General features: G+C 31.4%; 49 protein-coding genes, 5 tRNA genes, 3 rRNA genes and 1 other annotated feature (2 of these 58 cut by a window edge). Of the genes, 20 read left to right on the forward strand and 37 right to left on the reverse strand.

Annotated elements, in window-relative coordinates; translation table 11 throughout:
- On the forward strand, nt 1-248 hold the final stretch of the coding sequence (locus tag CLFE_RS00315; RefSeq protein ID WP_077894251.1) for an ABC1 kinase family protein. The gene continues 1351 nt to the left of window position 1, outside the view; the window shows 248 of its 1599 coding nt (coding positions 1352-1599); its start codon lies beyond the left edge, outside the window; its stop codon occupies nt 246-248.
- Between the two features lie 31 nt (nt 249-279).
- Here the strand turns inward: CLFE_RS00315 and CLFE_RS00320 are convergent, their stop codons facing one another.
- The gene (locus tag CLFE_RS00320) at nt 280-849 is read right to left on the reverse strand and encodes a TetR/AcrR family transcriptional regulator (protein ID WP_077835949.1); all 570 of its coding nucleotides are present in this window, start codon (nt 847-849) and stop codon (nt 280-282) included.
- A 154-nt stretch (nt 850-1003) separates the two neighbouring features.
- Here CLFE_RS00320 and CLFE_RS00325 point away from each other — a divergent pair, with 154 nt between their 5' ends.
- Both CLFE_RS00325 and CLFE_RS00330 read left to right on the forward strand, forming a co-directional pair.
- A complete protein-coding gene (locus CLFE_RS00325) occupies nt 1004-1888 on the forward strand; it encodes a phosphatidylserine decarboxylase (RefSeq protein WP_077894250.1) in 885 nt (294 codons plus the stop codon).
- A gap of 157 nt (nt 1889-2045) precedes the next feature.
- Nucleotides 2046-3869, forward strand: coding sequence for a glycosyl hydrolase family 28 protein (locus tag CLFE_RS00330; RefSeq protein WP_077894249.1), 1824 nt, complete (start codon nt 2046-2048; stop codon nt 3867-3869).
- A 45-nt stretch (nt 3870-3914) separates the two neighbouring features.
- On the opposite strand, the gene CLFE_RS00335 is transcribed toward CLFE_RS00330, so the two are convergent.
- Genes CLFE_RS00335 through CLFE_RS00345 form a run of 3 tightly spaced genes read right to left on the reverse strand, consistent with a single transcriptional unit; the run spans nt 3915 to nt 6413 of the window.
- Nucleotides 3915-4979: a YncE family protein gene (locus tag CLFE_RS00335; protein ID WP_077894248.1), complete on the reverse strand. Its 1065-nt coding sequence runs from the start codon at nt 4977-4979 to the stop codon at nt 3915-3917.
- Complete coding sequence (locus tag CLFE_RS00340) at nt 4967-5674, reverse strand: YiiX/YebB-like N1pC/P60 family cysteine hydrolase (RefSeq protein WP_077835953.1); 708 nt, start codon at nt 5672-5674, stop codon at nt 4967-4969. Before CLFE_RS00340 ends, CLFE_RS00335 begins: the two co-directional genes overlap by 13 nt.
- A gap of 25 nt (nt 5675-5699) precedes the next feature.
- Entirely contained in the window at nt 5700-6413 is a 714-nt protein-coding gene (locus tag CLFE_RS00345; protein WP_077894247.1) for a YiiX/YebB-like N1pC/P60 family cysteine hydrolase, read from the reverse strand.
- Nucleotides 6414-6659: 246 nt separating this feature from the next.
- On the opposite strand from CLFE_RS00345, the gene CLFE_RS00350 reads away from it, so the two are divergent.
- Nucleotides 6660-8414, forward strand: a complete 1755-nt coding sequence (locus tag CLFE_RS00350) for a ferredoxin hydrogenase (protein ID WP_077894246.1) — start codon at nt 6660-6662, stop codon at nt 8412-8414.
- 29 nt (nt 8415-8443) lie between these two features.
- Here CLFE_RS00350 and pyrE read toward each other — a convergent pair whose 3' ends face one another.
- The 3 genes from pyrE to dcd are packed head-to-tail and all read right to left on the reverse strand — an operon-like array spanning nt 8444 to nt 10305.
- Nucleotides 8444-9118 carry an orotate phosphoribosyltransferase gene (pyrE, locus tag CLFE_RS00355; RefSeq protein ID WP_077894245.1) on the reverse strand — a complete coding sequence of 225 codons (675 nt, stop codon included), beginning with the start codon at nt 9116-9118 and terminating at the stop codon, nt 8444-8446.
- A gap of 22 nt (nt 9119-9140) precedes the next feature.
- Entirely contained in the window at nt 9141-9752 is a 612-nt protein-coding gene (locus tag CLFE_RS00360; RefSeq protein ID WP_077894244.1) for an alpha/beta hydrolase, read from the reverse strand.
- A 31-nt stretch (nt 9753-9783) separates the two neighbouring features.
- The gene (gene dcd, locus CLFE_RS00365) at nt 9784-10305 is read right to left on the reverse strand and encodes a dCTP deaminase (protein WP_077894243.1); all 522 of its coding nucleotides are present in this window, start codon (nt 10303-10305) and stop codon (nt 9784-9786) included.
- 169 nt (nt 10306-10474) lie between these two features.
- On the opposite strand from dcd, the gene CLFE_RS00370 reads away from it, so the two are divergent.
- Entirely contained in the window at nt 10475-11104 is a 630-nt protein-coding gene (locus CLFE_RS00370) for a hypothetical protein (RefSeq protein ID WP_077835355.1), read from the forward strand.
- 51 nt (nt 11105-11155) lie between these two features.
- Here CLFE_RS00370 and CLFE_RS00375 read toward each other — a convergent pair.
- The 4 genes from CLFE_RS00375 to CLFE_RS00390 form a co-directional block, all read right to left on the reverse strand.
- Nucleotides 11156-11232, reverse strand: a tRNA-Arg gene (locus CLFE_RS00375).
- A gap of 92 nt (nt 11233-11324) precedes the next feature.
- A tRNA-Ser gene (locus CLFE_RS00380) sits at nt 11325-11415 on the reverse strand.
- 33 nt (nt 11416-11448) lie between these two features.
- Nucleotides 11449-11539 (reverse strand) — tRNA-Ser (locus CLFE_RS00385).
- Nucleotides 11540-11684: 145 nt separating this feature from the next.
- A complete protein-coding gene (locus CLFE_RS00390) occupies nt 11685-12575 on the reverse strand; it encodes a LysR family transcriptional regulator (RefSeq protein ID WP_077894242.1) in 891 nt (296 codons plus the stop codon).
- Nucleotides 12576-12693: 118 nt separating this feature from the next.
- Between CLFE_RS00390 and asd the strand changes: the two genes are divergently transcribed.
- Nucleotides 12694-13773, forward strand: coding sequence for an aspartate-semialdehyde dehydrogenase (gene asd, locus CLFE_RS00395; RefSeq protein ID WP_077894241.1), 1080 nt, complete (start codon nt 12694-12696; stop codon nt 13771-13773).
- Nucleotides 13774-13811: 38 nt separating this feature from the next.
- Here asd and serS (CLFE_RS00400) read toward each other — a convergent pair whose 3' ends face one another.
- Together serS (CLFE_RS00400) and CLFE_RS00405 are read right to left on the reverse strand one after the other, a co-directional pair.
- Nucleotides 13812-15086, reverse strand: a complete 1275-nt coding sequence (gene serS / locus CLFE_RS00400; protein ID WP_077853024.1) for a serine--tRNA ligase — start codon at nt 15084-15086, stop codon at nt 13812-13814.
- Between the two features lie 218 nt (nt 15087-15304).
- Nucleotides 15305-17998 carry an MDR family MFS transporter gene (locus tag CLFE_RS00405; RefSeq protein WP_077894240.1) on the reverse strand — a complete coding sequence of 898 codons (2694 nt, stop codon included), beginning with the start codon at nt 17996-17998 and terminating at the stop codon, nt 15305-15307.
- A gap of 150 nt (nt 17999-18148) precedes the next feature.
- On the opposite strand from CLFE_RS00405, the gene CLFE_RS00410 reads away from it, so the two are divergent.
- Together CLFE_RS00410 and CLFE_RS00415 are read left to right on the forward strand one after the other, a co-directional pair.
- Nucleotides 18149-18754, forward strand: a complete 606-nt coding sequence (locus CLFE_RS00410; RefSeq protein WP_077894239.1) for a TetR/AcrR family transcriptional regulator — start codon at nt 18149-18151, stop codon at nt 18752-18754.
- A 127-nt stretch (nt 18755-18881) separates the two neighbouring features.
- Nucleotides 18882-20492: an IS1182 family transposase gene (locus CLFE_RS00415; RefSeq protein ID WP_250944600.1), complete on the forward strand. Its 1611-nt coding sequence runs from the start codon at nt 18882-18884 to the stop codon at nt 20490-20492.
- 162 nt (nt 20493-20654) lie between these two features.
- On the opposite strand, the gene CLFE_RS00420 is transcribed toward CLFE_RS00415, so the two are convergent.
- The 23 genes from CLFE_RS00420 to dnaA all read right to left on the reverse strand — a co-directional run bounded on the left by CLFE_RS00420 (nt 20655) and on the right by dnaA (nt 47157).
- On the reverse strand, nt 20655-21257 hold the full coding sequence (locus CLFE_RS00420; protein ID WP_077895520.1) for an NAD(P)H-dependent oxidoreductase: 603 nt from the start codon (nt 21255-21257) through the stop codon (nt 20655-20657).
- Between the two features lie 111 nt (nt 21258-21368).
- Nucleotides 21369-22646: a serine--tRNA ligase gene (serS, locus tag CLFE_RS00425; protein WP_077835348.1), complete on the reverse strand. Its 1278-nt coding sequence runs from the start codon at nt 22644-22646 to the stop codon at nt 21369-21371.
- A 31-nt stretch (nt 22647-22677) separates the two neighbouring features.
- The gene (locus CLFE_RS00430; protein ID WP_077895519.1) at nt 22678-23922 is read right to left on the reverse strand and encodes a DUF1015 domain-containing protein; all 1245 of its coding nucleotides are present in this window, start codon (nt 23920-23922) and stop codon (nt 22678-22680) included.
- An 80-nt stretch (nt 23923-24002) separates the two neighbouring features.
- Nucleotides 24003-24920 (reverse strand): D-2-hydroxyacid dehydrogenase, encoded by a 918-nt coding sequence (locus tag CLFE_RS00435; RefSeq protein ID WP_077835346.1) that lies wholly within the window; start codon nt 24918-24920, stop codon nt 24003-24005.
- Between the two features lie 25 nt (nt 24921-24945).
- Nucleotides 24946-26016 (reverse strand): pyridoxal-phosphate-dependent aminotransferase family protein, encoded by a 1071-nt coding sequence (locus CLFE_RS00440; RefSeq protein WP_077895518.1) that lies wholly within the window; start codon nt 26014-26016, stop codon nt 24946-24948.
- Nucleotides 26017-26196: 180 nt separating this feature from the next.
- Nucleotides 26197-26398, reverse strand: a binding site (T-box leader).
- 55 nt (nt 26399-26453) lie between these two features.
- The gene (locus tag CLFE_RS00445) at nt 26454-26684 is read right to left on the reverse strand and encodes a DUF1667 domain-containing protein (protein ID WP_077835344.1); all 231 of its coding nucleotides are present in this window, start codon (nt 26682-26684) and stop codon (nt 26454-26456) included.
- 9 nt (nt 26685-26693) lie between these two features.
- A complete protein-coding gene (locus CLFE_RS00450; protein WP_077895517.1) occupies nt 26694-28088 on the reverse strand; it encodes an NAD(P)/FAD-dependent oxidoreductase in 1395 nt (464 codons plus the stop codon).
- 28 nt (nt 28089-28116) lie between these two features.
- The gene (locus tag CLFE_RS00455; RefSeq protein WP_242951737.1) at nt 28117-28974 is read right to left on the reverse strand and encodes a L,D-transpeptidase; all 858 of its coding nucleotides are present in this window, start codon (nt 28972-28974) and stop codon (nt 28117-28119) included.
- Between the two features lie 120 nt (nt 28975-29094).
- Nucleotides 29095-31800, reverse strand: a complete 2706-nt coding sequence (locus CLFE_RS00460) for a UPF0182 family protein (RefSeq protein ID WP_077895515.1) — start codon at nt 31798-31800, stop codon at nt 29095-29097.
- Nucleotides 31801-31824: 24 nt separating this feature from the next.
- Nucleotides 31825-32340, reverse strand: a complete 516-nt coding sequence (locus tag CLFE_RS00465; protein WP_077853016.1) for a transcription repressor NadR — start codon at nt 32338-32340, stop codon at nt 31825-31827.
- A 79-nt stretch (nt 32341-32419) separates the two neighbouring features.
- Nucleotides 32420-32896, reverse strand: a complete 477-nt coding sequence (locus CLFE_RS00470) for an HD domain-containing protein (protein ID WP_077895514.1) — start codon at nt 32894-32896, stop codon at nt 32420-32422.
- 86 nt (nt 32897-32982) lie between these two features.
- Nucleotides 32983-33058, reverse strand: a tRNA-Ala gene (locus CLFE_RS00475).
- A gap of 1 nt (nt 33059) precedes the next feature.
- Nucleotides 33060-33136, reverse strand: a tRNA-Ile gene (locus CLFE_RS00480).
- Nucleotides 33137-33139: 3 nt separating this feature from the next.
- Nucleotides 33140-33256 (reverse strand): 5S ribosomal RNA (rrf, locus tag CLFE_RS00485).
- 70 nt (nt 33257-33326) lie between these two features.
- Nucleotides 33327-36231 (reverse strand): 23S ribosomal RNA (locus CLFE_RS00490).
- A gap of 173 nt (nt 36232-36404) precedes the next feature.
- A 16S ribosomal RNA gene (locus tag CLFE_RS00495) occupies nt 36405-37910 on the reverse strand.
- The 16S, 23S and 5S rRNA genes sit together here with 2 tRNA genes alongside, the layout of an rRNA operon.
- A 436-nt stretch (nt 37911-38346) precedes the next feature.
- Nucleotides 38347-40842: a DNA gyrase subunit A gene (gyrA, locus tag CLFE_RS00500; protein ID WP_077895346.1), complete on the reverse strand. Its 2496-nt coding sequence runs from the start codon at nt 40840-40842 to the stop codon at nt 38347-38349.
- A 22-nt stretch (nt 40843-40864) separates the two neighbouring features.
- Nucleotides 40865-42778: a DNA topoisomerase (ATP-hydrolyzing) subunit B gene (gene gyrB, locus CLFE_RS00505; protein ID WP_077895345.1), complete on the reverse strand. Its 1914-nt coding sequence runs from the start codon at nt 42776-42778 to the stop codon at nt 40865-40867.
- Between the two features lie 24 nt (nt 42779-42802).
- Nucleotides 42803-43066 carry an extracellular matrix regulator RemB gene (gene remB / locus CLFE_RS00510; RefSeq protein WP_024026196.1) on the reverse strand — a complete coding sequence of 88 codons (264 nt, stop codon included), beginning with the start codon at nt 43064-43066 and terminating at the stop codon, nt 42803-42805.
- 18 nt (nt 43067-43084) lie between these two features.
- Nucleotides 43085-44176 carry a DNA replication/repair protein RecF gene (recF, locus tag CLFE_RS00515; RefSeq protein WP_077895344.1) on the reverse strand — a complete coding sequence of 364 codons (1092 nt, stop codon included), beginning with the start codon at nt 44174-44176 and terminating at the stop codon, nt 43085-43087.
- A 45-nt stretch (nt 44177-44221) separates the two neighbouring features.
- The gene (gene yaaA, locus CLFE_RS00520) at nt 44222-44428 is read right to left on the reverse strand and encodes a S4 domain-containing protein YaaA (protein ID WP_077834882.1); all 207 of its coding nucleotides are present in this window, start codon (nt 44426-44428) and stop codon (nt 44222-44224) included.
- Nucleotides 44429-44459: 31 nt separating this feature from the next.
- Entirely contained in the window at nt 44460-45560 is a 1101-nt protein-coding gene (gene dnaN / locus CLFE_RS00525) for a DNA polymerase III subunit beta (protein WP_077895343.1), read from the reverse strand.
- 256 nt (nt 45561-45816) lie between these two features.
- Nucleotides 45817-47157, reverse strand: a complete 1341-nt coding sequence (gene dnaA, locus CLFE_RS00530; protein WP_077895342.1) for a chromosomal replication initiator protein DnaA — start codon at nt 47155-47157, stop codon at nt 45817-45819.
- A gap of 562 nt (nt 47158-47719) precedes the next feature.
- On the opposite strand from dnaA, the gene rpmH reads away from it, so the two are divergent.
- The 12 genes from rpmH to CLFE_RS00590 all read left to right on the forward strand — a co-directional run bounded on the left by rpmH (nt 47720) and on the right by CLFE_RS00590 (nt 57177).
- On the forward strand, nt 47720-47854 hold the full coding sequence (gene rpmH / locus CLFE_RS00535) for a 50S ribosomal protein L34 (protein WP_077834879.1): 135 nt from the start codon (nt 47720-47722) through the stop codon (nt 47852-47854).
- 46 nt (nt 47855-47900) lie between these two features.
- A complete protein-coding gene (rnpA, locus tag CLFE_RS00540) occupies nt 47901-48260 on the forward strand; it encodes a ribonuclease P protein component (protein WP_077834878.1) in 360 nt (119 codons plus the stop codon).
- A complete protein-coding gene (gene yidD, locus CLFE_RS00545; protein ID WP_077834877.1) occupies nt 48238-48453 on the forward strand; it encodes a membrane protein insertion efficiency factor YidD in 216 nt (71 codons plus the stop codon). Before rnpA ends, yidD begins: the two co-directional genes overlap by 23 nt.
- Nucleotides 48454-48475: 22 nt before the next feature.
- Nucleotides 48476-49246, forward strand: a complete 771-nt coding sequence (gene yidC / locus CLFE_RS00550; protein ID WP_077834876.1) for a membrane protein insertase YidC — start codon at nt 48476-48478, stop codon at nt 49244-49246.
- Between the two features lie 35 nt (nt 49247-49281).
- Nucleotides 49282-49911: an RNA-binding cell elongation regulator Jag/EloR gene (gene jag, locus CLFE_RS00555; protein WP_077834875.1), complete on the forward strand. Its 630-nt coding sequence runs from the start codon at nt 49282-49284 to the stop codon at nt 49909-49911.
- Nucleotides 49912-50008: 97 nt separating this feature from the next.
- A complete protein-coding gene (gene mnmE, locus CLFE_RS00560) occupies nt 50009-51388 on the forward strand; it encodes a tRNA uridine-5-carboxymethylaminomethyl(34) synthesis GTPase MnmE (RefSeq protein ID WP_077895341.1) in 1380 nt (459 codons plus the stop codon).
- Between the two features lie 9 nt (nt 51389-51397).
- A complete protein-coding gene (mnmG, locus tag CLFE_RS00565; RefSeq protein ID WP_077895340.1) occupies nt 51398-53278 on the forward strand; it encodes a tRNA uridine-5-carboxymethylaminomethyl(34) synthesis enzyme MnmG in 1881 nt (626 codons plus the stop codon).
- A 25-nt stretch (nt 53279-53303) separates the two neighbouring features.
- Nucleotides 53304-54023, forward strand: a complete 720-nt coding sequence (gene rsmG / locus CLFE_RS00570; protein ID WP_077834872.1) for a 16S rRNA (guanine(527)-N(7))-methyltransferase RsmG — start codon at nt 53304-53306, stop codon at nt 54021-54023.
- A 33-nt stretch (nt 54024-54056) separates the two neighbouring features.
- Nucleotides 54057-54839: a nucleoid occlusion protein gene (gene noc / locus CLFE_RS00575; protein ID WP_077834871.1), complete on the forward strand. Its 783-nt coding sequence runs from the start codon at nt 54057-54059 to the stop codon at nt 54837-54839.
- 144 nt (nt 54840-54983) lie between these two features.
- Nucleotides 54984-55745 (forward strand): ParA family protein, encoded by a 762-nt coding sequence (locus CLFE_RS00580; protein ID WP_077834870.1) that lies wholly within the window; start codon nt 54984-54986, stop codon nt 55743-55745.
- 13 nt (nt 55746-55758) lie between these two features.
- Complete coding sequence (locus tag CLFE_RS00585) at nt 55759-56610, forward strand: ParB/RepB/Spo0J family partition protein (protein WP_077895339.1); 852 nt, start codon at nt 55759-55761, stop codon at nt 56608-56610.
- Between the two features lie 51 nt (nt 56611-56661).
- Nucleotides 56662-57177: a DUF4446 family protein gene (locus tag CLFE_RS00590; RefSeq protein ID WP_077895338.1), complete on the forward strand. Its 516-nt coding sequence runs from the start codon at nt 56662-56664 to the stop codon at nt 57175-57177.
- A 67-nt stretch (nt 57178-57244) separates the two neighbouring features.
- On the opposite strand, the gene yyaC is transcribed toward CLFE_RS00590, so the two are convergent.
- Nucleotides 57245-57671 carry the 3' portion of a spore protease YyaC gene (yyaC, locus tag CLFE_RS00595; RefSeq protein ID WP_077895337.1) on the reverse strand. The gene runs 134 nt beyond the window's last position, so only the last 427 of its 561 coding nucleotides appear in the window; its start codon lies off the right edge, out of view — the gene reads right to left on this strand; it ends in the stop codon at nt 57245-57247.

Raw genomic sequence — 57671 nt, forward strand, 5'->3', positions numbered from 1 at the left:
GTCGTGCAAAACTTCAACTTAATCATACAAACCTAGAAGAACCTATAAATGAACTAAGTAAAATGATTAATAGACTTATTTTGGGAATAATAATATCTTCAATGATAATAAGTTCTTCTGTTATTTTACATTCAAATGTTGGTCCTAAAATATATAAAATTTCAATAATAGGCATAACTGGTTATATGATTGCGGCTTTTATGGGCTTTTGGCTTTTAATATCTATAATACGTTCTCATAAAGTGTAAGACTCCACCAAGTAAAGTGAAGTCTTACACTTTATGTTATATTCATTCCTTTAAAAACGTACCTTGTTATTTTCTCCGTAAGCTTTTCCATGCTCTCTTCGTTATTATTTATCAAATCATATACCGCACCAGAACAAAGCACACCAAAAAAGATATATGACATAAATTCTGTCTCACCATTTTTTATATAACCGTTTTCCATTGCTTCTTTAAGATACTTCTCAATAATACCTATATAATCTTTTATAACATTTCTTAATTCTAATTGTCTAGATTCTTGACCCCAAAGTTGACTCATTAGCACCTTGAAAAATTCTCTATTTCTAAATATCAGCTCAATTTGAACTCTACATACTGCTTTCAATTTATTAATAGGGTTGCTTTCCTTTCCTGCCTCTTCTTCCATTTCCCCTCTTATAACATTCATGCCTTCAGAAATTACATATCTAAAAATTTCTTCCTTACTTTTAAAATGATAATAAAGAGTTCCCTTTGCAACTTTTGCATTTAAGGCGATTTCATCCATTGTTGCTCCATTGTAACCGTTTTTTGAAAATATCAAAAGGGCAGACTTGAATATAGAATTCTTTGTCTTGTTCATTTATTTTATCACTCCAAATTTTAACTTTATTTCATATTTCCCTGCAATAATTATATTATCATAAAATAGCATCATTAAGAAATTATTTTTGACATAAACTAAGTAAACAGCTTATAATTATAACAATAAATTTTACTTTTAAAGAGGTTTAATAATGATTAAATTTTATAATAGAAAAACAAAACAATACGAGATAGAAAAGGTTGCAGGTGAAAATTATCTTAATTGGACATATTCTTCGCCTATTGGAATGGGTTTTCTTGAAGCTATAATTAAAAAGAAAGCATTTTCTAGCATTTATGGCTCATTTTGCGACTCTAAAATGAGTAGATCAAAAGTAAGAACCTTCATAAAAAATTTTGATATAGATATGCAGGAATGTACTGAAAAACAAGAGGAATTTAAATGCTTCAATGACTTTTTTACTAGAAAACTTACAGAGAAGGCAAGACCAATTAATAAAGATAATAATATTTTTATTTCTCCTGGAGATGGAAGACTTCTTGCTTATGAAAATATAGATTTAGATAATTTAGTTGAAATAAAAGGTATGAGCTATAGCTTAAAAGAACTTATAAATGATGAAAAGGTAAGTTCCAAATATGAAAATGGAACATGTTTAATTCTAAGGCTTTGTCCAACAGATTATCACAGGTTTCACTTTGTAGACAGTGGAGTTTGCAGCGCTACTTCAAAAATCAAAGGCGCCTATTATTCAGTGAACCCTATTGCTTTAAATAAAGTAAAAAAACTGTTCTGTGCAAATAAAAGAGAATGGAGTATATTAAAATCCGACAATTTTAAAGATGTTCTATATGTAGAAGTTGGCGCTACCTGTGTTGGAGCTATAATTCAAACCTACAAAGAAAATACTAAAATTTCTAAAGGTGATGAAAAAGGCTATTTCAAATTTGGCGGCTCTACTGTAGTATTATTTTTAGAAAAGGATGCCGTTAAAATCGACAGCGATATACTAGAACAAACAAAACTAGGCTATGAAAGCAAAGTAATTATTGGTGAAAAAATAGGAATAAAATAGTTGTTAGTTGTTAAAAATATAACAAATTTCCCTTATAAAGAACAAATTGTTTAATAATCATGTCTTTTTTGTTAATTTCATACAAAATACTTACATGTTGCATAACGGTATGATATTATAATTTTGACATATTTTATAGTATAAGGGGGATTTTTTAATGGTTTTTAATAAAAAACTTTTTTCAACAATTTTAATAGCGACAACTACCGTTTCTTGTTTATATGGTGTATTTGCTAAAACTAACGTAAGTGCTAATACTAAATCAACTAAACATGCTAGTTCTTCTAAAAAGCAAAAGAAACCTACACCAAAACCTACACAAGCTGCTGAAAGTTTAACAGTATCAGCTCTTACCTCAGATGACAGCAGTGTTACTTTAGTTTGGCATAAGCCTACTGACTATTCTAATGTTGCAAGCTACAATATATATATGAATGGAAAACTTATAGGTAATACCAACAACAATTCAGCTTCAGCCTCAAAACCATTCATAGATAACTTCTACAAAGATTCAAGTAATTCTTCAGCAGTAAAGGTAAGTTCTCATAACTATGTAGTTACTAACCTTACTCCTAGCACTTCTTATAATTTTAGTGTTAGTGCTATAGATAATAATGGAAATACTTTGTATTCAAGTAATACCCTAACTTCAAGTACTACTGCAGCACCTAAAGTATATGATATTACTAAATACGGTGCTGTTGGTGATGGAACAACCATTGACACTAAGGCTATACAAGCTGCCATAGATGCTTGTACGCCTGGAGATGAAGTTTTAATTCCTGCTGGGAAAACCTTCAAAAGTGGCTCTCTTTGGTTAAAACCTAATATGATATTTAAAGTTAACGGAAAAATTTTAGGCTCAGAAAATCCAAGTGACTATGTTGATGCAAATCATCCTGTAGCATCTGGTAAAAAAAGTAACGCACTTATCAATGCAAAAGGTACTAAAGGTGACCCTAAAAGTGCAAACCTTAAAATAGTGGGAACTGGATCAATTGATGGTAATGGGTGGAAGCAAACTGCTCCAGAGGCTTCAACTGGTTTCCCTAATTCTTTAGATAGCAGTATATCTACAGTTAAGCAAAACGGTATCCTTGCTGCTAATCAATTTAACTTAGGTAAAAGCCAAGGCTTATCAGATGTAGACGCATATGCAACACGTTCAAATCTAGTTTCTATAAGCAATATAACTAATCTATATTTTGGTGACGGTCTTTCTTTCTTAAATCCATCACAACAAACTATAGGTGTTAGTAATTGTAACAACACCATCTTAAATGGTGCTCTAGTTAAAACCTTTAATTGTAATAATGCTGATGGTATAGACTTTGATTCACAAGGCTTAACCGTTGTGAACAGCGTTTTTGATACTGGTGATGACGATGTAAACTTCACTGCTGGAAAGGGTCTTCAAGCTGAACAAACACGTACTCCTGTAACTAATGTATGGATATTCAATAACTATTTTGGAAGAGGACATGGTTCTGTTGTTGCTGGAAGTAATACTGCTGCATGGATAGAAGAAGTTTTAGCAGAAGATAATGTTTTAAATGGAACAGGTTCTGGTCTTCGTTGCAAAACTGGTAAAGGTACTGGTGGTGGCGCAAAAGACATAACCTATCGTGATTCGGCCCTTAAGAATATTACTGATGGAGAGGGTAAACCATTTATATTTACTTCCCAATATACAAATGCTACTGCAACTGGTTCCTTTACACCTGCACCTGATTTACCACAATTTAAAGACATTAACGTAAGCAACTGCAGTGTAGATGGTTCTAAAAATTATGCTATATTTGTATCTGGCTTGCCTGGTGCTTGTCATACAAATATAAACTTTACTAATGTTTCATTCAAAAATACTCCAGGGGCATCTATAGATTATATGAGCAACAGTACTTTCCAAAATGTAACCTTTGATAAATCTATTACTAACCCTTGGCAAATCACAAACTCTACAGGTCTTACTTTTAAATAAAAAAATAAGGTACTGCAAAATTAATCTTAGCAGTACCCTATTCTCTTAATTCATAAGGAAAAAACCATCAATTCTATAATCTTTTCTATCATCCATAATCTTAAAGCTATTTATCTCTTTAAAATTACTATCCACCTTATATACGTACATATTTTTATCATCACAAGTATAAAGCTTATTATCTTGAACCTCTATCTGCATTAAATTATGTTTAAATGAAAGAAGCTTCTGCTCTCCTGTGGTAAGATTCAATACCGTAAGCTTATTTCCTGTGTTCTGCATTGGATTGTAATGACTTATATATAAGTTTCCATTATAAACTTTCAAATGATCCGGACACCCCTCTTTAAGTTTAATATCGCTTACTGTATAATCCTTCATATTAAATTTTGAAACCACATAAGAAGGTGAATTCCCATCACTTGAAATCATATGTGAGAAGTATATGTCATCTTTATATATAACACTATCAAATACAGATTGATCAGATTTTAATCGTATTAATTTTTCAGTGCTTAAATCATCTGCATTTATTACACTTATTATTAAAGTACCATCCCTCTCATCCGAATCTGCAAAAGTATATAATTTATTTCCATTTAATATTATGTGTTGAACTAATCCTTGCACATTTAAAGTTTTTTCTTTTGATTTTTTTGCCATATCATATTTAGTTATTATTGATCCTTTGGGTGGGCTGTTCGTTGTATATATATAATTTTTGTTTGCTGCAACAGAGAATATACCCTCAGCTATATCATAAGTATTATATTTATTACTACTAATATCAAACTCTACTACTTTCTTACTTCTATTAGAGTATCCGCCTATAGAATTTGTATAAATTTTATTCCCTACCTTTACTGGAGACAAAAAACCCGAGTTTACATCTACACAATTAATCTTAGTTTCCTTAACTTCTTGCCCTTTTGATGTATATGATCTTATATAACTAGCATTATTAAACGTAGAAGATTCAATAATTGCTGTTTCAGCTTTTCCTTTATCAATATTATTATTTACCGGTTGATTATTAGAACTTTTACTACTACATCCAACTATAAATACAACGAACAAACATACAATTATAAATTTACTTAGTCTTGCCATCTTGCGTAAATTGTATCCAAAGTATCTTGTTTTGGTAAATCAACTGGTATTATTACTGAAGGTATTGTTCTTTTAGGGTCTATATCCATTCCATATAAATCCTTATATGAAGCCCAAACTAATTGAGAACAATAAAACTTATCTCTTGTATTTATATTAAAGAAGTTATAATTGTATGGCTTACCAATCTGATCACTACACCAATCAGCAGCTGCTGCATCTTGATCTGCTGTAGTATTCTTTGTAGTAAGTCCCTTTATTGAGTTATATCTAGTTTTCCACTCATTTGGATATCTTCCTACTCCATTTGGCATGGATTCTACTGTAGTTGATGCTGACCAAATGATACCTGCATGTCCGTAATGTACTCCAAGCGTATTACTATCTCTAGTAACTAAGATTACTCCTTTTCTTGTTGGATAATCTCCATAATCCTCCGTATCGCCTGAAAATCTTTGAACCTTTAGAACCTTTTTATCTGACTTATAATCATTAGTAACCTTCGAGTCTTTTTTATCATCAAAAGAATTATAAGCTTTATCTACTCTACCTTGATACTGCTGTAATACTTTCTTTTGATTACTTGTAAGTGCTGTATTACTATTTATACTAGCAAAAGTTTTAACACCATTTAAGGTGGTAGCAAGTACTATTGCTGCTGCCAACATGGCAGTATTTTTCTTCAAATTCATCATATTAACTTCCCCTTATATTTATTTTTTATTCATCCCATTGAGCAAAAACAGTTTCTATATCTGCTTGTTTTGGTAAATCAACTGGTATTATCATTGATGGTACTGTCTTTTTAGGATCTATATCCATTCCGTATAAGTCTTTATATGCTGCCCAAACTAATTGTGAGCAATAAAAGCTACTTCTTGTGTTTATATTAAAAAAGTTGTAGTTATATGGCTTACCTACTTGATTATTACACCAATCTGATACCTCTTTGTCTTGGTCAGCTGTTGTATCTTTAACTGTAATTCCTTTTACTGTCTTATATCTTGACTGCCATGTATTTGGATATCTTCCAACTCCACTTAATTGTGCTTCTACCGTAGTTGATGGAGTCCATACTATGCCGGCATGTCCATAATGTACTCCAAGAATATTGGTATCTCTAGTAACAAGAATAACTCCACTTCTTGTTGGATATACTCCTTCTGTGTCTTTTCCTGACTCTTCGTCTGTTGCTTCTTGTACTTTTAAATTATTGTTTATAGCTTTAGGGTCTTTAACAACTTTTGTTTGATTTTTATCTTCAAAAGAATTATAAACTTTGTCAATATTTCCTTGATACTGTTGTAATACTTTCTTCTGGTTATTTGTCATAACACTGTTAACATTTGTACTAGCATATGACCTAATGCCAGTTATTGTAAAAGTAATAGACATTGCAACTACAAATGTTGTTATTTTTTTTAATTTTATCATAATACACCTCCACAAATTTTAATATAATTTAATTGTACCAATTCATGTACATATATTCAATAATTTTACTTAAATGTAACGTCACTGTTTTTATTTTAACAAATTAAATTAACTAAATTATTTTAGAGTTCCTTCAAATATGATATAATGATAATAGGTATGTATATAAGTACGTTCATATACCGTTAAATTTTTAACGATATTTTATTAATAAATAACTATATTCTTAATTTCAGGAGGATTAAAATGAAAACAATAATCTTAAATGGCACTGAAGTGCATACAGATAAAGACATCACCATCCTTGAATTAGCAAGAGAAAACAATGTAGATATCCCTACTCTTTGCTTTTTAAAGGATTGTGGTAACTTTGGAAAATGCGGTGTTTGTATGGTGGAAGTAGAGGGTAAAGGCTTCAGAGCTGCCTGTGTCGCTAAAGTTGAAGACGGAATGGTAATAAACACTGAAACTGATGAAGTAAAGGAAAGAATCAAAAAGAGAGTGTCCACACTTCTTGATAAACATGAGTTTAAATGTGGTCAATGTTCTAGAAAAGAAAACTGTGAGTTCCTTAAACTTGTAATAAAAACAAAAGCAAGAGCTTCAAAACCATTTTTACCAACAGCAGAAGAAAAATCAGCTTTAGTTGACGATAGAAGTAAGGCTATTGTGATAGATAGATCTAAATGTGTACTATGCGGAAGATGTGTTGCTGCTTGTAAAGAGCATACTGGTACATGCTCAATTCAATTTATAAAAAAGGATGGACAAAGAGCTGTAGGAACAGTGGATGATTTATGTTTTGATGATTCAAACTGTTTATTATGCGGTCAATGTGTTGTTGCTTGTCCAGTTGCTGCTTTAAAAGAAAAATCCCACGTAGAAAAAGTTCAAGAGGCACTTAATGACCCTAAAAAGCATGTTATTGTTGCAATGGCTCCATCAATAAGAACTGCTATGGGCGAATTATTTAGGATGGGCTTCGGAAAAGATGTAACAGGAAAATTATATACAGCACTTAGAATGCTTGGATTTGATAAAATATTTGATATAAACTTCGGTGCAGATATGACTATAATGGAAGAAGCTACTGAACTTCTACAAAGAATAGAAAAAGGTGGACCATTCCCTATGTTTACATCTTGCTGTCCTGCATGGGTGAGACAAGCACAAAACTATTATCCTGAATTATTGGATAACCTTTCATCTGCAAAATCTCCTCAACAAATATTTGGTACTGCATCAAAAACTTATTATCCTTCAATATCAGGAATTGCTCCTGAAGATGTTTATACAGTTACAATTATGCCATGTAATGATAAAAAATATGAAGCAGATATTCCTTTCATGGAAGTTAATGGCTTAAGAGATATTGATGCATCACTAACTACAAGAGAACTTGCTCAAATGATTAAAAATGCCAAAATTAAATTTGCAGACCTTGAAGATGGTGAAGCTGATCCTTCTATGGGTACTTACAGTGGTGCTGGTGCTATATTTGGTGCAACTGGTGGAGTTATGGAAGCTGCAATAAGATCTGCTAAAGACTTTGCTGAGAATAAAGAACTTGAAAATGTTGATTATACTGAAGTAAGAGGATTTAAAGGCATCAAAGAAGCTGAAGTTGAAATTGCTGGAAATAAATATAACGTTGCTGTTATAAATGGTGCTGCTAATTTCTTTGAATTCATGAAATCAGGAAAAATAGATGAAAAACAATATCACTTTATAGAAGTAATGGGCTGTCCTGGCGGATGTATAAATGGTGGAGGTCAACCTCACGTAAGTGCTATTGATAGAGAAAATGTTGATTATAGAAAATTAAGAGCTTCAGTTTTATATAATCAAGATAAAAATGTGCTTTCAAAGAGAAAATCACACGATAATCCAGCTATTATTAAGATGTATGATAGCTACTTTGGAAAACCAGGTGAGGGTCTTGCTCACAAGTTATTACATGTAAAATATACAAAAGACAAAAATGTTTCAAAACATGAGTAAAATAAAAAAGATGCCTAAAGGCATCTTTTTTATTTTACTCCATACTCTTTGTAATAATTGTTGATCTTTTCTTTCATTTTATCATCTATAATAACTTTACCATTAATATTTCTTTTATATAAGTAATCTACTACTTCCTCCATTGTAACAATAGAACAAGTCTTAAATGCAAACTTTTCTTTAAGTTCAGTTAAAGCGCTTTTTTCTCCCTTACCTTTTTCCATTCTATCTACTGATATTATAAGTCCCTTTACATCAACATTAGCTTGAGATTTGAGTATAGGCATAGTCTCATATACGGATGTTCCAGCTGTTGTAACATCTTCCACTATTATAACCCTATCTTCATCTTTAAGATTTGATCCAAGAAGAATTCCCTTATCTCCATGATCCTTAACTTCTTTTCTATTTGAACAATAAGAAGCATTAATTCCATACACACTATCAAGTGCCATTGCTACTGAAACACTTAATGGTATTCCTTTATATGCAGGTCCAAATAATATATCAAAATCATCTCCAAAGTTATCATATATAGCCTTGGCATAAAATTTCGCTAACTTATTTAATTCATTTCCTGTTTTATAATTTCCCGTATTTATAAAAAAAGGTGTTCTTCTACCACTTTTAGTTATGAAATCTCCAAAAGTAAGCACATTACTCTCCACCATAAATTCTATAAACTCTTGTTTGTATTGTTCCATCAATTAGCCCTCCAATTTATTTTTATTTAAAAAAATCCACATATAATTTTACTACATTTTCTAAAATTCTTAAATTTTTTATTACATCATTTTTAATTTCTAGAGAATGATTGGCTCCCTCAAATAACATTAAACTAACGCTTTTATGTTCTTTAATTGTATTTATGTAATTACTTTGAAAAAACTCATCCTTTGTACCTACTACTACAGTACATTTTCTATCTATTATATATTTTAATGTCTGCTCTATGGGAGTTAAATATATAAACTCTATATTATGTATATTAAGCTTAGAAGCTGTTAAACCAGCTATTTGAGTCCCTATACTTTTACCTAAAAAATAAATACTTTTATAATTTTTATTAATTAATCTTTTTATAATATAGGCTATCTCACTAGCTACATCTTCGGTACTAGCTTTTCCTATATCTTCCCATGAAATTTTATCTTTATAACTAATGCATAAAACATCATTGTTATTCTGAATTGCTGCCTTTTTTGCATAGTAGAGCAGCGGTTTATTATGATCATAATTTATCCCTGGAAATATTATAACAAGAGCTTTTGAATCTTCACTTGCATATAATGTTCCAAAAACTTCTTTATACTTTGATTGAAATATTTTGCTATTCAAACACATCACCCTACTTTAATAATATACTTCTTTACTTTTGAAAATCTTTATAAAGTAAACTTGGTTGAATCCCATTATTATTTTGATACTTACCACTAGAATATTTTTCGTATTCTCCTCCAACGTCATGATAATAGATTTGGCATATTTCAACACCTGGATATATTCTTATTGGTTCCACACAAAATATTTCTAATGTCCAATACCCCTTAAAACCAACGTCTCCAAATCCTGCTGTGACATGAATGAACACTCCAAGCCTTCCAACAGAGGATCTACCTTCAAGCATTGGCACATACTTGTCTGTTTCTGTATATTCTACCGTTCTTCCAAGATACAATTTTCTTGGTTGAAGTACAATCCCTTCCTCAGGAATTATAAGTTTTTTTGTACTATTTGGTTTTTTCATATCTAAAACTTCTTCATCATAAACAAGAAGTTCATTATGTAACTTTAAATTGTAGCTATTAGGATTTATTTGTTTCTCTGTAAATGGCTCTATTATTATATCTCTTCCTATATTATCTATAATTTGCTTTCCCGAAAGAATCATTTATTATTCCTCCTCAACAATATGTTCTCTATAAATACTAATTTTTATTATACCATATAAAATATTATAATTAATTATTATTTTATATGGACAATTTAGAGTTTACTACTACTGTATTTACTGATATAATAATATGGCTAAAATTACAAATAAAAATCAGGAGGTACATATGAAAAAAATAGCAGCTTTATGCTTAAGCTTATGCTTGATACTATTAACTTTTACTGCCTGTGGTTCTAAGGAAGTAAAAAAATTAACTAAAGAAGATGTAAAAAAATATACAGCACAAATGAAAAGTGACCCACTATCTGGCGATATCACTTTAAATGGAGTGAAATACTCTCTTCCTACTAAAGCTAAAAACTTGGAGGATAATGGATGGAAATATAATGATTATGCGGATAAAGGACAACCTTTGAAGGATAATTATTATGTACAAGATATTCACATGGACGATGGCACTAAAAATGAAGATACTTTTATAAATGTAACTCTTTATAACACAAGTGGTTCTACCATGAAGTTCGATGATGCTATGCTTGGAGGTATAAAAGTAGAAAAGAAAAGTGATTCATATAAAAATACTGTAGTATTGCCAAAAGGTATTACATTATCTTCTACTTATGATGATGTAATTAAAGCTTATGGTAACCCAAAAGTTGATTATATGAAAGCAGCTAGTTGGATAATATATTACAATACCGACATTGGTGAATATGGACAACAGCTTCGTATTTACTTTAACAAAACTACAAAAGTTATTGAATCAATAGAATTAAAGAATATACCTAGAAAATAAAATAAAAAAGCGTGCTTTCCAAAATTACTTTGAAAAACACGCTTTTACGTTTGGTGCGACAGGCAGGAGTCGAACCCGCAGCGCCTCGGTTCGTAGCCGAGTCCTCTATCCAGTTGAGGTACTATCGCATACTTTAAGCATTATTATATTAACACAATTTACAAAAAAAATCAAATATCTTTATTGCAAAATAAAAGGACATTTTAACAATGTCCTTTTATGGCGGAGAAGGAGAGTTTCGAACTCTCGCGCCGGTTACCCGACCTATACCCTTAGCAAGGGCACCTCTTCAACCACTTGAGTACTTCTCCACATGCTCTACTAAATAAAACCTATTAAATTAATGGCGGAAAGATAGGGATTCGAACCCTAGGTGCGGTTACCCGCACGCCGGTTTTCAAGACCGGTGCCTTAAACCAACTCGACCATCTTTCCACATAACAACATAAAATATTATATCAAATAAACTTTCAATTGTCAACAACAAATTTAAATTTATTTAAATATTTTTGTTTTACATCTTACAACAAGATTTATTATATCATCCGCTTTTTTTTATGTCAACATTTTTATTCGATTTTTATTTGTTTTTTATAACTTTTTTGGATAATCTTAAAAATGCGTTAAGTGCTGGTGAAATCCACTTGTCCTTATGATACAAAACTTGGGATATAATACCAAAACCTGGTCCTCCCCATTTTAATGGTACTAATTTTCCATCTTTTATTTCTTCCTCTACTGCAACTCTAGGCAAAAGTGTTATTCCTAATCCACTCATGGTAAACTGCTTTATAGCTTGAACGCTCCCCGTTTCAAGAACAAGCTTAGGTTTTATATTGTAACTACTTAAAATATTTTCAAATACAGCTCTATAACTACAACCCATTTCTGTTAATATAAGAGGCTCTTCTGCTATATCTTCAGGATATACAATATCTTTTTCTATAAGTGGATGTCCGGGATACGCTAAAAGCACCATAGGCTCATCAAATTCGATTTCAGATATAAATTCATTTGAATCGATTTTAGTTCCAAGCGAAAATGCTACATCTATTATATTGTCCTTTAAAAAGTGTCTAAAATCAGCACAACTTCCAAACTTTAATGAAACTTCTACATCAGGATACAATCTTCTATACTCTTTAAGTATAAAAGGAAGTCTTAAAACACAAAGGGATTCTGCAGCCCCTATAGTAAGTGTTCCACTTGGCTTTTCATCATCTATAACCACATTTTTTATTTCATGTGAAAGTTTAATCATTTGTTTTGCATAAGGCAATAATTTTTTACCTTCATAGGTCAACGTAACCTTTTTACCTATTCTTTCAAAAAGCTTTACTTGTAGTTCTTCCTCTAATATCTTTATTTGCGTTGTAACAGTGGATTGAGCATAATTAAGTACACTAGCAGCTTCTGTAAAACTCTGATATTTGCCTATTGTTATAAATGTATTTAATTGCTTAAAATCCATAACTAATTCTCCCATCAATTTTTTTGAATATATTAATCAAATTTATCAATTTTACTAATATATACACTTATGTTAGCATAGATATTATAAACAATCAAATAAATATGAGGTGGTTATTATGAAATTAAAAGTAGGTTTAATTGGTGGAACTGGAATGGTTGGTCAGCGTTTTGCTTGTCTTTTAAAAAATCATCCTTGGTTTGAAGTTACACTAATTGCTGCTAGTAAAAAATCAGCTGGACTTACTTACGAGGAAGCTGTGAAAGATAGATGGAAAATGAACGAGCCTATACCTAATAACGTTAAAAATCTTATAGTATATGATGCTTTTGATGTTGATAAGATTTCTAGTATGGTTGATTTTGTTTTTTGTGCAATTTCATTAAATAAAGAAGAAACAAAACTTCTTGAGGAAGACTATGCAAAGCATGAGACACCAGTCATATCAAATAATTCAGCTAATAGATATATGCATGATGTACCAGTTTTAATACCTGAAATAAATAGTAATCATATGTCTATAATAGAAAGTCAAAAGAAAAGACTTAGCACTAAACGTGGTTTTATAAGTGTTAAACCTAACTGCTCCATACAAAGCTATGTCCCACCTATAAGCGCTCTTTTAAAGTATGAACCTGAAGCCATTCTCGCTTGTACTTATCAAGCTATTTCTGGAGCAGGTAAAACCTTTAAGGAATGCCCTGAGGTACTTGATAATGTTATTCCTTTCATCAAAGGTGAAGAAGAGAAAAGTGAAAATGAACCTCTAAAGATATGGGGATCAATAGAAAATAATAAAATAATAAATGCTACCTCGCCTCTTATAACTACTCAATGTATACGAGTTCCTGTATCTGATGGACATTTAGCTGCTGTATTTGTAAATTTTAAAACCAAACCTTCAAAACAAGAAATAATCTCTGCATGGGAAAACTTTAAAGCTCCCGAATGTGCTTTAAACTTGCCAAGTGCTCCAAAAAAATTTCTTCATTATTTTGATGAACCTGATAGACCTCAAACAAAAGTAGATAGAAATTTTGAAAACGGTATGGGCATAACTATGGGAAGACTTCGCGAGGACAAATTATTTCAATATAAATTTGTATGTTTATCTCATAACACACTTCGAGGGGCCGCTGGTGGAGGTGTTTTAAGTGCTGAACTTTTAAAAGCACAAGGTTATTTAACATCAAAATAATATAAGGTGATAGAATTCGTTCTATCACCTTAAACTGTTTATTTTATAATATCTTTTCCCATATATTTCTTTAACGCTTCTGGAACGGTTACACTGCCATCTTCATTTTGGTAATTTTCTAATATAGCTGCAACCGTCCTTCCAACTGCAAGACCTGATCCATTAAGTGTATGAACGAATTCAGGTTTAGCTTTTGGCTCTCTTCTAAATTTAATATTTGCACGCCTTGCTTGGAAATCTTCAAAATTACTACAGCTTGATATTTCTACATACCTATTATAACTAGGCATCCATACTTCTATATCGTATTTTAACGCTGCTGTAAATCCTAAATCTCCCTTACATATTCTAACAACCCTATAAGGTATGTTTAAAATTTGTAATATTTCTTCTGCATCGTTAGTTAACTTTTCAAGTTCATCATAAGATTCTTCTGGCTTTGCAAATTTAACAAGTTCTACTTTATTAAATTGATGTTGACGAACAAGTCCTCTTGTATCTCTTCCTGCAGAACCTGCTTCTGATCTAAAACAAGCGCTATAAGCTGCAAATTTATATGGCAAATCTTCTGCCTTTAATATTTCATCTCTAAACATATTAGTAACAGGAACTTCTGCTGTAGGAATTAAGAAAAATCCATTATCTACTTTAAATGCATCTTCTTCGAATTTAGGTAATTGTCCTGTACCTGTCATACTTGTTCTATTTACCATGTATGGTGGGAGAATTTCAGTATATCCGTGCTTTTCTACATGTGTATCAAGGAAAAAGTTTATAACAGCTCTTTCGAGTCTTGCACCTAAACCCTTGTAGAAAGTAAATCTTGAACCAGCTACTTTTCCACCTCTTTCAAAATCAAGAAGTCCTAGGTTTGTTCCTATATCCCAATGTGCCTTGAAATCAAAATCAAATTTTTTAGGTTCTCCCCATTTTCTTATTTCTATATTATCTTCATCTGATTTTCCCTCTGGAACACTTGGATTAGGTATATTTGGTATTCTAAGCATTATGTATTCTATTTTTTCGTCTATCTCTGATACTTTTGCGTCTATTCCTTTTATATCATCTGAAATTTTTTTCATTTCAGCAAGTAATTCATCTGCATTTTGTCCTGACTTTTTAAGCTTAGCTATTTCTCCAGAATCTTTATTTCTCTTACTCTTTAAATTTTCTACCTCAACAAGATTCTTTCTTCTTTCCTCATCAAGACCTATAAGTTCATCTATAATAGAGACTTCAAAATCCTCTCCTCTGTTACTTAGTGCCTTTTTTACTTCTTCTGGATTTGTTCTTATTCTTTTTAAATCTAACATATTATTTTCTATTGAACTTAATCAATAGATTCCTCCTCCCAATACTAAGTATTTATATAAACATATTATTTTATCCTTAATAAATAACAACCTATCTATAAGCATACATAATGAGTTTATCACTAATGGAGAAAAATTTCAATTGAATCTGCTATATAGCTATAACTACGCTTTTTTATTGATTATAATTTAAAAACAAATGAATTACTTAAACCTTTTTATATATTTTCTATCATTTTATCTTCATATTCTTTATCTTCTACCTTTTTGTCCGTAAACAATCCCAATATGGATGTAAGCATTATTACTATTGCTGCAATTAAAAATGTTTTGCTAAAAGCTTCTGATAATTTATCATTTTTTTCATCATTAATTTTATTTATAACATTTTGTATCTCTTCTTTTTGTCCAGCCATACCTATACTTGTGACTACTGTTTCAGTTCCATCCTTTATTTTATATGATGAATTTATAAGCTTATTAGATCCATCAACTAGTTTATCACTACCATTTTTTGCATTTAGTACTCCATCCTTTAATTTTGTTGAACCATCATATATTTTATTCACTCCTCCACTGAAGTTTGAAATAGCCGTATTCATACTGCCTATTCCCTCTTGCAACTTTACAAGCTTATCTGAACTAGTTGAAAGCTTGTAAATTCCTTGTGTAAGGTTAGAAACTCCATTTTTAACTGCTCCACCATCCTGAAATTGTGCTGTAAACTTAGAAGTTCCATCCTTAAGGCTACTCGTTCCTGCCTTAAGTGCTTCACCCGAATAAACAATATTATTTTTATCTTCTTTTAATTTGCTTTCAAACTCGCCTTCATTAGAGGAAGTTGTTGCCGCTACATATATACTAACCATATTTGAAAGCATTTTAGCTTGCTGTACATATTGATTTTTAGAATTTTCATCAGCCACGTTATTAATATTATTTTTCATTATATTAAGTTCACTTTTATATTCCTCAAGTGTTCTTGAGGCTTCCGGATTACTCTTTATCATCATATATAAAGTACTATCTACAGTATTTACATAACTATTAACTCCATTAGAAACTTTTTGTGTCCCATCATTTAACTCAGTAACTCTATCGTATAAGGTAGGATTACTCTTATCATTACTTGGTGAAAATTGATTACTAAAATTTTGTGCACCAGTATTTAACGTATCTATTCCATTAATTAAAGCTGTAATACCTTGACTTCCATCAGCTAACTTTTGACTTCCATTCTTTAATTGATTTACACCATTATTAATTTGGCTAAGTCCAGAATTTAATGAATTACTTCCATTATAAATTGTAACAAGTCCACTGTTTAAACTTTTTATTCCATTATTTAAGCCAACCTCTCCAGCTATTACTTTATTGGTTCCATCCCTGAGTGCACTTGTCCCATTGTATAATTTCTCCAAGGTATTGTTATTGTGGAATACCGCATTTTTTGAAAACTCATTTTTATTATCCATCATTACTTTTTTAATTGATTTTTCAACAGCACTTTGGGACATTCCTTTTTTATCGCTTGTATTATTATCTGAATTTTTAAACTTATCATTTACTATTTTTATTAGCTCAGCTCTTACTGGCTTTATTAATTCATTTCTATTATTTATATAAGAAATAGCATCCTCTCTTATATTGTCCTTAGCTGTAGAAACATTACCATTTAATATACTTACAAGTATTGCTATTCCAATGCAACTTCCTATCTGCCTAGCTGCATTTATTATTCCCGAACCCATTCCGCTCTTTTCCTTTGGGATATATTTAACAGATGATGAAAGCGCCTGAACCGAAAAACCAAGACCTATTCCACATATAATTAAATTAACCACCATTATTCCAATTGTTGTATCAGCTCTCAAATATGATAATCTTAATATGCCAATTCCCATTACAAATATACCAACAAAATTAACAATTCTTGTACCAATTTTTTTGCTTAATATACTACCAATTGGTGTTGCAAACATAGATGTAAGAGAAACACTTATCATAATAAAAGCAGCTTTAAGTGTATCATATTCAAGTACATTTTGAAGATAATAATTAAAAATCAATAGTGGACACATAATTGCAAATCCAGTTATCATATAACATATATTTGAGGCTGTAAAAGTAAGTTCTTTAAAAAGTTTAAGCTCTACCATAGGATTTGAAATTTTAAGCTCAGCTGCAATAAATATCACTAGAGAGGCCGCAAAAGCAATAAGTAAAACTATTATAGTAGTTGAAGTCCACCCATAATCTCTTCCCTTAAGAAGTGCAAAAGTAAGTGAAAATAAACTGATAGTTATCATTATCATTCCAATCCAATCAATACTTTTAGACACTGTATTATCATAAGATTCTCCTGCAAAGAGCAATACTATAATCAAAGCTATAATAGCAAGTGGCACATTAACAAAGAAAACCGCTTCCCAGTTTACATATTTTATTAAAATTCCTCCAATGGGAGGTCCGCTAGCGGCTGCAAAACCAACTATAGCACCAGCTGCACCCACTACAACTTGCATCTTTTCTTTGCCGAATATTTCAATTCCCATAGGAAGTACTATTGGTGTAATAATAGCCCCTCCAATACCTTGTATAAATCTCATAACAATTAGGAATAAAAGTGAATTTGAAAATCCACAAAGAGCCGAACTTACCCCAAAAATTAAAAGCCCAATAATCATTAATTTTTTTCTTCCAAATTGATCTGCAAGCTTTGATGCAGTAATCATGAAAACTGCTAATGCCAAAGCATAAATTGTACTTATCCAGCTAGTATCGTTTAAACTAACCTTAAAATAATCAGTTATACTTGGGAGTGCTATATTAACAATTGTACTATCAATTACTCCAAGAAAAGCAGCTATAAGTATTCCAATAAATCCGATGTATTTTGTTTTTTTATTCATAATTCTATCCCCCCTTTAAAATATGAAACATATTTCATATTCATATTATAGTTCCAGATTTTATGAATGTCAACACAAATATGAATTCAGTTTCATATTTTATTGACATGATGTTTTTATTATATTAAAATAATTATTAGAGGTGAAAAAATGGATAAAGAAGTTCGTAAACCTAAACAAAAACGCTCAATAGAGAAAAAGGAAAGAATTATAGCTGCAGCCTGTGAACTTTTTATGAAAAAGGGATATTTTAATGTAACTACAGCTGATATAGCTAAAGCAGCTGAACTTTCAACAGGTACTGTTTATGCTTATTTTAAAGATAAAAAAGACATACTTCTAGCATACCTTTATCAAAATAGTGAATCTTATATAAATCAAATTACTAATGAACTTGAAAATTTTTCAGAAACACATGATTTTTTTATTACTGTAAAAAACATACTTAATATTTTTATACAACTCCATAAAACTTATCCAAAAAAATATCATGATGAACTTATGTCTTTAGTTTATACTGATGCTGATATAATGAAATTTTTCAAATATGTAAAAACTACACTTATGGATGCAGTTGTTTCCCAATTTAAAAAGTCAGGGATTGAATTAAAACATGAAAAAGAGCAATCTTTTTTAATGTATTCTCTTATTGAAAACATTGAAGATGAGCTTGTCTTTGATATAAATCCACATTTGAATAAGGAAGTTCTTATAGATGAATGTACTCGTGTTATTGTAGCAATGATAAAGGGCTGATAATAATGTTTTTAACTTTTAAAAAAAGGGGCTGTTGCAAAACTAAAAAATAGTTTTGCAATAGCTCCTTTGTTGTATATAAAAAATGTGAGTTCCGAAGAACTCACATTGATTGTATAATTAAATTATGAACGTAACTAAATTATACACAAAAAATTATAATCAATTTAATGATAATTTGCAACTTATATTACCATTAAATTTAGAAAACTTAATACCAGAAGATGATTCGGTTCGTTTGCTAAGCTATTTGTTGGAGGGATTAAATTATAAAAAATTGTACAAGGCGTATTCTTCCGTAGGAAGAAAATCAGCAGTTGAACCCAAAATCATGTTCAAAATAATATCTTATGCTTATTCTCAAAATATTTATTCAAGTAGAAAGATAGAAAAAGCATGCAAAAGAGATATAAATTTCAAATGGCTACTTCAAGGCTTTAAAGCACCTGATCACGCTACTATAAGTAGATTTCGAAAAAAATATCTTTCAAATGAAGTGATTGAAGATTTATTTTATCAACAAGTTAACTATTTAGCTAAAGAAAAAGAATTATTATTTGAAAATGTATTTATCGATGGTACTAAAATTGAGGCAAATGCCAACCGATATACTTTTGTTTGGAAGAAAGCTATTTATAAAAATGAAGGTAAGATGTTTGATAAAATTATTGCTCTTGTTAAAACCATTAATCTTGAAAGATTAATGAAATTCACTATTGAGAGAGAAACTTTGATTGATGATATAAACAAAATTCTTCAATGGCTTTTATTTGAAAAAGAAAAAAGAAATATAGAGTTTGTTCATGGAATCGGTAAAAGAAAAACTGCAATTCAAAAGTGGATAGAACAACTATCACAATATAAAGAAAGACAAGAAAAATATAATTTAAGTAAGAAAATATTTTCAAAAAGAAATAGCTATTCTAAAACTGATACTGATGCAACTTTCATGCATATGAAAGATGATCATATGAGAAATGGTCAATTAAAACCTGCCTATAATGTACAAATAGCAGTTGATAGTGAATATGTAACTGGTGTTGGAGTATTTGATGATAGAAATGATATAGCAACATTAATACCAATGATTACTAATATGCAAGAAAAAATTGGTCATAAATATACTAATGTGATTGCAGATTCTGGTTACGAAAGTGAAGAAAACTATTTGTTTTTAGAGTCTAATAATCAAATACCATATATAAAACCTCAAACTTATGAGAAATGGAAAAAAAGAAGTTTTAAAAACGACATCAGTAAGCGTGAAAATATGAAATATGATGTTAAAACAGATACATATATTTGTCATAATAATAGAAAATTATTCCCATCATATATTATTCATAAAAAATCTGCAAGTGGGTATACGTCTGAGGTTACTGTTTATGAATGTGAAAATTGCGATAACTGCACTTTGAAATCAAAGTGCACAAAAGCAAAGAATAACCGAAAAATGCAGGTTTCAAAGACTTTTATTAAAAAGCGTCAAATTTCATACAACAATATCAAAACTGAATTGGGAACTAAATTGAGAATGAACAGATCTATTCAAGTTGAAGGTGCGTTTGGAATTTTAAAAAGCGACTATGAATTCAAAAGATTTTTAACACGTGGAAAAAATAGTGTAAAAACTGAATTTATTTTGCTTTGTTTTGGATATAACATTAACAAATTACATTTAAAAATCCAAAATGAAAGAACTCAAAAGTATCTTCACGAATTAAAAACTATTTCCTAATTATGGAATAATATAGTTAGGTTTATTTTAGTGCGTCAAAATCTCATGGAAATTCAAATAATTAATATAGTATTTAAAATATTAGGCAATTTTATAGCTTAAACAAAAAAAGAGCATCGCTCATGATTAATTTTAATCATTTTGCGACACTCCCTTTATAAATTACACAGTGCTTTTATTAGAAGCTAAACATTCTTTAACTATACTTGATGCTGCCATTAGATAATTTTCTCTCATTTCATCTGAAACATATGGAACAGCTCCAAAAAATGTATGCCTTACATCCTCTATTCCGCAAAATTTAAATATTCCTGCATCTGCTACCTGCTTCATAGAATTATGCATACCACTTTCAGCATATGCTTCACTTGGGCTACCAGTGGTACAAATTAGAATTACTTTTTTTCCTTTTAACAATCCGTTTGCCTGACCATCTTCATGTTTATAAGCAAATCCATACGAAAATACTCTATCTATATATCCTTTTAATATAGCTGGAAATGCAGCCCACCACACTGGATATACAAAAGTGATTACATCTGCCCACTTTATATTTTCTTGTTCCTCTCTAATATCCTCTGAAACTTTTCCTTTTTGAAGATCTTCAAAGTCAGAAGGCTTTAATATTGAATCAAATCCTAATTTATATAAATCTCTAACTTTAACATTTGCACTATTTTCTTCAGACGTTTTAACAACCCTATCAACTATGCCTTTACAAAAGCTATTAGGATTAGGATGTGCAAAAATAATTAAATTGTTCATATAGAATCCCTCCTTAAGGCTATTTTGGTCATAGTTACATTAAATTATTCCTTATTAAATATATAAAAATAGTGAAGAAAATATTTTTTATTCTCTCCACCTTTTTTATATCTATATTTTATCTTTTCCTACCCATTTTCTCAAAACTTCTGGTACTATTATATTTCCATTTTTGTCCTGCATTTGCTCAAGTATTGCAGGAAGTAGTCTACTTGTTGCAAGTCCTGAAGCATTTAAAGTATTTACATATTCTACTTTGTTGTCTTCTTCCCTTCTAAACCTTATTTTACCTCTCCTCGCTTGATAATCTCGTGCGTTAGAAGCTGAGCTTACTTCCTTGTATTCATTCATGCTTGGAATCCATACCTCAATATCATAAGTTTTAGCCATAGAAGCGCTGCAATCTCCTGCTGCAAGCTTTGAAAGCCTGTAATGAAGTCCTAGCCCTTTAACCAGTCTTTCTGCTTTTTCTATAAGCTCTTCTAATGCTTTATCCGAATCCTCAGGTTTAGTATACTGGAACATTTCTATTTTATTAAATTGATGTCCTCTAATCATACCTCTTTCTGAAGCTCTATAACTTCCAGCCTCTACCCTATAACAAGGAGTATATGCAAAATATTTTTTAGGAAGTTCAGCTTCCCTTAATATTTCATCACGATGAAGATTAACCAAAGCTGTCTCTGCTGTTGGCAAAATAAACTGCATATTATCTTCCTCTTCATTATGTCCAACCTTAAAAACTTCATCTTTAAATTTAGGAAATTGACCTGCTGCCCTACCGCACTCATAGTTTAATATATGTGGTGGAAGAATGAATTCATATCCATCTTTAATATGCTCTTCTATAAAGTAATTTAAAAGAGCCCATTCTAAAATTGCACCATATCCTTTATAAATCCAAAATCCATTTCCAGATAATTTAGTACCTCTTTTATAATCAATTAAATCATGAATATTAGCAAGTTCAACATGATCTTTAGGATTAAAATCAAACTTAGGTTTTTCACCATATACATGCACCACTTTGTTATTCTCTTTACCTCCGGGAAGTACATCCTCATCAGGAATATTAGGCAGCGCCTCTAAGAATTTATCCATTTTATCTTTTATTGGTTCTAGACTTGCTTCAATTTCATTTATTCTACTTGATAACTCTTTTATATTTTGAAAAATAGAATCATCTACTTTACCTTTTTTACTTTTAATATTAGATATTTCCTTAGATGCCTCATTTTTTTTATTTTTTAAGGCTTCAACTTCATGTATTAGCTTTCGTCTTTCATCATCTAATTTAATAAGTTCAGTAAAATCAACGTCTTTCATTTTTTTTAGAAGAGCATTTTTTACCTTTTCAGTATCCCTTCTTATTAACTCTAAATCTAACATATAAATTCACTTCCAATTAATTTTTGTTTTTTTATTTAAGTTCATGTATAAAAAGACCACTTCTAAGTTTAGGTTCAAACCAAGTTGATTTAGGAGGCATTACATTATTACTATCAGCAACTCCCATTAAATCCTGTACCGTTGTAGGATACATAGAAAATGCTATTTTCATATCTGTATTTACTCTTCTTTCAAGTTCCTTAAGCCCTCTTATTCCACCAATAAACTCAATTCTATTATCTTCTCTAGGATCACCTATTTTTAATATAGGTTTAAGTAAATTATTTTGTAGAATTGACACATCAAGACTTAATACAGGATCTAATTCATTGAAGGTTCCTTTTTTTGCTGTTAGCTTATACCACTTGCCTTCAACATACATTCCAAACTGATGTCTCTTTTGGGGTCTATATGGTACTTCTTCAGTTACTTCCTCTACTTCAAAGTTTCCTTTTATATTATTGACTAATTGACCTATCGTCATTCCATTTAAATCTTTTATTACTCTGTTATAATCCATTATTGCAAGATCTTTATCTGGAAATAGCACTGATAAAAAGAAGTTAAACTCCTCTTCCCCCGTAAATTCAGGATTTTGTGCTCTTCTTTTAAGTCCTACCTTAACTGCAGATGCTGCCCTATGATGACCATCTGCAATGTAGAGCGCATTTATCTTTTTAAACAACATTTCTATTTCTTCTATTGTTTCCTCTTTATCTATAATCCACACTATATGTGATATCCCATCTTCACTTACAAAATCATATACTGGCTTATTTTCAGTTTCTTTTTCAACTATTTCATTTATTCTATTATTAGTTCTATACGTTAAAAATATAGGCCCTGTATTTGAATTACAGTAATCAACATGATTTATTCTGTCCTTTTCTTTACTTGCAAGTGTAAACTCATGTTTTTTTATAACGCCATTAATATAATCATCAATAGCAGTACATCCGACAATACCAGTCTGAACTCTTCCATCCATTACTTGCCTATATATATATAAATTTTTTTTATTATCTTTAACAAGAATTCCCTTTTCAATCATACCATAAAGATTTTCTCTAGCCTTTTCATAAACCTTTGTGCTATATTGATCTATACCTTTTTCAAAATCTATCTGTGCCTTATCTACATGAATAAATGATAATTCATTTTTTTCTCCGATTATTCTTGCTTCTTCCGTATTCATAACATCATAAGGAAGTGCAGCAACCTTCATAGCTAAATTTTCAGTTGGTCTTATAGCCTTAAACGCTCTTAATACTGCCATACTAAATCTCTTCCCTTCTTTGCTTATGTATTATAAAAGCCGCTGTTTATATAATTATCCAGCGGCATCTACTTGTGTCTCTACTTAAACATACTTTCTACTATATTTACTATTTCTTCCCCAATTCTTGCTTGAGCTTCCTTTGTTGACGCTCCAATATGTGGAGTAACTGAAACTCTAGGATTTTCTAAAAGTTCAGCACAAGGTTTAGGTTCATTTTCAAATACATCCAGTGCTGCTCCGCCTATTTTGCCATTATTGAGTGCTTTTAAAAGAGCTTCTTCAGAAACAACTCCTCCTCTAGCACAATTTATAATGAATGCCCCATTCTTCATTATTTTAAACTCATCTTCACCAATCACGTATCCTTTTTTCTTATCATAAGGTATGTGAAGTGATACAAAATCAGATATTTTCAAAAGTTCATTTATATCTTCATAAAAATCATAATTATCATAGCCCTCTGCTTTACCGCAAATATCATTATATATAACTTTCATTCCCAATGCTTCTGCTCTTTTAGCTACTTCTCTTGCAATCCTTCCGAAACCAATAAGTCCCAAAGTCTTTCCATTGATTTCAGTCCCTGTATAGGCCTTCTTCTCCCACTTACCTTGTCTCATAGTTACATTGGCTGTATTTATAAATCTTGAAACAGCAAACATATGTCCTATTGCAAGCTCTGCTACGGATGCACTACTTGCCTTAGGTGTGTTACTAACCGTAAGCCCTTTATCTCTTGCATAAGCAACTTCTATATTATCCACTCCAACTCCAGCTCTTATAACAAGCTTAAGCTTTGCCCCATTTACCGTTGCAGCATCAACAACCTCTTTTGTTACTTTCGTTGCAGATCTTACAATAAGAGCATCAAACTCTTTTATTTTTACAAGTAATTCTTCTTTATCATAGTGATCTTCTACAACCTCATAACCAAGATTTCTTAATTTATTTGCTGCATTTTTATTCATTCCATCATTAGCCAATATCCTTATCATTATATAAAAGCCCCCTTTTATAATTCTATAAATTTAAAATATCATTTATATTTTCTATAAGTTCTTTAATATCATCTAATGTAAACTCAGCCATGTGAGCTATCCTAAATGTCTTCTCCTTCAATTTGCCATATCCATTTGATATTGCAAATCCCCTCTTTCCTAGTTCCTTATTTAAATCAGCTACACTTATGCCCCTAGTATTTTTTATAGTTGTAACTGTATTAGAGAGATTATTTTCATCTCCAAATAATTCAAAATTTTCTTTAGCCCAATTTCTTACATACTCTGCCATTTCAATATGTCTTCTATATCTATTCTCCATACCCTCTTCAAGCATTTTATTAAGTGCATAATCAAGCGCAAACATATGTGATAATGAAGGTGTTGATGGATACTGATAATCCTTCTTTTGAATAAATTCATATAATTTTAATAAGTCCAAATAATATCCTCTATGTTCAACTGTTTTAGCTCTTTCTATTGCTTTCTTAGAAAATGAACATGCTGCAAGTCCTGGAGGAAGTCCAAGTGCTTTTTGTGATGATGTTATACAAATATCAACTCCAAGTTCATCTACTGGTATGTTAGTTCCCCCCATAGAACTAACTGTATCAAGACACCATACTACGTCTGGATATTTTTTTATAACCTTTGACAAATCACCAACTGGATTCATTATTCCTGTTGAAGTTTCATTGTGTGTTAACGCTATTAAATCATATTTTCCAGTTTCTAAAACTTCCTCAACAAATTCAGGTTTAATTGCTTCTCCCCATTCAACCTCATATAAGTCAGCTGGTACTCTATTGTCTATAGCCATTTCGTACCACCTTTTTCCAAAGGCCCCTATTGAAAATACTGCTGCTCTTTTAGCTGTACATGAACGAATTGCTCCCTCCATCAATCCGCTACCTGAACTAGTAGAAAGTAATATTTCCTCTTTAGTCTGAAAAACAATTCTAAGCTTGTCACTTATGCCCCTTTGAAGTGCTGAAGCTTCCTTACTTCTATGTCCAATCATAGGTTCTGCCATTTTTTGAAGTACATCTTCTGCTACTTCAACTGGACCAGGTATAAATAATTTTTTATGCATATAAATGCCCCCTTTTATTTATAAAAATATAAAATTATTACTTTTTTGTATTTATTTTCTGAAAAAAGGTTATAAAAATAAGCAAATGATACTTGCGGAAAAAAATCCATATCAATTACTCAGCTGAAATTTTAAAGTTTTTAATTTTTTGTAATAAAAAAAGCCCTTCAATCCCCTTCTGTAAGGGACGAAAGACCGCGTTACCACCCTAATTAATCAACTTTAAAAAATGATTATCTTAATTGAAATTTAACGACACAATTGCCGTATTGCTCATCGCAATCCCTCTGAGGCGGATTCACTAAATAACAAATATCAGTTTTCACCAACCACTGACTCTCTAAAATTGTTAACAAGTTACTATTCTCTTCAACGGTTTATAATTATTTAACTAATTTCATTATATATACATAAATAAATTTTGTCAATAGTCTTTTTTATTTTCTTTTTATATTCTTTGTTGCAATTATATCGACACCAGTATTCAATATATTTTGACATATTAAATCTCCACATTTTATAGGTATTCCCACATACAATCTACTTAATGCCCTAGAACATTCAATAAATAGATCTTTATCAATAGGTTCCCTACTCTTTACAGAAACAACACCTTCAGAAGAACCCTTTATTCTAACAAGTGTGGTTAATATTGCCTTTTCGCCCATTCTATTCACCTACATTTCGTTAAACTCTTTTATTCGTCCTGTAACAAGATTACTTTTTTCAGTATTTTTTAATACTTCTATAAAGTCCTTATTTGTTTCCTTAGCTAAAATCTTAACTACTTTATCCATACAACAAGTACCTAAACATTCTCCATAAAAAGCCCCTGTTCTTCTCTTTATACCTTCCAATGTTCTTGCTCCAAGTGGCCTTCTAATGGAATCAACAATCTCACCTTCTGTAACTTGATTACACCTACAAATTATATTTCCGTACTTTGGGTTTGTAGCTACTAACTTTCTTCTTTCAGTGTTACTCATATCTCTAAATTTATATATATCACGTCTTTTACTATAAAACTCTTTTTTTTCTTTACTTTTTAGGTTATTGACTACTGCCGTACCTATATTTTTACTTATTGACGGTGTAACTGTAGATATTGCATAACTCTTGCATTGAACTTTTATATATCCGTAACTACTTAATTTATTGCTTATAATTATTTTATCATTATTAAATCTAGAATTGTAAAAATAAAGAATATCCTCTTCATGAATAGTTCCAATTATATCCTTTAATTTCATTAGTGCATCTTTATATGTTACATCTTCTTTTGTAACAATTTTTACTATGATATTTCCTTGAAAATCTTTGAAAATATATGTACTATCACCTTTATCACTTAATACTGCTATGGCACATTTTAAATCTCTTTTTATTTTTCCGTCTAATATAAAGTAAACCAAATTACTCATGTTTCTCTTTGAAATCTTTTCACCTTTTCCATCGATTAAAATAGGATTATTTGTATCTGGTATTGTATTTATTACTATTTTGCATGTGAATTTATTCTTACTTGTTGTAACATTAAATCCTTTAGATATCTTTTTTATTTCAATTACTTTTTCATTCAATCTAAAATTAACACCATTATCAAATGCTATTTCACCATATGCTAGTGCTAAGTCATCTGCACAAACAACTCCTATATTATCCAGAACAATTCCTTTTTTACAAATGTTATTTAGCTTTATACTTTTAGACATCGTTTCTTCTATGTTTTCCAAGCTTACTTTATTTAACCCTCTCTTTATTGCCCTGTTGTATGTTTTATCTATTACCTCTTCATTCTTGGAACAAACAATTGCACTTATAGTTTTAAAAGGTACTGCTAAATCCTCGCAGGTTTGCTTCATCACACTATTACCTTTAGTCTCTAAATCATAATTTACAACATACCTAGCTTCTATACCATTATGAACCAAATCAGCATTTACAATAGATGTATCGTCTCCAATTTCGTATTCCTTTTCAATAAGTGATACATTCAAACTATACTTTGATAATTCATAGGCTATGGAACATCCTATTATACCTCCACCTAATATTAAAACATCGTAATCCATAAAATCCCCCCTTAAGATTTTACACTCTCTAATAATGAATACTAACTGCACTCTTATCTGTAACTAAATTATATATATATCTAGAATCTTCTAGTGAAAGTCTTATTCCTCCATTAGTATCAGTCTTACCTAAATTATTTATCTCTCTTATATTTTCATCATATACTATTTTATCATCTTTTTTTACTTCATTAAAGGAGACAGAATTTAGAAAATAATCACTAAAAAACTGTATGCCATACATACCGTTCTCTCCTTCTCTTTTATTAGATAAATTTGCTACTTTCTTTTTTACACTAAAAATTCCTATAGGAGTTTCTTTATAATTATCTCCTTTAACACCTGTAGAACATTTAATTGGCTTTTTATTAACTATAACATTATTTTTATAAACATTTATACTTTCACTTGTAATATCTACATCAATTAAAGTATCATAATTTATACATTTTACCCCTGTAACATTGTTAATATTTTTTTTCACCCAACCATTAATAAAAATTCCGTATTCATCAACATGATTTGTCTCACAATAAATGTATCCACTCTTTTCCTTAGTAGCTACAACTTCTTCTCCTTTATTTAAAGTATATATTTTCGATGAAGGTTTATCTATATCAACAACTAATTGAACATTGTCATTACTTATGTAATAAGTGTTTTTAATACAATCCTTTGATGAAAATACTGAAATATTGTCCTTAAATTTGTATTTCATTTTTTCCGTAACTTCTGCCTTGACTTTATTTTCATAAGAAGTACTCGGTGGAACAAAGTCACCTGGCTTATCATCTTTAGTAAAAAATATAGGTGCCAATATAATAATGCATGTTATTATTGAACTAATCACACACGATAATAAAAATTTTCCTATTTCCTTTTTCATCACAATCTCACCTCTGTATATTGTTATTATTTACATAAAAATACAAGTTAAACATATACATGAAGTTTAATGTATAAAAAAATTATAGGTTACAATGATATAACCTATAATTTTCAAAATTTACTTATCTAAGTCATCTAAAATTTTACCTAATTTATTAATAGCCTCACCATATTTAGACCAATCACCATTCTTCTGAGCATCTATAGCCTGATTATATAAATCCTTAGCTTTATTTAACTTTTCTTTATCATTTTCATTCTGAGGAATTTGTTCTTGATTAGTTGAATTCTCTGTTAAGCTATTATTAAATATTTGATTTAAAGCATCTTCAATACTATCTGCCATAACTATTTTATTTCCCAAGGATACAATTATTCTTTTAACCTCTGGCATACTATTCTTACCTTGTGCTCTTAAATACACTGGTTCTACATACAGTAATGAATTTTTTATGGGTATTATAGATGTATCCCCAAATTGTACACTAGAACCCTGAGTATTCCAAAGTGATACCTCTTTAGAAATTGCAGGATCTTGGTTTATTTTTTGTTTAAATAAATAGGGGCTATAAACCGTCTTTTCTGTTGGCAACTTATATAAAATTAACTTTCCGTAATTATCTCCATCCATTCTTGCTCCAAATATAGCAGACATATTATCTTTGCCTTTCATATTTAGGTACTCCATAAGTACCATTTCAGGCTTCTTAGTTTCTGGAAGCTGCATTATAAAGTATGAAGCATCATTTACACCCTTTTCTCCATCTATTTTCTTTTGATTTTTAGCTGGCTCCCAAAGATCTTCACCATTATAAAATACTCCCGTATCTGTTACATGATATTTTCCAAGAACATCAGCCTGAATAGAAAACAAGTCTTCTGGATATTTAAAATGACTTCTTATATCTTTAGGAACTTCACTTATATCTTTAAACAACCCTGGAAATATTTTAGAATAACTATTCGCTATAGGATCATTTTTATCTACAATATAAAAATTAGTTGTACCATCTACTGCATCTATAACAACTTTAACCGAATTTCTTATATAGTTTACATTATTATATGGTTGAGAATAAGGAAATCTATCTGATGTAGTATATGCATCTATTATCCAATATAGTCTCCCACCACTTAAAACCGTATAAGGATCTTTATCATAGTTCAAAAATGGAGCTATTTTATTTAGCCTATCAAATATATTTCTATTTATTAAAATTTTACTATTACCATTTATGTTTTGTGAAAGTAAAAAGTTAGATTCCTTTCTGCTTATAGCAAATAAAATTCTATTAATTAAAGATGCCTTTATTCCACCTTTACCGCTATAGTTATTAGTTTTATTTTCACTTCCTTCTGGATAATCAAACTCACCTAACGTATTGTTTGCAATTGCATAATCATTGGTTTCTTCACCATAATATATTCTAGGATTTTTAATCTCAAGCTTAGTATCATTATTAGGTGGTATATCTTTTATTACAAAGTTAGGCTGGCCTTCACTAGTTACTGAATTAACTTTATTCATAACTACCCCATAACCATGTGTATATATAAGATGCCTATTCTGCCAAGTGTCAGCATTTCCTTGAAGAGATTTACTATTAATTTCTCTTGGAGCTAAAAACACCTCACTATACTTTCCATTTATATTGTACCTATCTACATCTAAATCCTTAAAGTCATAGTAATATCTAACAACCTGAACTTGATTATAAAACTCCAATGCTTGCGTTACTGAATTTATCTTTATATTATCTATAGTTTGCTTGTTATTAGCCATATCTTCCTCTGTAAGATCATCATTAGAAGAGAATTTCCTTTCATATATACCATTTATATTAAAAGCATCCCTTGTATATTGTATATTATTTTTAATATAAGGAGCTTCTAAATTCTTTTCATTAGATTTTACAATTAGGTTTTGAACTATTTCAGATGTTATGCTTTGGCCTACCACCAAAATTAATATAACAGCTATTGATATAAATATAGGTTTTATTTTATATTTAACTATACTTATAAAAATAACTATTGATGATATTATAGCTACAGCTACTATTATTACATAGAAAACCAGTGATACATGTATATCAGTGTATCCAGCGCCATACACAACTCCACGTGGGGAGTATACTAATTTAAATGATTTTAATACATAACCAGCTGATACCAATAACATTATCAAAAATACTATTATAGCAAATTGCCTACCAGCAAAATTACTTAAACCACTAAAAAAATCCTTTATATTAATACTTTTATGAAAATTTCTTCTATAGATGTTATTCCTTAAATTTAATATTATATAAAAAATAACAGTTACTCCTGCCATAAATATTAGAAACAACATTAATACATTATATAATGATTCTATAAGAGGTAATCTAAATACATAAAAAGATGCATCAATATTAAAAACAGGATCCTTTATATTAAAATTAGTACCACTTGTAAACTGGAGTATTCTATACCAATAAATTGAAGCTATAAAATATGAAACAAAAAAAGATATTATAATATCAATTATAATAGCTATTCTTTTTTTTATTTTTTCATTTTTTATATTAACCTCAACAACTTTACTCCATTTTATAATTATTTTTTTCATGCTTTTATAATAAAACCATAATCCTAAATATATTATTACAAATATTGGAATCATTAATTTAAGTATTGCCATGAGCTTTGTAAAATAAACAGAGGTATACCCCACTTCATTAAACCACTCTAAATTAATTATAAAGTCTGTTACTTTTCCGATGGAACTAACTAAAATTATTAAAAATACAATTATAGTTATAATGGTAACTCTCTTTTTCAAATGTATCACCTCATATCCTTATTTCTAATCAGATATTATATAATTTTTCCTATTTAATTCATCTATAATATTTTGCATATCCTTTTCATTTTCAGCCCTTATTGTATGCAAATGAACTCCACCTGTAAGAATCGAAAGGGGCTCTGCACTATGATTCTTAATTTTATCCATAAAGTTTTTAACATCGAAAAGTGTTCTAATCATAAGTATTCCTCTTATTTCTCCATATAGTGGATGCTCTATTATTACATCTTCTACAATTCCTCCAAACTCGACAACTGATTGAAGTTCATCCTCTATACTATCTCTATCATGTATTACAGCAAGAACCCTTTTTATAGCATTAGAATTAGTTTTATTAATTATATATCCCTTTGGTGTTGCTATTATTTTATACCCTTTAGCTCTAAGTATAGCTATATCCTTTACAATTATTTGTCTTGTCACACCTAAATCTTCTGCTAAGGTACTGCCTTTAATTGGATCCTCATTGTTTTCTAACCTGCTTTTAATATTTTCTCTTCTTTCTTCTGAATTCATTTATATCACCATATTTTTTCCTAATCTATTTTATATATATTTTTTTAATTTAAAGAATAGCATTATATATATCTTCAAACTAATTTTCATCATCATATTTTTTTAATATATCTAATTTGGCATTATCTTTTATACTATTATTATGATGATTTTTCACAAGAAATAATACTTCTTCGTTTTCTAATTCCTTTAACATACAATATCCTATATAACTATGATTATAGTGGCAATAAACTTTTTTAATTTTACTAAACTTTTTTAATTTACCTTTACTTATAAAATCAAGTATAACTAAAATTGACTTATCAATTAAATTAAGCTTTATATATATCTTTCCTATATCATGTAGAAGTGCTGCTTTTATCATATCTTCTTCACTACATCTCTTATCTACATCTCTTGCTACATTCACTGCATGTTTCTGCTCATGAATAGATAATTTATAAAACAGTTCCTTTTCCCTTGAATTCAAGTGTTTTTCAATATATAATTTATCATCATCATCTACATACGAATATACATACTTAAAAAATTGATTTATTCTCTCAACTATCAATGCATATCCTCCCTCTTATACACTAAAATTATATACTAAAATAACAAAAAAAAAAAGATAGCAGTTATAAAACTGCTATCTTAGTTTGGTGGAGAATAAGAGATTCGAACTCTTGACCCCCTGCGTGCAAGGCAGGTGCTCTCCCAGCTGAGCTAATCCCCCATGGTGGACCTTCAGGGACTCGAACCCCGGACCGACCGGTTATGAGCCGGTTGCTCTAACCAACTGAGCTAAAGATCCATTACCCGGCAATGACCTACCCTCCCACAGAGCCTCCCCTGCAGTACTATCGGCGTTCTGGTTCTTAACCTTCGTGTTCGGTATGGGAACGGGTGTTACAACCATGCTATGATCACCGGATCTATTTAAATGTAGAAAGTACTTTGTACTTTCAAGATTGCATAGTAATTATCATATATTTATTTATTAATTGGTCAAGCCCTCGACCTATTAGTATCAGTCAGCTTAAAATGTTACCATTCTTACACCTCTGACCTATCACCTGTTGTTCTTACAGGGGTCTTACTAACTTATGTTATGGGAAATCTAATCTTGAGGTGGGCTTCACGCTTAGATGCCTTCAGCGTTTATCCCTTCCCGACATAGCTACCCAGCCGTGCCTTTGGCAAGACAACTGGTACACCAGAGGTCAGTCCATCCCGGTCCTCTCGTACTAAGGACAGCTCCTCTCAAATTTCCTTCGCCCGCGACGGATAGGGACCGAACTGTCTCACGACGTTCTGAACCCAGCTCGCGTGCCGCTTTAATGGGCGAACAGCCCAACCCTTGGGACCTACTTCAGCCCCAGGATGCGACGAGCCGACATCGAGGTGCCAAACCTCCCCGTCGATGTGGACTCTTGGGGGAGATCAGCCTGTTATCCCCGAGGTAGCTTTTATCCGTTGAGCGATGACCCTCCCACGAGGAGTCACCGGATCACTAAGCCCGACTTTCGTCTCTGCTCCACTTGTTTGTGTCGCAGTCAGGCTCCCTTCTGCCTTTGCACTCTACGCGCGGTTTCCAACCGCGCTGAGGGAACCTTTGGGCGCCTCCGTTACTTTTTAGGAGGCGACCGCCCCAGTCAAACTGCCCTCCTAGCTATGTCCCGTGACCAGTTTCATGGCCTCCGGTTAGAACCTCAGTACTGTCAGGGTGGTATCCCAAAGACGACTCCACAATTCCTGACGGAACTGCTTCCAAGTCTCCCACCTATTCTGTACAGACAATACCGAAATTCAATGCTAAGATACAGTAAAGCTCTACGGGGTCTTTCCGTCCAATCGCGGGTAGCAAGCATCTTCACTTGCACTACAATTTCGCCGGATTTGCTGTTGAGACAGTGCCCAAATCATTACGCCATTCGTGCGGGTCGGAACTTACCCGACAAGGAATTTCGCTACCTTAGGACCGTTATAGTTACGGCCGCCGTTTACTGGGGCTTAAGTTCATGCCTTCGCTTGCGCTAAGCATTCCCCTTAACCTTCCAGCACCGGGCAGGCGTCAGCTCCTATACTTCAGCTTTCGCTTTAGCAGAAACCTGTGTTTTTGATAAACAGTTGCTTGGGCCTATTCTCTGCGACCTACTCTCGTAGGCACCCCTTCTCCCGAAGTTACGGGGTCAATTTGCCGAGTTCCTTAACAGCAATTCTTCCGATGGTCTTAGGATTCTCTCCTCACCTACCTGTGTCGGTTTGCGGTACGGGCACAGAGCTCCTGGATAGAGACTTTTCTTGGCAGTATGAAATCAGATATTTCGGTAGTAAACTACCTCACCATTACACCCCAAGCTTAAGGAAGACGGATTTTCCTATCTTCCACTCTCAGTGCTTAGACGTACTTCCAATAACGTACGCATATCCTATCCTTCTGCGTCATCCCATTTCTCATAACGTTACTCTGCGGTATCGGAATATCAACCGATTGTCCATCACCTACGCCTTTCGGCCTCGGCTTAGGTCCCGACTTACCCTGGGCGGACGAACCTTCCCCAGGAAACCTTAGGTTTTCGACCACTAAGATTCTCACTTAGTTCTCGCTACTTATGCCAACATACTCTCTCCTGTACAGTCCACCGCTCCTTTCGGTACGACTTCAGCCCATACAGGATGCTCCTCTACCACTTGTACGAAGTACAAGTTCACAGCTTCGGTGTTAGATTTTAGCCCCGGACATTTTCGGCGCAGGATCTCTTGACTAGTGAGCTATTACGCACTCTTTTAATGAATGGCTGCTTCTGAGCCAACATCCTAGTTGTCTTAGAAATCCCACATCCTTTACCACTTAATCTATACTTTGGGACCTTAGCTGGTGATCTGGGCTGTTTCCCTTTTGACTACGGATCTTATCATTCGCAGTCTGACTACCATGATTCAAGTATCCAGCATTCGGAGTTTGATAGAGTTCGGTAACTGTTGTCAGCCCCTACCTCATTCAGTGCTCTACCTCCGGTACTCATTCATGGCGCTAGCCCTAAAGCTATTTCGAGGAGAACCAGCTATATCCGAGTTCGATTGGAATTTCTCCCCTATCCACAGCTCATCCCATGGTTTTTCAACACCATTGTGGTTCGGGCCTCCACGGAATTTTACTTCCGCTTCACCCTGGCCATGGATAGGTCACCCGGTTTCGGGTCTACAGCATGCAACTATGCGCCCTATTCAGACTTGGTTTCCCTTCGGCTTCGCACCTTAAGTGCTTAACCTTGCTGCATACCGTAACTCGTTGGCTCGTTCTACAAAAAGCACATCATCACACATTAACGTGTTTTGATCGGTTGTGGACACACGGTTTCAGGTTCTATTTCACTCCCCGTCTGGGGTTCTTTTCACCTTTCCCTCACGGTACTGCTTCACTATCGGTCACTAGGTAGTATTTAGCCTTGGGAGGTGGTCCTCCCAGCTTCCCACAAGGTTTCACGTGTCTCGTGGTACTCTGGTACAGATCGGGCTTTTTTCTCTTTTCACCTACAGGACTATTACCTTCTATGGTTTAACTTTCCAGAAATCTTCGGTTAAGATATAAAGCTTTAATGATCTGCCCGCAACCCCGGAAACAAGTTTCCGGTTTGGGCTCTTTCCGTTTCGCTCGCCGCTACTAAGGAAATCGATTTTTCTTTCTCTTCCTCCAGGTACTTAGATGTTTCAGTTCCCTGGGTTTACCTCTATATACCTATGAATTCAGTATACAGTTCATGGGGTTACCCATGAGAGTTTCCTCATTCGGAAATCTTCGGTTCACAGACTATTTGCGTCTACCCGAAGCTTATCGCAGCTTATCACGTCCTTCATCGGCTCCTAGTGCCAAGGCATTCACCATGCGCCCTTTGTAGCTTGACCTTAAATAAATATATTTAAATACAAACAACAAAGAATTAACTTTGCCTTGCTTTAGAGTATTACTCTTAATTACTATGCAATTTTCAAAGTACAAAATAGAGAGTTGAACTCTCAAAATTAAACAGAGAACAAAGAACCTTCATGGAAATTACATTTCCATGTCGACTCCTTAGAAAGGAGGTGATCCAGCCGCAGGTTCTCCTACGGCTACCTTGTTACGACTTCACCCCAATCATCAACCCCACCTTCGACCGCTGGTTCCAAAAGGTTACCTCACGGGCTTCGGGTGTTGCCGACTCTCATGGTGTGACGGGCGGTGTGTACAAGACCCGGGAACGTATTCACCGCGACATTCTGATTCGCGATTACTAGCAACTCCGGCTTCATGTAGGCGAGTTTCAGCCTACAATCCGAACTGGGATAGGGTTTTGAGTTTAGCTCCACCTTGCGGTATAGCATCTTTTTGTCCCTACCATTGTAGCACGTGTGTAGCCCTAGACATAAGGGGCATGATGATTTGACGTCATCCCCACCTTCCTCCCGGTTAACCCGGGCAGTCTCACTAGAGTGCTCAACTAAATGTTAGCAACTAATGATAAGGGTTGCGCTCGTTGCGGGACTTAACCCAACATCTCACGACACGAGCTGACGACAACCATGCACCACCTGTCATCCTGTCCCCGAAGGGACTTCATCCATTACGGACTAATTCAGGAGATGTCAAGTCTAGGTAAGGTTCTTCGCGTTGCTTCGAATTAAACCACATGCTCCGCTGCTTGTGCGGGTCCCCGTCAATTCCTTTGAGTTTTAATCTTGCGACCGTACTTCCCAGGCGGAATACTTATTGTGTTAACTGCGGCACAGAAGGAGTCGATACCTCCTACACCTAGTATTCATCGTTTACGGCGTGGACTACCAGGGTATCTAATCCTGTTTGCTCCCCACGCTTTCATGCCTCAGCGTCAGTTACAGTCCAGAAGGCCGCCTTCGCCACTGGTATTCTTCCTAATCTCTACGCATTTCACCGCTACACTAGGAATTCTGCCTTCCTCTCCTGCACTCCAGACATCCAGTTTGAAATGCAGCCCCCAAGTTAAGCCCGGGGATTTCACATCTCACTTAAATATCCGCCTACACATCCTTTACGCCCAGTAAATCCGGACAACGCTTGCCACCTACGTATTACCGCGGCTGCTGGCACGTAGTTAGCCGTGGCTTCCTCCTATGGTACCGTCATTATCGTCCCATAAGACAGAGTTTTACGATCCGAAGACCTTCATCACTCACGCGGCGTTGCTGCATCAGGGTTTCCCCCATTGTGCAATATTCCCCACTGCTGCCTCCCGTAGGAGTCTGGACCGTGTCTCAGTTCCAATGTGGCCGATCACCCTCTCAGGTCGGCTACGCATCGAAGCCTTGGTGAGCCGTTACCTCACCAACAAGCTAATGCGCCGCGGGTCCATCTCATAGCGAATAAATCCTTTGGCTCAGAAATCATGTGATTTCCGAGTATTATGCGGTATTAATCTTCCTTTCGGAAGGCTATTCCCCACTATGAGGCAGGTTACCCACGTGTTACTCACCCGTCCGCCGCTGGGAACCGAAGTTCCCCGCTCGACTTGCATGTGTTAAGCACGCCGCCAGCGTTCGTCCTGAGCCAGGATCAAACTCTCAATTTAAAAGTTTGATATAATACAGATGCTACTCCGTATTCCTTTAGCTCATCGCTAAATTTATTTAAATAGAATAAATTCTATTCAAAAGAATTGCTGGTTCTTTAATTCTCTGTTTAATTTTCAAAGTTCAATTGTGCGCTGCACTCAGACAGCTTATTTATAATATCATTTTTACTTAACCTTGTCAACTACTTTTTTCGTAATTTTTTAAGATCAAATTTTGTTGCACTCACGTGACAACAGATAATATGATATCACATAGAAAAACTTATATTATATTTCCCCTCCCTATTTATAGTAAATATATTTATTTTTCTTCATATTTTCACATTATGCTCCATATTTCTCATATTGATACTCACGGTATAGTTTATTTTGTTTTATAAAAGATAAAAGCTTGTGAAGTAATGTTTTCACAAGCTTTTATCTTTATTTCATACTATTCTTCTGTATTTTGAGTATCTTTATTTTCTTCAGTATCTTCTATTTCTTCATCAACTTCTATTTGTTCAGCATCTTCTTTATTTATTTTAGCTATAGCCAAAACTTTTTCATCATCACTATTTCTCATCAAAGTTACACCCATAGCATTTCTGCTTGTAGTAGATATGTCTGAAACATTTATTCTTATAGCTATACCCAGGTTATTTATGAGCATAAGTTCGTCACCATTCTCTACCATCCTTACACCTACAACTTTTCCTGTCTTCTCAGAAACTTTGTATGTTATAAGTCCTTTTCCACCTCTATGCTGGCTCTTATACTCTGATACATGCGTTCTTTTACCAAAACCATTTTCACTTACTACTAAAACATCACTTTCTTCATTAGGTATTTCCATCCCTACTACAAAGTCATCCTCTTTAAGTGCTATACCCTTTACTCCAAGTGCATTTCTCCCTAAAGGTCTGACACCATTTTCATTAAATCTTATTGCAAGTCCTCTGTTAGTTACTATTATGATATCATCATTTCCTTTTGTTATCCTAACGGAAACTAATTCATCATCATCATTAAGATTTATTGCAATAAGACCACTCTTTCTTATGTTTTTATACATAACTATAGATGTCTTTTTGATTATTCCTTTCCTAGTACACATAACTAAGAAGCTTTCTTCATCAAATTCTTTAAGTGATATAACTGCTTGAATTTTTTCATTTGGATCAAGCTGCAGTAAATTTACAATGTTAGTTCCCTTTGCCGCTCTACCCGCTTCTGGAATTTGGTATGCCTTTAATTTATACATTCTTCCTTTGTTTGTGAAGAATAATATATTATTATGTGTTGATGTTATAAATATATTTTCAACAAAATCATCTTCTTTTGTTGTCATTGCTTGTATACCTCTTCCTCCTCTTTTCTGTGAAGTATAGGTATCAGCATTTATTCTCTTTATATAACCTGCATGTGTAAGAGTTATAACGACATTTTCTTCTTGTATTAAATCCTCTATATCTATGTCATTTTCTGCTCTTTCTATTGCAGTCTTTCTTTCATCGCCATACTTTTGCTTTATTTCATTAAGTTCATCTCTTATTATAGCGCGCACTTTATTTTCATCCGTAAGAATGCCCTTTAGTTCAGCTATTGTTTTCATTAATTCGTTGTATTCTTCTTCTATTTTTTCTCTTTCAAGACCTGTTAATCTTTGTAGTCTTAAATCAAGAATTGCTTGAGCTTGCTTTTCAGAAAGTGCAAACTTTTCCATAAGCCCCGTTTTTGCTTCCTGAGTTGTTTTAGAACCTCTTATCAAGCTTATCACTGCATCTATATTATCAAGCGCAATTTTTAATCCCTCTAAAATATGAGCTCTAGCAGAAGCTTTTTCAAGATCAAATTGTGTTCTTCTTGTTATAACTTCTTCTTGGAATTTAATATAATGCTCTAAAATTTGCTTTAAATTAAGAACTTCTGGTTTGTTATTCACTAATGCTAACATATTTATTCCAAAAGTATCTTGAAGCCTAGTATGCTTATATAACTGATTCAATATTATATTGGCATTTGCATCTTTTTTTATTTCTATTACGATTCTCATTCCATCTCTATCTGACTCGTCTCTGAGATCGCTTATTCCTATAACTCTTTTATCCTTAACAAGATCTGCAATACTTTCTACAAGTCTTGCTTTATTCACTTGATACGGTATTTCTGTAACTATAATCTTTTGTTTACCATTATCCTCTACTTCTATTTCACTTTTAGCTCTTACTGTTATTTTTCCTCTACCAGTTTCATATGCAGCTCTTATTCCGGATTTACCCATTATTATTCCTGCTGTAGGAAAATCTGGTCCCTTTATTTGTGCCATAAGTTCAAGAACTGTTAATTCTGGATTATCTATAAGCATTGTTATTCCATCTATAACTTCACCTAAATTGTGTGGTGGGATATTTGTAGCCATTCCAACAGCAATACCAGCAGAACCATTTACAAGTAAATTCGGAAATCTTGATGGTAAGACAACTGGCTCTTTCTCTTCACCATCAAAGTTAGGCATGAAATCTACAGTATTTTTTCCTATATCTCTTACCATTTCAATTGCAATTTTATTCATTTTGGCTTCTGTATATCTCATTGCAGCTGCAGAGTCACCATCAACAGAACCAAAATTTCCGTGTCCATCAACAACTGTATATCTTAAGTTGAAGTCTTGAGCTAATCTAACTAAAGCTCCATAAACCGATGAATCACCATGTGGATGGTACTTACCTAGAACGTCTCCGACTATTCTTGCACATTTTCTATATCCTTTTTCAGGCGTCAAACCTAATTCATGCATTGAATATAATATTCTTCTATGAACAGGCTTAAATCCATCTCTTACATCTGGAAGTGCACGGCTTACTATAACACTCATCGCATAATCTATATAACATTTTTTCATTTCACTGCTTATATCTACAGGCAAAACTTTTCCTTCATTTAGCATTCATCACACCTCTTTTAATCCCTTAAATATCAAGGTTAACAACTTTAGTAGCATTTTCTTCTATGAATTTTCTTCTTGGATCGACTTTATCACCCATAAGAATTGTGAAAATTTCATCTGCTGCCATAGCATCCTCTATGTTAACCTTTATTAACGTTCTTTGATCAGGATTCATAGTAGTCTCCCATAACTGTTCAGGATTCATTTCTCCTAGACCTTTGTATCTTTGAATATCGGTGCTCTTATCTTTACCACCAACATTCTGTAATACATCATCTAACTCTTTATCACTATAAGCATAATATTCTTTTCTAGCCTTACTTACCTTGTATAGTGGTGGCTGTGCTATAAATACATGACCCTCTGATATAAGTTCTGTCATATACCTATAGAAAAATGTAAGTATAAGCGTTCTTATATGTGCCCCATCAACATCGGCATCTGTCATAATTATAATCTTATGATATCTCAATTTAGATACATCAAAGTCTTTACCTATTCCCCCGCCAAAAGCTGTTGCCATAGCCTTTATTTCCTCTGAATTAAGTATTTTATCTATTCTCTGCTTTTCAACATTCATTATTTTACCTCTAAGTGGTAAAATAGCTTGGAACTGCCTGTTTCTACCTTGTTTGGCAGAACCACCAGCTGAATCTCCCTCGACAATATATATCTCACATTCCTCTGCATCTTTTGACGAACAATCAGCTAATTTTCCTGGAAGTGAAGTACTTTCAAGTACAGATTTTCTTCTAGTTATTTCTCTTGCTTTTTTGGCTGCTTCTCTTGCTCTTGATGCAACTAAAGCTTTATCAATAACGAGTTTACCTATTTGAGGATTTTCTTCAAGATAATTACTTACTCTTTCGCTTATTATACTATCAACTATACCTCTTACTTCAGTATTTCCAAGCTTAGTTTTTGTTTGCCCTTCAAACTGAGGTTCCGTAAGTTTAACAGAAACTACTGCTGTAAGCCCTTCTCTTATATCTTCCCCTGATAAATTCTTATCATTTTCTTTTAAATAGCCAAACTTCTTAGCATAATCATTTATTACTCTTGTTAATGCTGTTTTAAATCCAGCAAGATGTGTTCCACCTTCAATTGTGTGTATATTATTTGCAAAAGAAAATATACTTTCGTTATATCCATCATTGTATTGAAGTGCTATCTCAACAGAATAATTACCACCTGTTGAACCTTCTACATAAATTGGCTCTTTAAAAACAACTTCTTTATTTCTGTTTAAATATGACACAAATGACTTTAAGCCGCCTTCATAATGGAAAAGCTCATTTTTGTCATTTCTCTCATCAGTAAGTTGGATTTTTATTCCTTTGTTTAAAAATGCCAATTCCCTTAATCTTTGTGATAAAGTGTCATAATCATATTCTATATCTTCGAATATTTCAGGGTCTGGCTTAAAATATATTCTTGTTCCATGATCTTGACTATCACCTATTTTTTCAAAAGGTGATGCCACCTTACCCCTATGATATGTTTGTTTCCATATATGCCCTTCTGTCTTTACTTCAACCTCACAAGTTTCAGATAGTGCATTAACAACAGACGCACCAACTCCATGAAGTCCTCCTGATACTCTGTAAGCTCCACCTCCAAATTTTCCTCCTGCATGAAGTATAGTCATTATTACTTCTACAGTTGGCTTTTTCATTTTATGGTGTATTCCTACAGGCATACCTCTACCATCATCGGATACTGTTACTGAATTATCTTTATGTACAATAACTTTTATATGGCTGCAATATCCGGCTAAAGCTTCATCTATACTATTATCAACTATCTCATATACAAGATGATGTAAGCCCCGCGTACCAGTACTTCCTATGTACATTCCTGGTCTTTTTCTTACAGCTTCAAGACCTTCAAGAACCTGTATTTGACTTTCATCATAAATTTCATTTTTTTCTGACATTAGTATCCTCCTACTCTAACACTATTATGGTTCTAAATAAACAACCTCTGACCTTTTGCTTAACGTTGAAGATGAAATTGGTGATAAAAATATCTTACTTTTTTTATCTACTTCTGCAATAACAAATGATTTAGGTGCCTCATTGGTTATTCTTTCTACAAATCCATCTTCTTCTGACATTCTTAAAAATTGACTTGTATCTGCACTATACATAGTTGTTTCAATATCAAAAATTCCAATAACATCTTTTATTGGAACTACTACATTTTCGCCCAAGTGTAAAAACATGCTATTCCTCCTATTTTATTAATATTCAACAATTCTACCGTTATCGATTCTAAATACATTAAAATCATTTTTTAAATATTTTTTTATATCTCCCATTCCTGTACAAGTTATTACCGTTTGTATTCCTTCTAATGAGTTCAATATATATTCTTGCCTACTTTCATCTAATTCAGACAGAACATCATCAAGTAAAAGCACTGGTGTTTCACCTGAAATCTCTTTGATAATTTGAATTGAAGCAAATTTTATAGTCAAAACAGATGTCCTTTGCTGACCTTGAGACCCAAAACTCCTAGCATCTATGCCATTTATCTTTATGCTAAAATCATCTCTATGAGGTCCAATAGAAGTGTTTCCCTTTTCCATATCTCTTTTCTGGCTATCTCTGAACAAAGACAATAATTCCTCAGAAATATTTTCTTTTCCCTTAACATGAGTTAAATAAGAAAATTCAATTTCTTCATTTCCCTTTGTTATATCTGAATGTATTAATTTTCCCCTATTGTTCAATTGCTCTAAATAGTCTATTCTGCTTTTAATCAAAGAGCTGCCGAATTCACTTAATTGCTGATCATACACATTGATAATATCATTATTTAAAAATTTTTTATTTCTAAGTATAATATTTCGTTGTTCTAATATTTTGTTATATTGAACAAGTTTGTAATAATATCTGTGATCTAGTTTGGATATTTCCATATCTAAAAATTTTCTCCTGTAACCTGGAGATTCTTTTACAATTTTCAAATCTTCAGGTGAAAACATAACAACGTTAAATATTCCAAATAACTCAGATATCTTTTTTAATTTTATTGAATTAATGTTTATGCCTTTTTTTCCACCCTTGAAAATTTTTATTTCTATTTTTTTATCAAGTGGCTTTCGTGACATGTTTAACCTTATAAATGCTTCATCCTTATCCCACTTTATAAGATCTTTATCTTTACTAGTACGATGAGACTTTCCGAGGCTGCAATAAAAAATACTTTCAAGTATGTTAGTTTTTCCCTGTGCATTATTTCCGGTTAAAATATTAACTTTTTTATTAAATTCAATCTCTATATTATCATAATTCCTAAAATTATCTAAGTATAAATTTTTTATATACATAATAACACCTATTATTATATCATAAGTATCAATTCTAAGTCTAAATTATACTATTTTATAAGTTTTACCATCAAATTCTACACTATCACCCTTATATATTTTTTTACCTCTTCTTGTTTCTACTTCTCCATTTACTTTTACATCACCGTTTAATATATACATTTTTGCTTCAGATCCAAGGGTAACTGCACCACACCATTTGAGTAAAGAATCCAACTTTATAAATTCAGTATTAATACTTACTTCTTTCATAATTACTTTATTTCCTCCCAAAACACTTATTTTAAATTGTTGCCAACCTTACTGGCAGAATAAGGTATGTCGAATCATCATTTTCTTTATTTTTAATTATGCAAGGACTTATGCTACTTGAAAAGTTCATTACAATCTCATCTTCACTCATAATTTTAAGTACATCAATTAAATATTTTGAGTTAAATGCAATTTTTAAAGGTTGACCTTGCAAAATTATATTTATTTCTTCTCTTACGTTTCCCAATTGAGAATTGGATGTTATAATCATCACATCGTCCTCAATGTCTAATTTTATTAAATTATTATTTCCATCCTTAGCCATAAGAGATGCTCTCTCTATACAATTTAATAATTCTTCTTTTTTAGCACTAACATTTAAGTTGTATTCCTCTGGTATTATTGAGTTATATTTGATAAATTCACCTTCAAGTAATCTAGATATAACTTTAGTATTTCCAAGATTAAATAATATATGGTTTTCAGTAAATGTTATATTTACTTCTCCATCATCTTCAAGTATTTTAGTAACTTCATTAAGTGTTTTTCCTGGAATTACAGAATTTATGCTAATATCATTATCTATATATTGATTTCTTAGTGCTAGTCTGTATCCATCAATTGCTACTAAATTTAATTTTTTATCTTTAATCTCAAATAAAACTCCAGTTAATATTGGTCTTGTTTCATCCTGAGCAATTGCAAAGATAGTACCTTTTATCATATTCTTCAAGGTCTTCTGATTAATTTTAAATATTGAGTTTTCATCTATTTCAGGTAAACTTGGAAAATCATCTGGATTTAAATATACAAGTGTTAATTTAGATTTATTGCAAGTTATTTCAACACAATTATTTTCAATTGTTTGTATTTCAACTCTAGAATTAGGTAATTTTCTTATGATTTCGCTTAATAGTCTAGCATCTAAAACAACTTTTCCTTCTTCTAAAACTTCTACATTTATTTTAGTTTCAATACTTAAATCTATATCTGAACCAATCAAAGTAAGTTCACTATTTTCTGCCTTCATGAAAATACCTTGTAATACTGGCATTGTTGATTTTCCTGTAACAGCTTTTTGAGCTGTAATTATTGCTTCTTGTAATATATTTTTTTCACATATAAATTTCATTATAGTATCCTCCTTATTAACAGGTGTAAATAATAAAAAATAGATAAGGTATATAAAAAAACTAAGTAGTAATAGTAGTAGGGAGTGTGGATTTGTGAATAAGTGGATAAATCCAACAAAAATCAATGATTGCGAGAAAAAAATAACTGTGGATAAACTATTAATAATTACTTAACGTTATCAACATTGTTAACAAGCAAAGTAAAAAATAAAAAGTATCCACAATTTATTCTAAATAAATAATAAACAACTGTTATTATTTTGGAGAGAATCTCTTTGTAATTTCATTAATAGTATATTTTAAATCATTATCTTCTTTTAAAGCTGAAGATATTTTTTCGTAAGCATGAATTACTGTGGTATGATCTCTTCCACCAAAGGCCTCACCTATTTTAGGTAAAGACATATCAGTTAATTTTCTAGATAAATACATCGCTATTTGACGTGGAAAAGCTATATTCTTGGTACGTCTAGCTGACTTAAAGTCTTCCACTCTCAAATTAAAATAACTTGATACTACATCTTGAATTAAATCTATAGTTATTTGTTTGTTTTGTTTACTAGATATAATATCTTTAAGAGCTTCGGAAGCTAAATCAACGCTTATTTCTTTGTTAGTTAGAGATGAAAATGCAACAATTCGTATAAGGGCACCTTCAAGTTCTCTTATATTCGATTTTATTTGAGTTGCTATGTATACCATAACATCATTAGGTATGTTTAGATGCTCTACATCTGCCTTTTTCTTAAGTATTGCTATTCTAGTTTCAAAATCAGGAGCTTGTATATCAGCTATTAATCCCCACTCAAATCTTGAACGCAACCTATCTTCTAGTGTAGGGATTTCCTTTGGTGGTCTATCACTAGATAGGATAATTTGCTTATTGTTTTCATGTAAAGCGTTAAAAGTATGGAAAAATTCTTCTTGAGTACGTTCTTTTCCGGCAATAAATTGAACATCGTCTATTAAGAGTACATCTACATTTCTGTATTTGTTTCTAAACTCAACGTTCTTATCATCCTTTATTGAATTTATTAATTCATTTGTAAATTTTTCTGAAGAAACATACACAACTTTAGCTCTTGGATTATTATCAAGTATGTAGTGACCTATAGCTTGCATAAGATGAGTTTTTCCAAGACCCACTCCCCCATATATAAATAATGGATTGTAAGCTTTTGCAGGTGCTTCAGCAACAGCAAGACATGCAGCATGAGCAAATCTATTACTATTACCAATTACAAATGAATCAAATTTGTATTTTGGATTAAGCATAGAAGAACTAGTATCAGCGTTCATATTTGCTTCATCGATTTCTGGATCTTCATCAGTTTCCAAAGCTTCCTCAGAGGAAATTAAAAATACTATGTCATACTTTTTTGTAGTTATTATTTTCATAGAATTTATTATTAAATCTTTATATCGATTTTCAAGAATTTCCTTGGTAAATTGATTCGGAACACTAAGGCGTATACTATCTTTATCAATAGATATAGGAGTGATACTTTTTATCCAAGTGTTAAAGCTTACTTCTGTTAATTCACCTTTTATTATGTTAATGGTTTTTTGCCACAGTTCATTTAGTTGGGCAGCCATAGTATATCCTCCTGTCTAAAAAATTTATTTTTACTAAAAATTATTAACAAGTTACTAACATAAATATAAACAAAAATAAGTATACATTAGATGTTTTGACATATGCACTTAAAAATATTCACATGTGCATAAAAATGTTAATGCATTATTATGAAAAATAGTTATCCACAAATCTATAATAATAATATTAACACATAATTTGAATTGAGAAAATAATTAATAAAAACAAAAAAAATAAAAATAAAAACAAGTTATCAACAGACTTATACACAGATTGTGCATAACTTGTTTGAAAAAGAGTTATTAACAACCCATTCATAATAATAACAAAACAAAGTTGGGTATTCAAGAAATTATCCACAAAAAGTTTTTTTTATGTGAATAATTTATCAACAGAAGTAAAAAATTTAAGATATAAGTACTTAAGTTTTTGATATAATATTGGAAAATCGTTTTTCTTGACATTAGCTATATTGAAATATATAATTATAAAGTAAAACTTTAATTTGGAAAAAACGTATTTCTATAAAGTAGTAAATATTATTGAAGGGGGTGCATAGACATGTTTATGACATATCAGCCTAAAAAGAAACAAAGAAAAAAAGAGCATGGTTTTAGAAAAAGAATGAGTACTTTATCTGGAAGAAAAGTTCTTAGAAGAAGACGACTAAAAGGAAGAAAAAAATTGACAGCATAAGGCCGCGTTGTGTGGCCTTTTTCTGCAATTTAAGGAGCAGTTTTTTATGAAGGAAAACAGAATAAGAAAAAATGCTGAATTTAGAAGAGTGTATAGAAAAGGAAAGTCTTTTTCAAATAAATTGCTGGTTTTATATATCTATAAAAACTATATACTAAAGGATAATAATAGAATCGGAATATCAGTTAGTAAAAAAGTTGGTAAGAGTGTAATTAGAAGTAGAGTAAAAAGATTAATTGGAGAAAGTTATAGATTAAATTCTAGTAATTTAAAAAAAGGTTATGATTTTGTTATTATAGCTAGAACAGCTTGCAAAGGTAAACGTTATTTAGAGGTAGAGAACTCTATAAAAAATTTGTTTTTTAAGGCAGGCTTAGTTATAGATGATGAGAAAAATATTAATTAGATTAATAAAGTTTTATAAAGTATATTTGTCACCTCTTAAAAGAAATGCATGTTGTAAATTCACCCCAACTTGTTCACAGTATGCCATTGATGCTATAGAAAGATATGGAGCATTAAAGGGTGGTTTTATGGCTGTAAAAAGAATTTTAAGATGCAATCCCTTTTCAAAAGGTGGATATGACCCCGTTAAATAAATATTAGGAGGTTCTATTTTATATGTTTAAGATAACTGCCTTGAACAATCTATTTGTTCAGTTTTTTAATTCAATAAACAATTTTGTTTTTAGCATTATACCTAATAAAAATTATTCTTATGGTTTAGCAATAATACTTCTTACCATAATAATAAAGACTTTACTTATACCATTTAGTATAAAGCAAATAAAATCATCTGTGTTAATGAATGCATTACAACCGGATCTAAAAAAGCTTCAAACTAAGTATAAAAGTGATCCACAAAAAATGCAACAAGAAACTATGAAGTTGTATAAAGAGAAAAATGTTAATCCGTTTGGTGGATGTTTATTATTAATTATACAGTACCCTATATTAATTGCTTTATATTATGTGTTCTATAGTTTACATATAAAAGGCATAGGATTTTTATGGATTCATGATTTATCACAAAAAGCTACATTTAGCAATTGGACTACATGGATTTTACCTATAGTATCAGGTGCTACTACATATTTGTCAGGTATATTAACTATGCCTCCAAGTTCAGATCCTGCTCAAAGAAAACAAACAACTACTATGAATATTGGAATGTCTATTTTCTTATTATGGATGAGTTGGAACTTCAGCGCAGCACTAGTTTTATATTGGACTGTAAGTAACTTATTTCAAATGGCACAATCAAAGGTTATTATTACTACGGTAACAGCAAGACTAAAAGCTGAAAAAAATGAAGTGGAAGAAAATAATGAACTTGCATTAGAAAATGGGGATAACAATAAAAAAGGTAAGAAAAATAAGAAAAATAAATAGTTTATGTGGTTAATTTGTTTAGGGGGTAATTTAAAGTGAAAAGTGTTGAAACTATTGGAAAAACTGTAGATGACGCTGTTAAGAAAGCTTTAAGTGAATTAAAGGTAACAGAAGATAAGGTTGAAATTGAAGTTATTGATGAAGGTAGTAAAGGGCTTCTTAATATATTAGGAAAAAGAGAAGCTAAAGTTAAAGTTACCCTAAAAATAGACTATATAGAAGAAGTAAGAACATTTTTAAGAAAAGTTTTTCAAGATATGAATCTTGTTATTGAGATAATAACTAAAGAAGTTGATAATAATTTATTTGTAAATCTATCAGGAAAAAATATAGGACTACTTATAGGATATAGAGGAGAAACCCTTGATTCTTTGCAATATCTTGTGAATTTAGTTGCGAATAAAAATTGTGTTGACGGAAAATATAAAAGAGTTATAGTAGATACGGAAAACTATAGAGCCAAAAGAGAAGAGACATTAAAAAGATTGGCATTTAGAATTAGTAAAAGAGTAAAAGAAGAAAATAAGGCATTTCGATTGGAACCTATGAATCCATATGAAAGAAGGATAATTCATTCAGCCTTACAAAATGATAAATTTGTTAGAACTTATAGTGAAGGGGAAGAACCTCACCGAAGGGTTGTAATAGAGCTAAAAAAGTCCTGAATTAAAAAGAAAGCCCATCAAAAGGCTTTCTTTTTAATTTTAAGTAATTGAAGGGAGGATGTAGTAAGATAAAATTATATATCTTACTAATAAATATATGAAAGAATTTGATACAATAGCAGCAATATCAACGGCTGTTGGAAGTAGTGGTATTTCTATAATAAGGGTTTCAGGAAAAGAGGCTTTAAAAGTAGTAGATAAAATATTTAGAAGTAAAAATAAAAAAAGTATTATGGATATAGAAACTTACACTATGAGATATGGAAATATTGTTGAGTTAAACAATAATGATATAATAGATGAGGTTATTGTAAGCTTCATGAAGGGTCCCAAAAGCTTTACAGGTGAAAATGTTGTTGAGGTAAATTGTCATGGAGGTATATATCCCACCAAAAGAGTGTTAGAGGAGATTATAAAAGCTGGGGCAAGACTTGCTGAACCTGGGGAATTTACCAAACGAGCATTTTTGAATGGAAGACTTGATTTAAGTCAAGCAGAGGCTGTTATGGATATTATAAATTCAAAAACAGAATTGAGTATGAAATCGGCAGTTGCACAGTCGGAAGGTGCAATTTCCAGAGAAATAAACAAATTAAGACAAAATATACTTGAGATAATAGCACATATAGAAGCTACAGTTGACTATCCAGAGGACGATTTAGAAGAAGTTACATCAGAGACAGTTACAAAGGATATAAATAATATTGTAAAAGAAATAGATAGACTTATTATAAGCGCAGATGAAGGAAAAATATTAAGAGAAGGTCTTAATACAGTTATTATAGGTAAACCTAATGTTGGAAAATCATCATTATTGAATATGCTTTTAGATGAAAAAAGAGCAATAGTCACTGATATTCCCGGAACAACAAGGGATGTTATTGAAGAATATATAAGTATCGCTGGTATACCGATTAAAATAGTTGATACAGCGGGGATAAGGGAAACAGAGGACATTATTGAAAAAATTGGTGTAGAAAAGTCAAAAGAAAAAATGAAAGATGCAGATCTTATAATATATATGATAGATTCAAGCAGAAAAATAGATAATGAAGATTTAGAGATAATTAAATTTATTAAAAATAAAAAATACATTGTGCTTATAAATAAAGTTGACTTAAATAACGAAGAAGATAGAAGTAAGTTAAAAATATTAGAAAAAGGGAATATTATAGATTTTTCAGTAAAAGAAAAAATAGGATTAGATAAACTTAAAGTTACTATAGAAAATATGTTTTCAAGTGGTAGTATAGAGCAGAGTAGTACTATGATTACAAATACAAGACATAAACAGGCACTAATAAGAGCAAAAGAACATTGTAATGCGTCTTTAAGAGCACTCCAAGATACGTTAGCAATAGACTTAGCATCAATTGATATACGTAATGCGTGGATGGCACTTGGAGAAATAACAGGAGAAACTCTTCAAGAAGATTTAATTGATAAAATATTTAAAGATTTTTGTTTAGGAAAGTAGGAAAGAATTATGATAAAATATTTTTCAGGAGATTATGATGTAATAGTAATTGGAGCAGGTCATGCAGGTTGTGAGGCCGCACTTGCAGCTTCAAGAATGGGTGCTAAAACACTTATGTGCACCATGAATCTTGACAGTGTAGCTATGATGCCATGTAATCCTAACATAGGTGGAACAGCTAAAGGTCATCTTGTAAGAGAAATAGATGCATTAGGTGGAGAGATGGGAGTTAATATAGATAAAACCTTCATACAATCTAGAATGCTTAATATTTCTAAAGGGCCAGCAGTACATTCATTAAGAGTTCAAGCAGATAAAGTAAGATATTCAGAAGCTATGAGAAATGTACTTGAAAACCAAGAAAATTTGTATTTAAAGCAAATTGAGGTGGTTTCACTTGATATTGAAGATGGTAAAGTTAAAGGAATAGTAACAAAGAATGGAGCTTGTTTTAATTCGAAAACTATTATACTAGCTACAGGAACTTATCTAAGATCTAGAATAATAATTGGAGAGATTAATTATAGTGGTGGTCCAAGTGGTCTTTTTCCTGCTAATGAACTTTCACAATCGCTTATAGATGCAGGTATAAAATTAAGAAGATTTAAAACAGGTACACCAGCGAGAATAAACAAAAGAAGTGTAGATTTTTCAAAGATGATAGAACAACCAGGAGATGAGAATATAATTCCATTCTCATTTTTAAATGATAAATTGGAAAAAGAACAGATATCTTGTTATTTAACATATACTAATGAAGAAACTCATGAGGTAATAAAGGATAATATCAATAGATCACCACTATATAATGGTACTATAAAAAGTGTTGGACCAAGATATTGTCCATCCATTGAAGATAAGGTTATGCGTTTTCCAGATAAAGAAAAGCATCAAATCTTTATAGAGCCTGAAGGTGAAAATACAAACGAATTATATGTTGGGGGAATGTCAAGTTCTCTGCCAGAAGAGGTACAGATAAAAATGCTAAAAACCGTACCTGGTCTTGAAAATGTGGAGATACTTAAGACTGCATATGCAATAGAATATGATTGTGTTGACCCAACACAGCTTAAGCTTTCACTTGAATTTAAAGATATAGAAGGATTATTTGGTGCAGGACAATTTAATGGAAGTTCAGGGTACGAAGAAGCTGGTTCACAGGGACTAATAGCTGGAATAAATGCAGCATTAAAAGCGAAAAATGAAGCTCCTCTTATATTAGGAAGATCTGATGGATATATAGGAGTACTTATAGATGATTTAGTTACTAAAGGCACTAATGAGCCATATAGAATGATGACATCTAGAGCAGAGTATAGACTTTTATTAAGGCAAGATAATGCTGATTTAAGACTTACAGAATTAGGACGCAAAGTAGGATTGGTTGATGATGCAAGGTATAACAAATTCATACAAAGAAAAAATCATATCGAAGAAGAGCTAAAAAGGCTAAAAAATGTTCAAATAACTAATAAAAAAGAAATTAATGAATTTTTAGAAGGATTAGGCTCAGTTTCACTAAAAAAACCTATAAGTTTGTATGAATTAATACGAAGACCTGAATTAGATTACAGCAAATTACAGAATTTGGAAAAAGATAAAAGAGATTTATCAGAAGATATTATTAATGAAGTAAATATAATGATAAAATATGAAGGATATATAGAAAAACAATTAGAACAAGTAGAGCAATTCAAAAAATTTGAAAAAAGGCTTATACCAGAAGATATTGACTATGCTTCAATAAAAAATTTAAGAACTGAAGCAATTCAAAAATTAAGTAAGTTAAGACCAGTAAATTTAGGGCAAGCATCAAGGATATCTGGAGTTTCCCCATCTGATATTTCTGTTCTTATGATTTATTTAGATTATTATTTTAAAAATAAGTAGTAGGATTGAAAAATGGAGGAAAAAAATGAAGTATTTTGATATAATGAGTTTGGAATGCAAGAAAATTGGATTGAATTTAACGGAAGAAAAATATAACCAATTTATGTTGTATAAGGATTTACTGCAAGAATGGAATAAGGTAATGAATTTAACATCAATTGTTGAAGATGAAGAGATAGTAAAAAAGCATTTTATAGATTCAATAAAGATTTTTGAATGCAAACATATAGCTAAAGCAAAAAATATTATAGATGTTGGTACGGGTGCCGGTTTTCCTGGTATACCTATTGCTATAATGAATGAAAAGGTAGAGGTTATACTGTTAGATTCTCTTCAAAAAAGAGTAAACTTTCTAAATGAAGTTATAGATAAACTAAAATTAAAAAATATAAAGACTGTTCATGGAAGAGCAGAGGATTTTGGCGTGAATAAAGATTATCGTGAAAATTTTGATGTAGTTGTATCTAGAGCGGTTGCAAATATGTCTGTATTAAGTGAATTTTGCCTTCCATTTGTAAAAGTAGGAGGATATCTAGTTGCTTTAAAGGGACCAGGAATAAACGATGAAATTTTAGCAGCACAAAAAGCAATAAAGGTATTAGGAGGAAGTCTAGATAAGGTTATTAATGTTGAGTTTGAAAATGAGGACTTTCAGCATAATCTGGTGGTTATAAGAAAGAAAAATTGTACGCCTAAGAAATATCCAAGAAAAGCAGGTAAAGTTTCTAAAAATCCTATAGTATAAGATACAAATTGATGAAAAGGAATGAGAATTTATATGGATAGTATTATATATATTTCTGTTGACAATATATGTGCGAATTCTAATCAACCTAGAAAATACTTTGATAAAACAGCCCTTAATGAATTAGCAGAATCCATAAGTAATTATGGAATAATTCAACCCATTTCGGTAAGAAAATTAGAAGAAGATAAGTATGAAATAATAGCAGGGGAGAGAAGATTTAGAGCAGCTAAAATAGCTGGACTTGATAAGGTACCTGTTATTGTATCAGATATAAATGAAAAGGAATCTGCAGAAATAGCTTTATTAGAAAATATTCAGAGAGAAAATTTAAGTTATATAGAAGAAGCTGAGGCGTATCATAATTTAATAGAACAATACGGATATACTCAAGATAAGCTTGCACAGAGTGTTGGGAAAAAGCAATCAACTATAGCTAATAAATTAAGACTTCTGAAGCTGGATAATAATGTTAGAAGGGTGTTATTAGAGAATAATCTTACAGAGAGACATGCTAGATCACTATTAAAGTTATCGGATAAAAAGTCACAGATGAGTGTTATAAAAACTGTTATATCTAAAGGGCTGAATGTAAAAAAGACAGAAGAACTTATAGAGAAAAAATTAGATAGAGTTTATAGGAAAGAAAATGATATAGCAGTGGACGGAAAGAAACGGATAAAAGGTATATTTGGATCTCAAATATATATAAATACAATAAAGCAAGTATTCGATAAATATGGAATAAAAGCAAAATATAAATCTAAGGAATTAGAGGATGTTATAGAGGTAACAGTTGTAATTCCAAAGAAATAAAAAATGTTTCACGTGAAACATTTTTTTTTGCCTAAATTCACAAAAAATCTATTTATAAAATAGTATTATAAGTTTATAATACTATTATAGGAAAGTAAATTTTATATCGATATTCTAATATATAATATAAGGTGGTGAAATGATATGAAAGTAATAAGTGTATTTAATCAAAAGGGTGGAGTTGGAAAAACAACAACAAATATAAATTTATGTACATATTTAGCTATGAAGGGTTTAAAGGTACTTACTATAGATATAGACCCACAAGGTAATACGACAAGTGGATTGGGAATAGATAAAAGTAAATTAGAATTATCAACATATGATGCATTAACAGCAGATGTTTCTATAGAAGATATAATACAGGAATCGCAACTTATTAAAAATTTATATATTGCTCCATCCACTGTAGAACTTGCAGGCGCTGAAGTTGAACTTATAAATATTGAAAATAGGGAAAGAATTCTTAAGAATAAAATAAAAGAAATGAAAAGTGAATTTGATTATATTTTTATAGATTGTCCTCCATCATTAGGATTCATAACTATTAATTCGTTAACAGCATCTGATAGTGTTATGATACCAATTCAAACTGAATTTTATGCCTTAGAAGGCGTAGGTCAACTTGTAAATACGATACAGCTTGTAAAGAAGTCACTAAATAAAAGACTTCAAGTAGAAGGTGTTATTCTTACTATGTGTGATAATAGAACTAAATTATCAAACGAAGTTTCGGAAGAAGTAAAGAAATATTTCAGTGGTAAACTATATAAAACTACAATACCGAGAAATATAAGATTAGCAGAAGCACCTAGCTATGGATTGCCAATAGTGCTTTATGATGATAAATGTAAAGGCGCTGAATGTTACCGTAATTTGACTAACGAATTTTTAAAGAATCAGTAGGAAGGTGATGTGAATGAATAAAAAGGGTGGATTAGGAAGAGGATTAAATGCACTAATAATTGATAATGATTCAAACGAAGAAAAAAATAGTAATTCACAGAAGATTTCTTTAAACTTAATTAGACCAAATGAACATCAACCACGTAAAAATTTTGATGGTGATAAAATTGTTCAATTGGCTGAATCCATAAAAGAACATGGTATAGTACAGCCTTTGATTTTAAAGAAAAAGGATAAACAGTATATTATTGTAGCAGGGGAAAGAAGATTTAGAGCGGCAAAAAGTTTGGGCTTAAAAGAAGTACCGGCGTTAATAATAGATGCCACAGAAAAAGAAATATTAGAAATTTCACTTATAGAAAATATACAAAGGGAAGATTTAAATCCTATTGAGGAAGCATTGGCTTACAAAAGGCTTATTGAAGATTTTGAACTTACTCAAGAACAATTAAGTCAGAGAATAGGAAAATCTAGAGTTGCAATAACAAATTGCATGAGATTATTAAATTTAGATGAAAGAGTGCAAGATTATTTAATTGATGGCGTTATATCGGAAGGACATGGAAGAGTACTTTTAACTATATCAGATAAAGATGATCAATATAAATTGTCTCAAAAAATAATAGATGAAGATTTAAGTGTTAGAGCTACAGAGAAGTTATTAAAGACATATAAAGAATCAAGTGATAAAAATACAGAAAAAAGTAGTGAGGAAAATCAATATATAGTTGACATAAGAGACAAATTAGAAGGATATTTTGGTACAAAGGTTTTATTGAAAAGCAATAAAAACAAGGGTAAAATAGAAATTGAATATTATTCTAATGAAGATCTACAAAGAATAATTGATATATTAAAAATATAAATGTTTCACGTGAAACAATTTTTGGAGTAGTAGCAAGGAGAGGCGAATAAAATGGAAGACATTTTTACATTACTTAATCAATTTAATGTATACATAACTATAGGATTATGTATTTTAGTTTTTGTTTTGATAATATTAAATATATCTAGTTTACATTCTACAAAAAAATTAAAGAAAAATTATAAAAAGCTAATGCGCGGAACTAGTTCAGAAAATTTAGAAGAACTTATAAATGGATATTTAAATAAAGTTGAACAAATAAGTGAGGACGCAAAAGAAGTTAGAGATATTTATGAAGGCATACAAGCACAAGTAAAAACATGTATTAAGAATGTGGCTATGGTTAGATATAAGGCATTTGATAATGTCGGAAGTGATCTTAGTTTTTCATTGGTAATGTTAGATGATAATTATGATGGAATAATTATAACAAGTATATATGGAAGAGGAGAAAGTGTAGTATACGCTAAGCCTATTAATAAGGGATTATCAAGATATGATCTTTCAGATGAAGAAAAAAATATTTTGAAAGAAGTATGTGAAAAAGAAAAAGACAATGATAAATAGTAAGGGAAATTATAAAAACTTCTGATATAATCGGAAGTTTTTTTATATTGAAAGAGTTATAATATTATTACATAGTATTATATTTTTGTGAAATATTCATCATAGAAATAGCAATACCATTTGATATTTTATCTGCTAAATTCATAACAGTATATAATCTAGTACTTTGTAAAACCATAAAATCAAAAGGACCTGATATATTGACAATACCTACTATACTTAAATCACCAACGGAAGGAAGAACTTTATTCATAGCTGCACCAGGAGATATAGGAGTACTTTGAATTGATATATTACCAATATTTCTTACATTTCCAAGACAAGCATCAATGGCTACTATAAAAGGGTTAGTATAGTTAGAATTAATAAAATCTAAAGTAGCAGATAGATTTTTTGCATGAACGGGTTCTTTAAGAGTTCCAAAAACAATTAAATTATCTATATGAAGTTTTTTTAATTTATAACCAATAATAGGACCTAAACTATCACCAGTA

Origin of the sequence: Clostridium felsineum DSM 794 (assembly GCF_002006355.2) — a bacterium.
Lineage (GTDB): Bacteria > Bacillota > Clostridia > Clostridiales > Clostridiaceae > Clostridium_S > Clostridium_S felsineum.

Coding starts and splice junctions, on each gene's coding strand:
- CLFE_RS00320 (WP_077835949.1), bottom strand. CDS start 849: ATGAACAAGACAAAGAATTCTATATTCAAGTCTGCCCTTTTGATATTT.
- CLFE_RS00325 (WP_077894250.1), top strand. CDS start 1,004: ATGATTAAATTTTATAATAGAAAAACAAAACAATACGAGATAGAAAAG.
- CLFE_RS00330 (WP_077894249.1), top strand. CDS start 2,046: ATGGTTTTTAATAAAAAACTTTTTTCAACAATTTTAATAGCGACAACT.
- CLFE_RS00335 (WP_077894248.1), bottom strand. CDS start 4,979: ATGGCAAGACTAAGTAAATTTATAATTGTATGTTTGTTCGTTGTATTT.
- CLFE_RS00340 (WP_077835953.1), bottom strand. CDS start 5,674: ATGATGAATTTGAAGAAAAATACTGCCATGTTGGCAGCAGCAATAGTA.
- CLFE_RS00345 (WP_077894247.1), bottom strand. CDS start 6,413: ATGATAAAATTAAAAAAAATAACAACATTTGTAGTTGCAATGTCTATT.
- CLFE_RS00350 (WP_077894246.1), top strand. CDS start 6,660: ATGAAAACAATAATCTTAAATGGCACTGAAGTGCATACAGATAAAGAC.
- pyrE (WP_077894245.1), bottom strand. CDS start 9,118: ATGGAACAATACAAACAAGAGTTTATAGAATTTATGGTGGAGAGTAAT.
- dcd (WP_077894243.1), bottom strand. CDS start 10,305: ATGATTCTTTCGGGAAAGCAAATTATAGATAATATAGGAAGAGATATA.
- CLFE_RS00370 (WP_077835355.1), top strand. CDS start 10,475: ATGAAAAAAATAGCAGCTTTATGCTTAAGCTTATGCTTGATACTATTA.
- CLFE_RS00390 (WP_077894242.1), bottom strand. CDS start 12,575: ATGGATTTTAAGCAATTAAATACATTTATAACAATAGGCAAATATCAG.
- asd (WP_077894241.1), top strand. CDS start 12,694: ATGAAATTAAAAGTAGGTTTAATTGGTGGAACTGGAATGGTTGGTCAG.
- serS (WP_077853024.1), bottom strand. CDS start 15,086: ATGTTAGATTTAAAAAGAATAAGAACAAATCCAGAAGAAGTAAAAAAG.
- CLFE_RS00405 (WP_077894240.1), bottom strand. CDS start 17,998: ATGAATAAAAAAACAAAATACATCGGATTTATTGGAATACTTATAGCT.
- CLFE_RS00410 (WP_077894239.1), top strand. CDS start 18,149: ATGGATAAAGAAGTTCGTAAACCTAAACAAAAACGCTCAATAGAGAAA.
- CLFE_RS00415 (WP_250944600.1), top strand. CDS start 18,882: ATGAACGTAACTAAATTATACACAAAAAATTATAATCAATTTAATGAT.
- CLFE_RS00420 (WP_077895520.1), bottom strand. CDS start 21,257: ATGAACAATTTAATTATTTTTGCACATCCTAATCCTAATAGCTTTTGT.
- serS (WP_077835348.1), bottom strand. CDS start 22,646: ATGTTAGATTTAGAGTTAATAAGAAGGGATACTGAAAAGGTAAAAAAT.
- CLFE_RS00430 (WP_077895519.1), bottom strand. CDS start 23,922: ATGGCAGTATTAAGAGCGTTTAAGGCTATAAGACCAACTGAAAATTTA.
- CLFE_RS00435 (WP_077835346.1), bottom strand. CDS start 24,920: ATGATAAGGATATTGGCTAATGATGGAATGAATAAAAATGCAGCAAAT.
- CLFE_RS00440 (WP_077895518.1), bottom strand. CDS start 26,016: ATGCATAAAAAATTATTTATACCTGGTCCAGTTGAAGTAGCAGAAGAT.
- CLFE_RS00445 (WP_077835344.1), bottom strand. CDS start 26,684: ATGGGCGAAAAGGCAATATTAACCACACTTGTTAGAATAAAGGGTTCT.
- CLFE_RS00450 (WP_077895517.1), bottom strand. CDS start 28,088: ATGGATTACGATGTTTTAATATTAGGTGGAGGTATAATAGGATGTTCC.
- CLFE_RS00455 (WP_242951737.1), bottom strand. CDS start 28,974: ATGAAAAAGGAAATAGGAAAATTTTTATTATCGTGTGTGATTAGTTCA.
- CLFE_RS00465 (WP_077853016.1), bottom strand. CDS start 32,340: ATGAATTCAGAAGAAAGAAGAGAAAATATTAAAAGCAGGTTAGAAAAC.
- gyrA (WP_077895346.1), bottom strand. CDS start 40,842: ATGCTAAATGAAGGAAAAGTTTTGCCTGTAGATATAAGCAGTGAAATG.
- gyrB (WP_077895345.1), bottom strand. CDS start 42,778: ATGTCAGAAAAAAATGAAATTTATGATGAAAGTCAAATACAGGTTCTT.
- remB (WP_024026196.1), bottom strand. CDS start 43,066: ATGTTTTTACACTTGGGCGAAAATGTAGTAGTTCCAATAAAAGATGTT.
- recF (WP_077895344.1), bottom strand. CDS start 44,176: ATGTATATAAAAAATTTATACTTAGATAATTTTAGGAATTATGATAAT.
- yaaA (WP_077834882.1), bottom strand. CDS start 44,428: ATGAAAGAAGTAAGTATTAATACTGAATTTATAAAGTTGGATTCTTTA.
- dnaN (WP_077895343.1), bottom strand. CDS start 45,560: ATGAAATTTATATGTGAAAAAAATATATTACAAGAAGCAATAATTACA.
- dnaA (WP_077895342.1), bottom strand. CDS start 47,157: ATGGCTGCCCAACTAAATGAACTGTGGCAAAAAACCATTAACATAATA.
- rpmH (WP_077834879.1), top strand. CDS start 47,720: ATGTTTATGACATATCAGCCTAAAAAGAAACAAAGAAAAAAAGAGCAT.
- rnpA (WP_077834878.1), top strand. CDS start 47,901: ATGAAGGAAAACAGAATAAGAAAAAATGCTGAATTTAGAAGAGTGTAT.
- yidD (WP_077834877.1), top strand. CDS start 48,238: ATGATGAGAAAAATATTAATTAGATTAATAAAGTTTTATAAAGTATAT.
- yidC (WP_077834876.1), top strand. CDS start 48,476: ATGTTTAAGATAACTGCCTTGAACAATCTATTTGTTCAGTTTTTTAAT.
- mnmE (WP_077895341.1), top strand. CDS start 50,009: ATGAAAGAATTTGATACAATAGCAGCAATATCAACGGCTGTTGGAAGT.
- mnmG (WP_077895340.1), top strand. CDS start 51,398: ATGATAAAATATTTTTCAGGAGATTATGATGTAATAGTAATTGGAGCA.
- rsmG (WP_077834872.1), top strand. CDS start 53,304: ATGAAGTATTTTGATATAATGAGTTTGGAATGCAAGAAAATTGGATTG.
- noc (WP_077834871.1), top strand. CDS start 54,057: ATGGATAGTATTATATATATTTCTGTTGACAATATATGTGCGAATTCT.
- CLFE_RS00580 (WP_077834870.1), top strand. CDS start 54,984: ATGAAAGTAATAAGTGTATTTAATCAAAAGGGTGGAGTTGGAAAAACA.
- CLFE_RS00585 (WP_077895339.1), top strand. CDS start 55,759: ATGAATAAAAAGGGTGGATTAGGAAGAGGATTAAATGCACTAATAATT.
- CLFE_RS00590 (WP_077895338.1), top strand. CDS start 56,662: ATGGAAGACATTTTTACATTACTTAATCAATTTAATGTATACATAACT.